General features: G+C 61.9%; 46 protein-coding genes and 1 tRNA gene (2 of these 47 cut by a window edge). 20 read left to right on the forward strand and 27 right to left on the reverse strand.

The features are described from left to right. From N008_RS03890 to asnB, 9 genes are all read right to left on the reverse strand, one after another. Window positions 1-302: the 5' end (the start) of a glycosyltransferase gene (locus tag N008_RS03890; protein WP_071884480.1), read on the reverse strand. The gene continues 670 nt to the left of window position 1, outside the view; the window shows 302 of its 972 coding nt (coding positions 1-302); its start codon is at window positions 300-302; its stop codon lies off the left edge, out of view. Window positions 303-718: 416 nt separating this feature from the next. Then, window positions 719-1,822 (reverse strand): DegT/DnrJ/EryC1/StrS family aminotransferase, encoded by a 1,104-nt coding sequence (locus N008_RS03895; protein WP_044013886.1) that lies wholly within the window; start codon window positions 1,820-1,822, stop codon window positions 719-721. Window positions 1,823-1,883: 61 nt separating this feature from the next. Next, window positions 1,884-3,866: a hypothetical protein gene (locus N008_RS03900; protein WP_156108998.1), complete on the reverse strand. Its 1,983-nt coding sequence runs from the start codon at window positions 3,864-3,866 to the stop codon at window positions 1,884-1,886. Window positions 3,867-3,874: 8 nt separating this feature from the next. Continuing rightward, window positions 3,875-4,837, reverse strand: coding sequence for a glycosyltransferase family 2 protein (locus N008_RS03905; RefSeq protein WP_044013890.1), 963 nt, complete (start codon window positions 4,835-4,837; stop codon window positions 3,875-3,877). A gap of 26 nt (window positions 4,838-4,863) precedes the next feature. Further along, entirely contained in the window at window positions 4,864-5,820 is a 957-nt protein-coding gene (locus N008_RS03910; RefSeq protein WP_044013892.1) for a hypothetical protein, read from the reverse strand. Window positions 5,821-5,884: 64 nt separating this feature from the next. After that, window positions 5,885-6,304 carry a sugar 3,4-ketoisomerase gene (locus N008_RS03915; protein ID WP_044013894.1) on the reverse strand — a complete coding sequence of 140 codons (420 nt, stop codon included), beginning with the start codon at window positions 6,302-6,304 and terminating at the stop codon, window positions 5,885-5,887. A gap of 207 nt (window positions 6,305-6,511) precedes the next feature. Beyond that, complete coding sequence (locus N008_RS03920; RefSeq protein WP_052381170.1) at window positions 6,512-7,498, reverse strand: UDP-glucuronic acid decarboxylase family protein; 987 nt, start codon at window positions 7,496-7,498, stop codon at window positions 6,512-6,514. A gap of 103 nt (window positions 7,499-7,601) precedes the next feature. Continuing rightward, window positions 7,602-8,945: a UDP-glucose dehydrogenase family protein gene (locus N008_RS03925; protein WP_044013898.1), complete on the reverse strand. Its 1,344-nt coding sequence runs from the start codon at window positions 8,943-8,945 to the stop codon at window positions 7,602-7,604. Window positions 8,946-8,999: 54 nt separating this feature from the next. Beyond that, window positions 9,000-10,910, reverse strand: coding sequence for an asparagine synthase (glutamine-hydrolyzing) (asnB, locus tag N008_RS03930; protein ID WP_044013901.1), 1,911 nt, complete (start codon window positions 10,908-10,910; stop codon window positions 9,000-9,002). A gap of 126 nt (window positions 10,911-11,036) precedes the next feature. On the opposite strand from asnB, the gene N008_RS21285 reads away from it, so the two are divergent. Continuing rightward, the gene (locus N008_RS21285; RefSeq protein WP_052381171.1) at window positions 11,037-11,522 is read left to right on the forward strand and encodes an acyl-CoA-binding protein; all 486 of its coding nucleotides are present in this window, start codon (window positions 11,037-11,039) and stop codon (window positions 11,520-11,522) included. Window positions 11,523-11,648: 126 nt separating this feature from the next. Next, on the forward strand, window positions 11,649-13,625 hold the full coding sequence (locus N008_RS22635; protein WP_081910598.1) for a peptidylprolyl isomerase: 1,977 nt from the start codon (window positions 11,649-11,651) through the stop codon (window positions 13,623-13,625). Between the two features lie 86 nt (window positions 13,626-13,711). Here N008_RS22635 and N008_RS03945 read toward each other — a convergent pair whose 3' ends face one another. Beyond that, a complete protein-coding gene (locus N008_RS03945) occupies window positions 13,712-14,050 on the reverse strand; it encodes a cupin domain-containing protein (RefSeq protein ID WP_044013903.1) in 339 nt (112 codons plus the stop codon). Between the two features lie 187 nt (window positions 14,051-14,237). Here N008_RS03945 and N008_RS03950 point away from each other — a divergent pair, with 187 nt between their 5' ends. After that, window positions 14,238-15,077 (forward strand): serine O-acetyltransferase, encoded by an 840-nt coding sequence (locus tag N008_RS03950; RefSeq protein ID WP_044013905.1) that lies wholly within the window; start codon window positions 14,238-14,240, stop codon window positions 15,075-15,077. A 103-nt stretch (window positions 15,078-15,180) separates the two neighbouring features. Beyond that, a complete protein-coding gene (cysK, locus tag N008_RS03955; protein WP_044013908.1) occupies window positions 15,181-16,101 on the forward strand; it encodes a cysteine synthase A in 921 nt (306 codons plus the stop codon). 133 nt (window positions 16,102-16,234) lie between these two features. On the opposite strand, the gene N008_RS03960 is transcribed toward cysK, so the two are convergent. From N008_RS03960 to N008_RS03975, 4 genes are all read right to left on the reverse strand, one after another. After that, window positions 16,235-16,308, reverse strand: a tRNA-Ala gene (locus N008_RS03960). 156 nt (window positions 16,309-16,464) lie between these two features. Beyond that, window positions 16,465-20,016: a TonB-dependent receptor gene (locus N008_RS03965; protein ID WP_044013909.1), complete on the reverse strand. Its 3,552-nt coding sequence runs from the start codon at window positions 20,014-20,016 to the stop codon at window positions 16,465-16,467. A gap of 222 nt (window positions 20,017-20,238) precedes the next feature. After that, on the reverse strand, window positions 20,239-23,427 hold the full coding sequence (locus tag N008_RS03970; protein WP_044013911.1) for a carboxypeptidase regulatory-like domain-containing protein: 3,189 nt from the start codon (window positions 23,425-23,427) through the stop codon (window positions 20,239-20,241). 146 nt (window positions 23,428-23,573) lie between these two features. Next, a complete protein-coding gene (locus tag N008_RS03975) occupies window positions 23,574-24,182 on the reverse strand; it encodes a C40 family peptidase (protein ID WP_052381172.1) in 609 nt (202 codons plus the stop codon). A 105-nt stretch (window positions 24,183-24,287) separates the two neighbouring features. Between N008_RS03975 and N008_RS03980 the strand changes: the two genes are divergently transcribed. Beyond that, window positions 24,288-25,709 carry an FAD-binding oxidoreductase gene (locus tag N008_RS03980; RefSeq protein WP_044013913.1) on the forward strand — a complete coding sequence of 474 codons (1,422 nt, stop codon included), beginning with the start codon at window positions 24,288-24,290 and terminating at the stop codon, window positions 25,707-25,709. A 197-nt stretch (window positions 25,710-25,906) separates the two neighbouring features. On the opposite strand, the gene N008_RS03985 is transcribed toward N008_RS03980, so the two are convergent. The 3 genes from N008_RS03985 to N008_RS03995 all read right to left on the reverse strand — a co-directional run bounded on the left by N008_RS03985 (window position 25,907) and on the right by N008_RS03995 (window position 29,463). Next, window positions 25,907-26,959, reverse strand: a complete 1,053-nt coding sequence (locus tag N008_RS03985; RefSeq protein ID WP_044013915.1) for a glycosyltransferase family protein — start codon at window positions 26,957-26,959, stop codon at window positions 25,907-25,909. 367 nt (window positions 26,960-27,326) lie between these two features. Next, on the reverse strand, window positions 27,327-28,892 hold the full coding sequence (locus N008_RS03990) for a T9SS type A sorting domain-containing protein (protein WP_052381173.1): 1,566 nt from the start codon (window positions 28,890-28,892) through the stop codon (window positions 27,327-27,329). Between the two features lie 46 nt (window positions 28,893-28,938). Continuing rightward, window positions 28,939-29,463 carry a redoxin domain-containing protein gene (locus N008_RS03995; protein WP_197062945.1) on the reverse strand — a complete coding sequence of 175 codons (525 nt, stop codon included), beginning with the start codon at window positions 29,461-29,463 and terminating at the stop codon, window positions 28,939-28,941. 242 nt (window positions 29,464-29,705) lie between these two features. Here N008_RS03995 and N008_RS04000 point away from each other — a divergent pair, with 242 nt between their 5' ends. Next, window positions 29,706-30,623: a hypothetical protein gene (locus N008_RS04000; RefSeq protein ID WP_044013919.1), complete on the forward strand. Its 918-nt coding sequence runs from the start codon at window positions 29,706-29,708 to the stop codon at window positions 30,621-30,623. Between the two features lie 207 nt (window positions 30,624-30,830). On the opposite strand, the gene N008_RS04005 is transcribed toward N008_RS04000, so the two are convergent. After that, window positions 30,831-31,592 (reverse strand): TerC family protein, encoded by a 762-nt coding sequence (locus N008_RS04005; protein ID WP_044013921.1) that lies wholly within the window; start codon window positions 31,590-31,592, stop codon window positions 30,831-30,833. A gap of 217 nt (window positions 31,593-31,809) precedes the next feature. Between N008_RS04005 and N008_RS04010 the strand changes: the two genes are divergently transcribed. The 5 genes from N008_RS04010 (at window position 31,810) to N008_RS04030 (ending at window position 37,895) form a co-directional block, all read left to right on the forward strand. Further along, window positions 31,810-33,360, forward strand: a complete 1,551-nt coding sequence (locus N008_RS04010; protein WP_044013923.1) for an FAD binding domain-containing protein — start codon at window positions 31,810-31,812, stop codon at window positions 33,358-33,360. A gap of 174 nt (window positions 33,361-33,534) precedes the next feature. Beyond that, entirely contained in the window at window positions 33,535-33,987 is a 453-nt protein-coding gene (locus N008_RS04015) for a DUF433 domain-containing protein (protein WP_071884481.1), read from the forward strand. A gap of 4 nt (window positions 33,988-33,991) precedes the next feature. Next, a complete protein-coding gene (locus N008_RS04020; RefSeq protein WP_044013926.1) occupies window positions 33,992-36,298 on the forward strand; it encodes a xanthine dehydrogenase molybdopterin binding subunit in 2,307 nt (768 codons plus the stop codon). Next, window positions 36,259-36,741, forward strand: coding sequence for a hypothetical protein (locus N008_RS04025; protein ID WP_044013927.1), 483 nt, complete (start codon window positions 36,259-36,261; stop codon window positions 36,739-36,741). The genes N008_RS04020 and N008_RS04025 overlap by 40 nt, the downstream gene beginning before the upstream one ends. A 161-nt stretch (window positions 36,742-36,902) precedes the next feature. Then, window positions 36,903-37,895, forward strand: a complete 993-nt coding sequence (locus tag N008_RS04030) for an XdhC family protein (RefSeq protein ID WP_052381174.1) — start codon at window positions 36,903-36,905, stop codon at window positions 37,893-37,895. Between the two features lie 157 nt (window positions 37,896-38,052). On the opposite strand, the gene N008_RS04035 is transcribed toward N008_RS04030, so the two are convergent. The 9 genes from N008_RS04035 to N008_RS04070 all read right to left on the reverse strand — a co-directional run bounded on the left by N008_RS04035 (window position 38,053) and on the right by N008_RS04070 (window position 44,499). Next, window positions 38,053-38,652 carry a DUF4136 domain-containing protein gene (locus N008_RS04035; protein ID WP_197062946.1) on the reverse strand — a complete coding sequence of 200 codons (600 nt, stop codon included), beginning with the start codon at window positions 38,650-38,652 and terminating at the stop codon, window positions 38,053-38,055. A gap of 104 nt (window positions 38,653-38,756) precedes the next feature. Beyond that, window positions 38,757-39,350: a hypothetical protein gene (locus N008_RS04040; RefSeq protein WP_156109000.1), complete on the reverse strand. Its 594-nt coding sequence runs from the start codon at window positions 39,348-39,350 to the stop codon at window positions 38,757-38,759. A 10-nt stretch (window positions 39,351-39,360) separates the two neighbouring features. Continuing rightward, entirely contained in the window at window positions 39,361-39,930 is a 570-nt protein-coding gene (locus tag N008_RS22965) for a hypothetical protein (protein WP_156109001.1), read from the reverse strand. A gap of 128 nt (window positions 39,931-40,058) precedes the next feature. Then, on the reverse strand, window positions 40,059-40,511 hold the full coding sequence (locus tag N008_RS04045; RefSeq protein WP_044013933.1) for a GNAT family N-acetyltransferase: 453 nt from the start codon (window positions 40,509-40,511) through the stop codon (window positions 40,059-40,061). 42 nt (window positions 40,512-40,553) lie between these two features. After that, the gene (locus tag N008_RS04050) at window positions 40,554-40,817 is read right to left on the reverse strand and encodes a hypothetical protein (protein ID WP_044013935.1); all 264 of its coding nucleotides are present in this window, start codon (window positions 40,815-40,817) and stop codon (window positions 40,554-40,556) included. 105 nt (window positions 40,818-40,922) lie between these two features. Beyond that, window positions 40,923-41,183, reverse strand: coding sequence for a hypothetical protein (locus tag N008_RS04055; RefSeq protein ID WP_044013937.1), 261 nt, complete (start codon window positions 41,181-41,183; stop codon window positions 40,923-40,925). A 206-nt stretch (window positions 41,184-41,389) separates the two neighbouring features. Continuing rightward, the gene (locus N008_RS04060) at window positions 41,390-41,926 is read right to left on the reverse strand and encodes a hypothetical protein (protein WP_044013939.1); all 537 of its coding nucleotides are present in this window, start codon (window positions 41,924-41,926) and stop codon (window positions 41,390-41,392) included. A gap of 165 nt (window positions 41,927-42,091) precedes the next feature. Continuing rightward, window positions 42,092-42,538, reverse strand: coding sequence for a hypothetical protein (locus N008_RS04065; protein WP_156109002.1), 447 nt, complete (start codon window positions 42,536-42,538; stop codon window positions 42,092-42,094). Between the two features lie 77 nt (window positions 42,539-42,615). Then, window positions 42,616-44,499 (reverse strand): ABC transporter ATP-binding protein, encoded by a 1,884-nt coding sequence (locus tag N008_RS04070; protein WP_044018292.1) that lies wholly within the window; start codon window positions 44,497-44,499, stop codon window positions 42,616-42,618. A 128-nt stretch (window positions 44,500-44,627) separates the two neighbouring features. Between N008_RS04070 and N008_RS04075 the strand changes: the two genes are divergently transcribed. From N008_RS04075 to N008_RS04110, 9 genes are all read left to right on the forward strand, one after another. Next, window positions 44,628-45,791: an FG-GAP-like repeat-containing protein gene (locus N008_RS04075; protein ID WP_081910601.1), complete on the forward strand. Its 1,164-nt coding sequence runs from the start codon at window positions 44,628-44,630 to the stop codon at window positions 45,789-45,791. Then, window positions 45,673-46,686 carry an FG-GAP-like repeat-containing protein gene (locus tag N008_RS22255; protein ID WP_071884482.1) on the forward strand — a complete coding sequence of 338 codons (1,014 nt, stop codon included), beginning with the start codon at window positions 45,673-45,675 and terminating at the stop codon, window positions 46,684-46,686. The genes N008_RS04075 and N008_RS22255 overlap by 119 nt, the downstream gene beginning before the upstream one ends. Before the next feature lie 9 nt (window positions 46,687-46,695). After that, window positions 46,696-47,766 carry an FG-GAP-like repeat-containing protein gene (locus tag N008_RS04080; RefSeq protein WP_044013945.1) on the forward strand — a complete coding sequence of 357 codons (1,071 nt, stop codon included), beginning with the start codon at window positions 46,696-46,698 and terminating at the stop codon, window positions 47,764-47,766. 109 nt (window positions 47,767-47,875) lie between these two features. Further along, window positions 47,876-49,453, forward strand: a complete 1,578-nt coding sequence (locus tag N008_RS21290; protein ID WP_052381175.1) for a hypothetical protein — start codon at window positions 47,876-47,878, stop codon at window positions 49,451-49,453. A gap of 66 nt (window positions 49,454-49,519) precedes the next feature. Continuing rightward, entirely contained in the window at window positions 49,520-50,710 is a 1,191-nt protein-coding gene (locus N008_RS04090) for an MFS transporter (RefSeq protein WP_044013946.1), read from the forward strand. Window positions 50,711-50,920: 210 nt separating this feature from the next. Continuing rightward, the gene (locus tag N008_RS04095; RefSeq protein WP_044013948.1) at window positions 50,921-52,945 is read left to right on the forward strand and encodes a DUF3857 domain-containing protein; all 2,025 of its coding nucleotides are present in this window, start codon (window positions 50,921-50,923) and stop codon (window positions 52,943-52,945) included. A 45-nt stretch (window positions 52,946-52,990) separates the two neighbouring features. Beyond that, entirely contained in the window at window positions 52,991-55,015 is a 2,025-nt protein-coding gene (locus N008_RS04100; RefSeq protein ID WP_081910602.1) for a DUF3857 domain-containing protein, read from the forward strand. A gap of 186 nt (window positions 55,016-55,201) precedes the next feature. After that, complete coding sequence (locus N008_RS04105; RefSeq protein WP_081910603.1) at window positions 55,202-57,262, forward strand: DUF3857 and transglutaminase domain-containing protein; 2,061 nt, start codon at window positions 55,202-55,204, stop codon at window positions 57,260-57,262. A 5-nt stretch (window positions 57,263-57,267) separates the two neighbouring features. Then, window positions 57,268-57,671, forward strand: the beginning of a protein-coding gene (locus N008_RS04110; RefSeq protein WP_081910604.1) for a DUF3857 domain-containing protein. It continues 1,552 nt past the right edge of the window; only the first 404 of its 1,956 coding nucleotides appear in the window; it begins with the start codon at window positions 57,268-57,270; its stop codon lies off the right edge, out of view.

The raw sequence follows: 57,671 nt of genomic DNA on the forward strand, positions 1-57,671 counted from the left end.
ATGTCATCTGAACCAATAAGAGTGCAGTATTTGCCCTTCGATTCCCTTACGAAGGTGTTGCAGACGTGGCAAAGTCCCTTGTTAACTGGTAGAGCAATTAAGCGGGCATTAAGAGCAGAGTTCTCTGCCAACCATCCTTCTATCACGGCGATGGAAGCATCATGAGAGGCATCGTCTACAATTATTATCTCCAAATTGGAGTAATGTAGTCCTCTAATACTATTTAGCGTTTCTCGAATATAAGCCGCGTTGTTAAAGGAGGCAACACCAACACTTACAAGTGGCTCTATCTGCTGTTTCATAATGTCCGGTGTACTTTCATGCTTAATTTCACCCCATCTTTAGTTGGATGGCTTTTTCTACCTGAACAATCTTTTTCGCATAAAATTATTAATCGACTATTATACTATTACTGCAAACAGACTAAAGCGGTGTAAGCACACCACATAATAAAGCAACTGTTCCCACACCTGTGAGCTTACAAAAATACCGTGCAATTTTGTTTGTTGTAGACACTAGTGATGTCTCCGCTATTTTTTTGTTTATATATCAGGAAGACAAAACCTTAAAGTCCGAGCCCCAACAACCCCGCATTAAAATCAATTTTAATGTAAAATCAGCGCGAAAGATCAAACTATCGAAAATCAAAAAAAAGACAATGAAAGTTGGCATACTTTAATTAAGTACACCAACTTTCATTGTCTTAAGAATGACTATGCTAAGAAAAAAAAGACCGTACTGCCACTGCTACCTTTTCTACCTGCGCTTCGCTCATACCAGGCCACATAGGCAAGCTTAGGGCCGTATCAGCAATTTCTTCGGCAATGGGGAAGGTCCCGGCGGGTATGTTCAGGTGGGCGTAGGCTTGCTGAAGGTGCGGGGGTACAGGGTAGTGAATAAGCGTGCCTACACCAGCCTCCGTAAGATGTTGCTGTAGGGCAGCGCGGCGTGCGGTACGTACTACGTAGAGGTGGTACACATGCGTAGAACCAGTGGCAACAATGGGCAAAACCAAATCTGCGATACCTCCTAGCTGACTGTCGTACCAAGCAGCAATCTGTTGGCGCTGTGAGGTCCAGTCTTGCAGGTGTTGAAGCTTCACGCGTAGCACAGCCGCTTGCAACTCATCAAGGCGGGAGTTCTGACCAATTACTTCGTTGTAGTATTTCTGCTGGGAGCCATAATTACGTAGGGTGCGGATTTTAGCGTCCAGCGTGGCGTCGTTGGTGGTTACGGCCCCGGCGTCGCCGAGAGCTCCCAGGTTTTTGCCGGGGTAAAAGCTCGTGCCATTGGCGTTGCCGAAGGTGCCGGTGAGGCCACCTTCCCAAGCCGCACCCTGGGCCTGAGCGTTATCCTCTACTACCCATAAACCGTGCTTTTTGGCCACTGCCATTATCGGTCCCATTTCACAGGCCTGCCCGTAGAGATGCACCGGCATAATACCCTTAGTGCGGGGCGTGATGGCCGCCTCTAGCTTAGCAGGGTCCAGGTTATAGGTATGTGAGTCGGGCTCTACGGGTACGGGCACGCCACCTACGTAGGACACGGCCAGCCAGGTGGCGATATAGGTGTTGCTGGGCACAATAACTTCGTCGCCGGGCTGCACGTCCAGGGCCAGTAGAGCCAGGTGCAGGGCATCGAGACCATTGGCCACGCCTATTGTGTGGGCCACGTGATTGAAGGTGTTGTATTCAGCCTCAAAGGCTTTCACCTGCTCACCCAGCACGTACCACTGCTTATCGTACACATTGGCAATAGCAGCCAGTACTTCTTCCCGGATGGGGTCGTGCTGCGGGGAGAAAGAGAGAAAGGGAACGGACATAAAACAAAAAGCGAATGAGAGTAGCCGAAGTGCAAAGATACGACTTGACAGCCGGGAATACCTACTGAACCTGGAGCGGAGCAGTAGGTTTCAGAGGATGTAGCACGTAAAGCACTTCTCCGGAACGAGCATCCCGGTACTGTCGGCGCACAAGCGGACGTAGCGTAGCGGGCAGTCGGGCCCGACGCGAAGCGCAGATAAACTGCAGGCCCGCACGGTGCACCAGTGCCAGCGCGGCACTATCGGCTGACAAGGGCTGCCCGGTCATCTGGCGCAGCTTCGCCAGCCGAAACAACGTTGACCGTCCTTTAATAAGCGCGGCCTGCGCGGAATCACGCGCGTAGCGCGGGTCGGTATTCAGGCTGTCCGGCACCAGTGAGGAAAGGGAAACCAGCGTGTAGTCGTTTTTGAAATTCGATACATAAGTCCCGGCCGTATAGGAATCGGACGAGGTCATGTAGGCATTTTGGTAATCTTCGTCGCCCAACAAGTATCCCCCACGAGCAGGCAAGGACCGCAACACTGGTCCCACCTCCGCTAAGAAGGTGGCTGAAAAACGCGTATTAGTTGGGCCATCCGTTACAGCGTTTATCAGCGCCCCACTCAGTAGGCCCAACACGGCTACCGCCAATCTGCTTACAGAGGCTTCACGCAGCGTATAGCTCAGTGCGGCAGCCAGTACCGCGCTACTCACGGGCACCATTATGTTAGAGAAAAATTGCACCCCATCAAGGAAGTGATGGCCTAAGGTCCGCATGAGTACCGCGCCGAGCAGCGTACTTACAGACCAAGCCAGCAGTGGCCAGTTGGGGCAGATGGCTGAACGGAATTTGGCCGGGCCTTGCCACCAGAGCAGCCCTACCAACAGTGCGTAGCCCAGGTAATAGATACCATAGTTAAGCACGGAACCGATGGCAATATTGAGCAGGGTTTTCAATTCTTTGCTTGCAGGCAGCACAGCAGCTAAAGCGGACGTGTGTCCTGCACTGGCAAACTGGTAGGCTGCGGGCTGCAGGGCGTAAAACAGGCCAACATATAGGCTAACGGCGGCCAGTGGCCCAAGCAATGCCAGCGCCCGCGACCAGGGCAGCCGCCGGCTCAGGCCTAGATAGAACGCCAGGCCCACTTGGCCTGCCGCCGCCGCCGGAGCCGTGGCCACGGTCAGGAGTGGTAGCAAAGCCAGCGCCGCAGCCACACCCATCCACCGCTGCCGGAGTAGCAGCAATACGGCTAGTAGCACCGACAAGTACACGGGAGCTAGCTTCGGGTGCAGCGTCAGATGCATGTGTGACAGCAGAGACCCATTCGCCACGAATAAAAACTGCGTGAGGAAGGGCCACACCGTACCTGTTATAGTGAGGCTGAGTAACCCCAGCAGCGCTGCCAGCCCGGGCCGTAAACCATAATGGGCATAAATAGCAGCAAACCCAACCCCAACCGTGGTGATGAGGATGGTAGCCATACTTACGAAGAATACCCATACGGAAGGCAGCCCAGTAGCCCATACGAGTAAGGCATTGAGCCAGACTTCGAGGTAGTGGTAGGGCTGCTCTGTCTGAAACTGTGGAAAAACCACTTCCAGGGAATTGGTTTCCAGCCCGGCGTGGTTGAGCATTAGCGTCAGGCGGCTGTAATATACCTCGTCCTGAAAGGGCGTTTGCAGATACGCCGCGCCCGGCTCATATACCAGCCCATATTGCCCAACAAATACTGCCAGTGCCAGTAAAGAAGTGAGCCACAGGGCCGGGCCCAAAGGCATATGAGTGGCCAGCGGAATAACGCCCTGTGCCGGACGGCGAGCGGACCACATGACACCAGCCAGCAGCACCGGCGCGGGTAGCAGCACGCTTACGCCACCAGTCCGTAGTAGTGCATAGGCCGCCGTGATGGTTATGATACCCGTCAGCAAGCGCACATACACGGCAAAGAATGGTTCCTCGGTCTGCCAATCAGCCACCCGCAACAGGGCCGCTCCCAGACCATAGCAAACCAATAGGCCGCCTAGCGCCAGCGCCAGCAGCTCTGTAAAGTAAGGTAGCATCAACTAGTTACCTATTCAGTTATCGTCTCCGCATTTGAGGGAGCCAGTTCGTTCACCTTCTTCACCACGTACATTGGCCGTTGCCGCGCCGCGTCGAGTCCTCGCCAAACGTACTCGCCAATAACACCCAGTGCAATCATCTGAAAGGCTGCCACAAAGAGCACCACTACCATCAGTGCTGTCCAGCCCTCGGGCTCGCCGCTCCCCCGAATCTTAAGCCCTATGATATACAGGCCGTATAGCAATGCCACCAGTCCCAGCCCCAACCCCAGCACCGAAATGGCCCGGATAGGGAAGTAGGAAAACGAAAGAAGCGAATCGATGAGTAGCTTGACTTTCTTCTGCAAGGTCCAGCGCGACTTACCGATTTCGCGCTTGCGCCGTACGTATGGAATATTTACGTAGTCATATCCCAGCCAGATCATCAGGTAAAACAGGTTGCTGTTGCGCTCCTGCATCCGTACGACGTCATCACACACCTGTCGGTCGAAAAACACGAAGTCAAATCCTCCATCCGGAATATTCTTCAGCGCGAGATGTTTCATCAGCCAGTGAAAGCCTTTGGCAAAAACCTGGCTAAGCCCTGTTTCCTCCCGGTCCTGGCGGTTACCGATTACGAGTTTGAAGCCCTTCAGCCAATAATCGTACATCTGCACCATCAGTTCAGGGGGGTCCTGCATATCGGCCGTAATAATGGCCATGCAGTCGCCGGTAGCCTGCTCCATACCCGCTACAATGGCGTTGTACGAACCCACATTAGCCACTAGCTCTACCACCCGGATACGATCTGGGTATTGTGCCTGCATGCGACGCAGAGCCGCCACCGTACCGTCTCCGGAGCCATCGTCTACGAATACATATTCAAAATCCAACCCTGCTGGAAAGTTGGTTTCATTAGCAATGAGCCCTGGGACTGTTACAGGAATGTTTTCCTCATTGAAATAGCAAGGAACGATTATGGAGAGCTTTGGCATTCAACTAAAAAAAAGTGCAATCAAACTTACTTGCTGCAAGCTAGGACATGACTTGTGCCACCCAACCGAAAGCCCAGCTTCTCACAAGTGCGAAACACGGCTCCATTGGTTGCCTGAGTGGTCATTAACACCTGGGGCAGACTCAGAGCGCTGGCCCGCCGCACCGTTTCAGCTACCAGCTTCAGGTGCCAGCCCCGGTTGGCTGGCCCTACGGCTGTGAGCAGCACCCGCGATGAGCCACTGCCTGGTACACCGGCCTCCGCCGCTGCATCACCAATTGCTAAAAACGAATCGACTGGTAAACCAGGCTCGTTGGGTACCAGCACGGCGTCGGCATAACTACCCTCGGTGGCAGCTTCGGCATAGCGGGCCAGCAGGGCATCGGCCCGGACCTGGCCAAACCATGGGTCAGCATGAAACCGGTCATATTGGTTGCGGGCCGTGGCAGCAATGCGGCCGATATGAACTGCTTCTTCGGGCCGAGCCAGGCGTACGGACGCGGGCGCAGGCAAAGTTGCCTCGGCTACAGGGCAATAAAAGTTAAGCCGGGTCTCGATAAGTTGCCAGCCACCGGCAGTTAAAGCCTGCAACAGCTCAATATCCTCGGCCGGCACCACGCTGAAAGCATAGTAGGAACCACGAGCGGCCAGCGTAGCCCGCAACTCCGTAGCTGCGGCCATCAGCCTAGCAGGCGAGGCATTGGCCCCAAACAGCCCCGTAAACAGCCGATAGGTTGGCGTACCGAAGAATTCTGTATCCCAGGGCAGATATTGCAACAACCATTGACTGCTGCCATCGGCTGCCGTCATAACCTCCTCTCCTTTTCCAGTGCCGAAGCGGGCCGCCACGCCGGTACCGTAGCGCTCCTGCTGAGATTCCGCGGGCAGATGCCGCAGAAAATGGGTAGGCGAATGCCGCAACAGCATCGCAGCCCGCGCCGTCACTAAGGCTGGATCAGTCCCCCCTGATGATTGGTCAGTCATCCGCGAACTGCCTCCCTGCAATAGCCATTATTCATTGCCAATTAAAAAATTTGCCCCTTTTAGCTCAGCTCAAAGCGCCCCAGGTACGCTTAAATTCCTCGTAGCTACGGATGTAATCTGATTCCTGATACGGCGCTGAAGCAAATACCAGTTGCACGGCCGAATGCGAATACTGCATAGTGTGCCAGGCCTGGGGCGGAACGTAAAGGCCTACATTCGGGTCTTCGAGCCGAAAAAGTCCGATGGTACCATCCGCCAGCTCAGTTGTGACGGTAATCCGGCCGGACACAGCGACCAGCACCTGCTCAGTCTTATGATGGGCATGGCGGCCGCGCACGATGCTTTCGGGGGTATAATACGTCCAGAAGGTGCGCTGCACTTCAAAAGGGAGTTGCTTGAGCTGCTCAGTCACGGAAATGTAGCCGATTTCAGGCGCTCCAAGCTTAGGGAACTCAATCAGGTGCGGATTAGGAAACTCAGACATAATTTGCTGCGAACATGTATCTCCTGAACCTGCTTTCAACTTCGCCCGTGCCATATATCATTGCCATCTTAACAGGCTGCAAGACGTAGTTTCGGCAGATGAACTCAAAAGCAAGAATACTACAGTGGTCCACCCATAAATCAGTGTCAGATCGTTGTATGTGACCAGAACTACGGTGTAGGGCGTCCATTATTTTGTTTCCGCTCGCTAGAACGAGCGGGGCGTGTTGTCAACAGCACCAGCGGTTACCTCGCTGATGTGGTCTTTGAAATATTCCAGCGTGCGGCGTAGGCCTTCCGCACGGTCGACTTTGGGCTCCCAGCCCAGAATCTCGCGGGCCTTGCTGATGTCTGGCTTACGCTTCATCGGGTCGTTCTGGGGCAGCTCCTGATAGGTGGGCTTGAACTCCACGTTCATGAGCTTGGCAATTTCTTCGCCGAACTCCTTGATGGTGATTTCGTCGGGGTTGCCGATATTCACGGGAAGCGCGTAGTCGCTCAGCAGCAAGCGGTAGATGCCGTCCACTAGGTCATCCACGTAGCAGAACGAGCGGGTCTGCGAACCGTCGCCGAACACAGTCAGGTTCTCGCCGCGCAGGGCCTGGCTCAGGAAGGCTGGCAACACGCGGCCGTCGTTGAGGCGCATGCGCGGGCCATATGTGTTGAAGATACGGACAATGCGCGTCTCTAAGCCGTGGTGATTGTGGTAGGCCATGGTAATGGCCTCCTGGAAACGCTTGGCCTCGTCGTAGCAGCCGCGGGGGCCAACGGGGTTTACGTTACCGAAGTACTCCTCTACCTGCGGGTGCACTTCCGGGTCGCCATACACTTCCGACGTGCTGGCAATCAGCATCCGGGCGCCTTTCACGCGGGCCAGGCCCAGCAGGTTGTGCGTACCCAGGGAACCCACCTTCAGGGTCTGGATCGGAATTTTCAGATAGTCAATCGGCGAGGCCGGCGAAGCAAAGTGCAGGATATAGTCCAGCTTGCCGGGCACGAATACGAACTTCGATACATCGGCATGATGGAATTCGAAGTCCTCGCGGCCGAACAGGTGCTCGATGTTTTGCAGGTCGCCGGTGATGAGGTTATCCATGGCAATAACATGGTAACCCTCCGCCAGAAAACGCTCGCACAGATGAGAGCCCAGGAAGCCGGCCCCGCCGGTAATGAGTACGCGTTTTTTATCAGACATGCTGGTAGTTGTTTGTTGTTTGTTGTCAGTTGCTAGACTTCTAGAAGCACCATTCGTTGCCAGTTGTCTGATTAGCTAACAACTGACAACGAATATCTGACAACTAAGACGCTACTGGCTCGTGATGAGCCGTACGAATACCGATGCAGTGATAGGCAAAGCCTGCCTCCTGCATCTCCTTGGGATCGTAGATATTGCGGCCATCGAAGATAACCTTCTGCTTGAGCAGCTTACCTACTACCTCGAAGCTGGGCGAGCGGAACTCCGGCCACTCAGTCACCACCAACAGAGCGTCAGCATCCACCAACGCTTCAAACTGATCCTTGGCGTAGGTAATGGTGTCGCCGAGCGTATGCTTGGCTTCGGGCATGGCTACCGGATCGTAGGCCGATACGGTGCAGCCTTCAGCCAGCAGCTTCTCGATAATCACCAGCGACGGTGCTTCGCGCATATCGTCAGTCTTGGGCTTGAACGACAAGCCCCAGATACCGAGTTTCTTGCCTTTCAGGTCGCCGCCGAAGTGCTTTTTCACTTTGTCGAACAGCACTTCCTTCTGGGCGTCGTTCACGCTTTCTACTGCCTGCAGCACCTGCATCTGGTAGCCATTTTCCTGAGCCGTTTTGATTAGCGCCTTCACGTCTTTGGGGAAGCACGAGCCGCCGTAGCCGATGCCGGGATAGATGAACTTCGTGCCAATGCGGGCATCAGAGCCGATACCCTTACGCACCATGTTCACATCGGCGCCCATGATTTCGCACAGGTTGGCAATGTCGTTCATGAACGAAATCTTGGTGGCCAGCATGGAGTTGGCTGCGTATTTCGTCATCTCCGCCGACGGAATGTCCATGAAAATAATGGGGTGGCCGTTGAGCAGGAACGGTTTGTACAGCTTGCTCATAACCTCTTCAGCCCGCTCCGACGATACGCCCACCACAATGCGGTCAGGCTTCAAGAAGTCATCGATGGCGGCACCTTCTTTGAGGAATTCCGGATTGGAGGCAACATCGAAGTCGATGGATACACCACGCTTGGCCAGCGCCTGCTCCAACTCGGTGCGCACCTTGGCGGCCGTCCCGACCGGCACCGTGCTCTTGGTGACGATAACGCCGTAGTCGGTCATGTGCTCGCCAATGCCGCGCGCAACGGCCAGCACGTATTTCAAGTCGGCCGAGCCGTCTTCGCCGGGAGGCGTACCTACGGCAATGAATGCTACATCAGCACCCTTGATGCCTTCGGCCAGGCTGGTGGTGAACTGCAGGCGGCCGGCGGCCACATTGCGGCTCACCATTTCTTCCAGGCCGGGTTCATAGATGGGTAGAATACCCTTCTTCAGGTTGTCGATCTTCTTCTGGTCAATATCAATGCAGGTTACTTCGATGCCGACTTCGGCGAAGCAAGTGCCAGTAACCAGACCGACGTATCCGGTGCCTACTACAGCTATTTTCATGGAATCTGGAAAGAGCAGAAAATTCTTGTTGAATAACGATTTTGGCAGCTTGTGCTACTGGGCCATCATGTAGCGCTTGTACCAGTGCTGGAACACGATGAGGGCCCAGATACGGGCGTGCACGTCGCCGGGGCTGCGGGAGAACAGCTGGGTTTTGAGGGCGCGGATGGCGTCCACATCGAACACACCTTGGGCTTCGATGAAGGCATCTGACAGCAGGTCGTCCTCGATGAGGGGGCGTAGCTCGCCGCGGAACCACTTTAGCAGCGGCACCTCGAAGCCGTGCTTGGGACGCTTATAGAGCTCCTCGGGCAGCAGCGGCCGGAAGGCGTCCTGCACGATGCGCTTCTTCATCTTCGCGTCGATTTTGCTTTCGACGGGCAGCGAGAAGGCGAAGCGCACCACGTTGGGGTCGAGGAAGGGCGGGCGCACCTCCAGGGAGTTGGCCATGCTCATCATGTCCACCTTGGCCAGCATGTCGTAGGGCAATACCAGCGTGGTGTCGGTCAGCAACACCTCGTTCAGGTCGCCGTCGGCGTGGATGTTCTCCAGGATGTCCTTGCGGCGCTTCTCGGCCAGCTTCTTGCCGACTTTGCGGCGGGAAGCAGCACTGAGTAGATTGCGCGATTCCTTCTCGGACGTGAATGAGGCCCAATCGTAATACCGGTCCTTGGGGCCGCTGAGCATGCCGCGCGAGAAGCGCTGAAACTGCCGCACGCGGTTGCCAAAGAAGCTGTTGCGCGACTTGGGCAGAATATCCCAGAGCAGGTTGAGGCCGGTTACGGCTTCGGCCTTGAAGCCGCCCTGCCGCACCTGAAACTCACCCATGTGCTTGTTATAGCCGGCAAACAGCTCGTCGGCACCGTCACCGCTGAGGGCCACGGTGGCCTTTTCGCGGGTGCGCTTGCTGAGGATGTACACGGCCAGGGCCGAGGAGTCGGCAAAGGGCTCGTCGATGTAGTCGAGCACATCGAAGATGTGGTCGTAGAGGTCCTGGTTGGTGAGCGAGAAGACCGTGTGGTTGGTCTTGTACTTCTCGGCTACCAGCTTGGCATACTTGGTTTCGTCGAAGAAGGGCTCATCGGCGAAGCCGATGCTGAACGTGTTCAGGTGGTCGGTGTGGCGTGTGGCTAGGGCCACCACGACGCTCGAATCGATACCGCCGCTCAGGAAAGCCCCAATCGGCACGTCGGCCACGAGGCGGCGCGCGGTGGCGTCGTCCAGCAGCTCCACCAGCTTGGTTTTCTGCTGCTCGTAGGTGGTCTTGTTTTTCTCGACGCGCTTGGCGTCGTACGGAATCTTGTACCAGCGCTTGCGCACCACTTTCTTGCCCTTGATGAACAGGTAGTGGCCGGGCAACAGCTTCTTGACGCCCTTGAAGATGGTGGCGGGTCCGGGAATGTAGTTGAGCTGCAGATACTGGCTCAGCGCCACGTAGTCCATTTTGCGCGGAATGCCCAGCGCCAGCAGCGACTTCATTTCCGAGGCAAAGAACAGCTTGTCCTCGTCGCGGTAGATCAGCACGGGCTTCTCCCCCATCCGGTCGCGGGCAATGAACAGCGAGTCCTCTTCCTTATCGTAGATGGCCAGGCCGAAAAAGCCGTTCAGCTTCTTCAGAAAGCCACGGCCTTCGGTGATGTAAAGGCGGAGAATGACTTCCGTATCGGTCTGCGAATGGAAGTGGTAGCCCTTCTTAATCAGGCGCTGGCGCAGCTCCCGGAAGTTGAATATCTCCCCGTTGAAGACGATGGTGTAGCGCCCCGACTCATCGGTCATGGGCTGATTGCCATCGGCCGAAAGGTCGAGGATGGCCAGGCGCCGGAAGCCGAGGCCACAACGGTCGTACACGAAGTGTCCCTGCGAGTCGGGGCCGCGGCTGACAATGGCGTCGGTAGAGGCCGGCAGGGCGGCCAGCGCGCTGCGGCCCGTGTCGGTGAAGGCAAATAGTCCGGTAATTCCACACATAGAGCGGACAAAAGTACGAAGGTTCGGCAGACTTGTTGACGGAAAAGACGAACTGGTGCGCCTTGCAACCAAACCTAGTCCAGCTTAGTACACCTCCTAGTTTTCACCCTCAGCCTTCTGTCTGTTATGAACCTGCAAGAAAATATGAACCTCCAGAAAGACTTCGAAGCCGCCGTAGCGCGCGTAGACTCGTTGCCAGCCGACAAAGCGGCCGCACACATGACGGACCTTTATGGTCTCTACAAGCAAGCTACCGAAGGCGACCACGACACGGAAAAAGATGTGGTTGGCGACGATACGCCATCAAACCCCAGCGGCCAGGAAGGCATGTCGCAGGCTCAGTGGGACTCGTGGAGCAAATTTAAAGGGGTGAGCGAAGAAGATGCCCGTCGCCAATACATTCAGAAAGTGGCAGAAATCGCCGGGCCTGTAGGTGAGAAAGCCAATGTTATTGTGGGCAGCGGCCAGCCGGCCACCGGCTCGCAAGTGAATAACATCAGCCCAGCTGCCGAAGCGCAGCAACAGGCTGGCGTATCGCAAGGAGGCCTGCGCGGCGACCTGTCGGGCGGCGCTCCGTACGGTGGCGAAGACCAACTCAAAGAGCAGCAATAGTCTCTCGAACTTGTGCCTGACAGCGCCCGTTCTGCCATCTGCAGAGCGGGCGCTGCCTTTTATACATGCTGTATACATGCTGTACTTACGCGTGCAGGCCAGGATTTTGGCTATTTTCGGCCATCTATGACTTACCCATTCCTTCCGCCCGCCGGCCTGCGCCTGTTTGGTGCCGCTTGTCTGCTACTCAGTGCGTGTGCGCCGACTGCACCGCGCCAGACGGCTACCACTACCCTGCCGCCTAATCAGTTTGCCGACGCCACGCTCCGCCTGATCGGCACGGCCCAGGATGAGCGCAACACGACGGCGCTCCTGCCCTATCTCGCTAACCCGGAAGCTCGCTACCGCGAGGCAGCAGCCTTAGCGCTGGCGTCGGTGCAGGATAAGCAGGCTACCAACGCCCTGCTCCCTCTGCTGCAGGATCCGGACGCCGCTACCCGGCGTGCTTCGGCCTACGCCCTGGGCCAGACTGGCGACAGCACGGCCGCTGAACCACTGGCGATACAGATTCCGAAGGCGGGCAGCGCGGTGCAGCGCCGATATTTATATGAGGCGCTGGGGCGCTGTGCCACGCGTAGCTCGCTGCGGCTGCTGTGGCGCAACGCGGCCCCGGCGGATACCAGCTTTTCTACCGGGCTGGCCTGGGGGCTGATGCGGGCAGGCCTGCGTGGGCTGACGTCGGAGGCGGCGGTGGCGCGAGCCGTGGCGCTGCTGCAGCCGCGGCAGCCGCTGGCGGCGCGGCAGGGTGCGGCTTTTGCGTTAGCCCGCACGCCCCGCCTCGACCTGACGCCCTACCAGGTGGCCCTCACAGCGGCCGTGGCTGACCCAGACCCGGTGGTACGGGCGGCCGCCACCAGCGCGTTGGGCAAGGTGAAGAGCCCAACCATTGCCCCCACGCTCATTGGGCTCGTACGGCAGAATATCGACTACCGGGTGCGGGTGAGTGCGCTGCGGGCCATGAACGCCACCATGTACGCGCCGGTGAAGGAAACCGCCTGGGATGCCCTGACACAGCCTAACAGCCAAGTGGCCGTTACGGCCGCCGAGTTTTTTCTGGCCCACGCCAGCGGCGAGCCGGGCCGGCAGTTTCTGGAAAAGGCCGCCCGCCTCACCGACTGGCGCGTGCGGGCCACCCTGCTGGCGGTGGCCCTGAAACTGGGCGGGCCCGAGCAGGGTGCCATCCGCACGGCCATTCAGGAGCGGTACGCGGCAGCCACCGACCCGTATGAGAAAGGCTACCTGCTGAAAGCGCTGGCCGAAGACCCAGCCGCCTACGCTTTTGTGGAGCAGGCCACCTTTGCCGCCGGCCAGCCGCTGGTGGTGGGCTCCTACGGTATGGAAGCCCTGGTGGCCATGCGCCGCCTGCCGGCCTTCCCAGAAACACAGCACGGCGCATTTGCCCTCACGCTGCGCCGGGCCCTGCGCGGCGGCGACGTAACCATCATGGGAACGGCTGCTGAGGCCCTGCGCGACCCGCAACTGAACCTGCGCCGCTTGCTGCCCGATGCCGGCTTCGTGGTGGAAGCCCGCGACAAGCTGGTGCTGCCCCGCGACCTGGAAGCCTGGCAGTCGTTGCAGCAAACCATCGACTACCTGCAAAACCGGCCCGCCACGCCCGTGCCAGTGGCTAAAGCAGCTGCGCATCCCATCGACTGGGCCGTGGTGCAGCGGATTCCGGCGCGGCAGCGCGTACTGGTACGCACCAGCCAGGGCGACATTACCATGCAGTTGCACGTGGAAGATGCGCCGGGCTCGGTGGCCAGCTTCGTGCAGCTGATAGAGCAGGGCTTCTACGATGGCAAGACGTTTCACCGGGTGGTGCCTAACTTCGTGGCGCAGGGCGGCTGCCCCCGCGGCGACGGCTCCGGCAGCACCGACTACAACCTGCGCTCCGAGTTCGGCGACCTGCGCTACGGCGAAGGCGCCGTAGGCCTGGCCTCGGCCGGCAAAGACACCGAAAGCTGTCAGTGGTTTATCACCCACGGCCCCACTCCGCACCTGGATGGCCGCTACACCATCTTCGCGCAGGTAGTACAGGGCCTAGACGTGGTTCCAAAACTGGCCATTGGCGATAAAATCCTGAAAGTGGAGCTCATCCGCTGATCCGACGACACCTTCAGCAAAAAGCCCCCGCAACACCTGCAGTATCTGGCAGGCATTGCGGGGGCTTTTTGCTATGAGAGTGGCGGCTATTTGTCGCGGCCGTGCACCTGGGCGGGCGGCGCGGTGGCTTCCACGGCCGAGAAGGTTTCCAGGATCTTGTAAGTGTGCGACGCGCCTTTGGCTACCACCCAGGAGTTGCCGGGCTCCAGCACGACCACCTGACCTTCGAGGTGCAGTTCGGCGCGGCCTTTCAGCACGTAGCCCACCGTTTCGTAAGGACGGGAGGTGGGTTCCTTGGCGTCGCCGGGCTCTTCGTTTTCCCAGAGGCGCATCGAAACCTGCGCGCCGGAAGCCAGGTACTTTTCACCCTCGGGGCCTTTGGGCGAGTGAGCGGAATCTACTTTGGTGATGGAGGTATCAGCCATAATTACAGGAGCAAAAAGAGGAGTAACAAAGTAAGTTCAGCCGGTCGGCCAACCCGTTTCGCAAACGCAGGCGCCGGCCTGCTGGTTGTCGGACGGGGCCAACTATAGCCAAAACCTTCCGGACCACACCCGGTTACCCTACCTTGCGGCCGCGGCACCTCGGGCGTCGCGGCTTACTCGTTTTTCTATGTCGTTTTCTTCTGACTCTCCTTTTGTCCGGACGCTGGCCCGGGCGCACCAGCAGGTGGCGGCGGCACTGCCGGGCGCGGCCTTCTGCCAGCTTACCGAGCAGCTGCTGCAGGTGCTGTTCCCGGAACGCGCCCCGCAGCCCCTGCGCCACCCCGATGCCGTAGCCGCCACGCTCACGCAGCTGCAGCACGATCTGGCGGCCCTGCTGTCCCACGTCACTCTGCCCGACCCGCCCGCTGCCGTGGCGGCGGCCTGCATGGCCCGCCTGCCCGCCCTGCGCGACCTGCTGCTGCGCGACGCGGCCGCCATTCTGGCCGCCGACCCCGCCGCCCAGGGTCTCGACGAGGTCATTACCACCTATCCGGGCTTCTACGCCATTGCCCTGCACCGCATGGCCCACGCGCTGTACCAGCTGCAGGTGCCCCGGGTGCCGCGCCTCATCAGCGAGTACGCCCACCAGCGCACCGGCATCGACATTCACCCGGGCGCCCGCATCGGCTCCTCGTTCTGCATCGACCACGGCACGGGCATCGTTATCGGCGAAACGGCCGTTATCGGGGCGCACGTCAAGATATTTCAGGGCGTTACGCTGGGGGCGCTGAGTGTCACGAAGGCGCTGCAGGGCATCAAGCGCCACCCCACCATCGAAGACCACTCGGTTATTTATGCCGGCGCCACTATTCTGGGCGGCAGCACCGTCATTGGTAGCCACAGCATCATCGGGGGCAATGTGTGGCTTACGGAGAGCGTACCGTCGCATTCGCGCGTATACCACCGGGCCCAACTGCACGTCACGCGCACCGAAGACCCCACCGCCGACCTCATGTTTTCTATTTAAAAGGCTGCTTGGTTGAATTGTTACATTGTTGGTCGTTCCGACGGCCTCCAATCTGACCCTAGATTCAGCCAGTAAGCCATTACACAATTCAACCTTTCAACTCATGAAATTCAACTCCATTCTGGATACCATTGGGCGCACGCCGCTGCTGCGCCTCAACAAGCTGTTTGCCCACCGCCCCGACGTGGAAGTGTGGGTGAAGCTGGAGCGCGCCAATCCCGGTGGCAGCATCAAAGACCGGATTGCCTTGAGCATGATCGAGCAGGCTGAGCGCGACGGCATCCTCACGCCCGACTCGCTGATTGTGGAGCCTACGTCCGGCAACACCGGCGTGGGCCTGGCCATGGTAGCCGCCGTGAAGGGCTACAAGATTACGCTGGTGATGCCCGAGTCGATGTCGATTGAGCGCCGCCGCCTGATGGCCGCCTACGGCGCCAACCTGGAGCTGACGCCGCGCGAGAAGGGCATGAAGGGCGCCATCGAGAAGGCCCACGAGCTGGTGCGCGACACGCCCGGCGCCTGGATGCCCATGCAGTTCGATAACCCGGCCAACATCCGTGTGCATGTGGAAACCACGGCCCAGGAAATTCTGGAAGATGCCCCAGAGGGCTTCGACTACTACATCACCGGCGTGGGCACCGGCGGCCACCTCACCGGCGTGGCCGAAGTGCTGAAGCCAAAATTTGCCAACCTGAAAGTGTTTGCCGTAGAGCCCGAAGCCTCGCCCGTTATCAGCGGTGGCGCGCCGGGCCCCCACCCCATCCAGGGCATCGGCGCGGGCTTCATTCCCGAAAACCTGCACACCGACGTACTCGACGGCACCATCCAGATTTCGCAGCAGGAGGCCTTCGATATGGCCCGCCGCGCCGCCCGCGAGGAAGGCATCCTAGTCGGCGTATCGTCGGGAGCTTCCCTGGCTGCCGTGGCTAAGAAGCTCGATGAAGTTCCGCAGGGTGGCCGCATCCTCACCTTCTGCTACGATACCGGCGAGCGGTATCTGTCGGTGGAAGGCCTGTTCGTGTAGTCGGGCGTACTTCAACAAAAAAGCCGCTTCCTTTCGGGAGCGGCTTTTTTTATTGGGTAGCAGGTACACCGTCTGGAGCTGGCCGTAAAAACAAAAAGCCTGACCTTGCGGTCAGGCTTTTTTGAAACGTGAGTGGAGAATATCGGAGTCGAACCGATGACCTCTTGCATGCCATGCAAGCGCTCTAGCCAGCTGAGCTAATCCCCCGTTTGGTGTGTGCCATCCGCCGGTTGCGTTTGGTTTGACAAAAGTACGGCGCGAATCGGAATGTGCAAGAGGTAGGCTGAAAAAAAACGCTGTTTTTTGAAAATAAAAATGGGCTGGCGCTAGCGCCAGCCCATTTTTTCAACTTAAACCGTTGGCTTAGTTGAAGATATAGCGCACACCCACCTGGGCCTGCCAGCGCGAACCCAGACCACCGGTTTCGTTGCGGAAAGTCTTGGTGAGCGGCACGCCCGGCGACACCACGGCTGGCGTAGTGCCCGAGGCCGGCGTAACGATGCTCGGGTTGGTCAGGTACGGATACGTGAAGTTGGGGCGCCCCTGCTGGTCGTAGCCAGCGAAGGACAGCGGGTTCGACACGTTGGCCGTCTGGAAGGTGCCCCAGTTGCGGTTGAGCAGGTTGCCGAAGTTGAACACGTCCACGCTCAGCTGCAGGGTGTTCTTGTTTTCGCCGAGGTTGGTGAAGATGTCCTGCAGCAACCGCACGTCGAGGCGGTTCTGCCAGGGGCGCACGGCGCCGTTGCGCTCGGCGTACTCACCACGGCGCTTGCTCAGGTACTTGTCCTGCTCGATGTAGGCGTTCAGGTCGGTCCACTGCTGGGCGGCCGTATACCGTGCGTACTCCACTGGCGGTGCTCCTACCGAGGGCGTGAAGGTGTACACAATGTCGCGCAGGTTAATCTCGCTCTGGTTGCGTGGAATGTACATCAGGTCGTTGCCAGCGCCGCCCGAGCCGTCGCCGTTCATATCGCCGGCGTAGGTGTAGGAGAAGCGGCCGGCCGGAGCGGCCTCAAAGAACATGGAGATGGTGGTGCCCAGGTGCTCCAGGTACTCGCGGCGGTACGACAGCGAGGCAATGACGCGGTGCTGCTGCAGGAAGTTGGAATAGCTCAGCACGTTGTCATTGGGGTCGCCGGATGCGGGCCGGTCGCGCCAGTTGGTCTGGGCGATGCTGCCGCCGTCGTTCACGGAGCGCGAATCAGTGTAGGTGTAGGCGGCGCTGGCGTAGAGGCCGTTGCTGAACGACTTCTGCAGCTGGCCGGTCACGGAGTACGAGTAGCCCTTGTTGGTGTTCTTCATCAGGATGGCGTCCGTGATGATGGGGTTAGCCGGCGACACGCCGCCCTGGCCGTTGTAGATGCGGTTGTTCTGGATCAGGCCGCTGCCGGTGTACAGGCCGCTGGCGTTGGGCGTACCGAACGTGTAGAAAATCGGCCTGTTGTCGGGGCCATTAGCGCGGCCCACGGGGTTGGGCAGGTTCACGTTTTCGAAGTACACGGCATTCAGGTCACGGGTGTAGAGGGCTTCCAGCGTACCGATGATGCCACCGGGCAGCTCCTGGTCGATGGCCAGGTTGGAGCGCCATACCTGCGGGAACTTGAAGTCGCGGGCGGTTACGGCCAGGTTGTACTGGGTGTTGGGCGCCGCGCCGTTGGGGCGGTAGGCATCCACGTTCGGGTCGAAGTAGTTGCCAAGCGGCCCGGTTGGGTTATTGGGATTCACGGCCGTAGCTACGGCGGTACCGCTGCGGGAAAACGAGCCAAACTGCACGCCGTTGTTGCCGGCCTGGTTGGACAGCCACACAAACGGAATGCGGCCGGTGAAAATGCCCGTACCACCGCGCACCTGCGTTTTCTGGTCGTTGTTCACGTCCCAGTTGAAGCCGATACGGGGCGAGAGCAGCACTTTGCGGTCGGGCAGCTTGTCGGTTTCCAGCTTCACGCCGTTGCGGAACGTCAGGTTGGCGGCGTTTTCGTTGCGGGCAATTTCCGAGTAAATAATCGGCAGGTCGCCGCGGATGCCGGCCGTCACCTTCAGGTTGTCGAGCGGGCTCCACTCATCCTGCACGTAGAGGCCCAGTTGGGCTGCTTTCGTTACGGCAAATGGGAACGAGCCATCGGGCAGGGCCGAGTACGAGAGGTTGTAGCGCTGCGGGAAAGCCAGGGTGCCGGTGGTGTTGGCTACGGGCACGCCGCTGGCGTTGCGGGTGTAGCCCAGCGGAGCAGCCGTGGTGCGGGCCGCCGCATAGAAGTCGTCGAGGCCGTTGAAGGTGTAAGCGCCGTAGTAGTTCGGCGAGAAACCGTTGGTGAACTTGTAGAACTCGTTGTAGGTACCCACGGTCACGTTGTGCTTGCCCAGGAAGGCCGTGAAGTTGTCGCCGATCTGGTACACGTCGGAGTTGAGCACGTTGTTGGCCGTGAAGGGTTCGTAGCCAAACGAGGTGTAGTTGTTGGCCGCCGTAACGCCGCCGCCAGCCGCCGTGCGGGTGGTAGCCGTGCCAATGTCAACCAGCGGGAAGCTGCCGCCGCCCAGGCTCTCGCGGAAGTCGCGGAAGGCCGAGTAGCCAGCCGTCAAGTTGTTGGCGAAGCGAGTGCTGAAGGTGCTGTTCAGCTCGGCAATCACCGAGTTCAGGTTGTTGTTGATAACGTAGTACGACGACGCGAACGGCAGGCCGAACTGCGACTGGGAGCGGCCAATGTTGGCGGGGCCGATAGCGCCCGAGCCGCTTGGCGGCACGTCGCGGTATGACTTCAGGTAGTTGTACTTCACGCTGAAGCGGTGCTGGTCGCTGATGTTCCAGTCGATTTTGGCCGTGGCCTTGCGGCTGAACGAGCGCAGGTCGTAGTTTTCGTAGGCGCCGGCGTCATAGCCGTAGTTGTCCCGGAGGAAGTTGCGCAGGATGTCCAGGTCGCGAACCGAAGCGGCCGACGTGGTGGAGTTGCTGCCGGGCGCAGGGGCCCCGTCGCGGTTGGCAATGAAGTTGCCGGTTGGCGGATCAATCCGGTCTTCCTGCTCGGCATTCACAAAGAAGAACAGCTTGTCCTTGATAATCGGGCCGCCGGCCCGGAAGCCGAAGTTCTTGAGGTTGAAGTTGGGGAAGTCGCGCTCGAAGTCGCCCACCTTGCTGCCCACGAAGTCCTGGTTGCGGTAGAAGCCGTAGAGCGAGCCGCTGAACTTGTTGGTGCCACTGCGCGTCACGGCGTTGATGCCGGCACCCGTGAACGAGCCCTGACGCACGTCGTAGGGCGCAATGCTCACCTGAATCTGGTCGATGGCGTCCAGCGAAATCGGCTGGGCGTTAGCTTGGCCCCCTACCGTAGGCGACAAGCCGAAGGAGTTGTTGAAGATGGCGCCGTCGATGGTGATGTTGTTGTAGCCGCCGTTGCGGCCGCCGAAGCTCTGGCCGTTAGCCTGGGGCGTGAGGCGGGTGAAATCGTCGAAGGAACGGCTGATGGTGGGCAGGCGCTCAATCTGCTCGCGCTGCACAGTGGTAGCAGCGCCCGTGCGGCCGGCATTGATTACCGGATTCTCGCGGCCGGTCACGGTTACGCCGGCCAACTCAGTGGTGGCTTCGCTCAGGTTGATGTCGAGACGCAGGTTCTGGCCCAGCGTCAGGAAGATGCCTTCCCGGTTGGCATCCTTGTAGCCTACAAACGTGATGCGAACCGAATATGGTCCACCTACGCGCATGTTCTGAATGTTGTAGCGGCCCTCGGAGTTGGTGGGGGCTACGTACTGCGTGTTGGTAGGCGTGTGCACGGCAATGACAGTGGCACCGGGTAGGCCCCCGCCCTCCTTGTCCGTAATCACGCCATTCATGGCCGACGAGGTGGTGCCCTGGCTCCAGGCTGCCGGTGCCGAAATCAGCAACAGTAGCAACAGCAGGAAACTGCAGTAAAAAGTGCGTTTCATAAAAAGCAGTTGGTGAAAAACTGTGCAAAAGTACCGTTGTACAGTCGACCTGCAGCATTATTAAAATGTTATTAAAATTAATATAGAGCAAAACGTACGTACCCTTAGTATCAACCACAAACCATCAGCTGACTATCTACTACTTAGCTAAGAAAACAGGACAAAAAAAGAGCGGCCGGAGAAAATCTCCGGCCGCTCTTTGCGGTATTCTATGCTAGACGCTTAGTTGAAGATGTAGCGTACGCCCAGCTGCCCCTGCCAACGCGAAGCGAAAGGAGCAAAGTCGTAGCCGCGGTTGCCGTTGGCGGCAAACGTAGCGGGGAACGAGAAGGAAGGACGCACGTTGTTAGCACCCGTCGTTTCCGGACGCAGCAGCTCGATGGCGTTGTTGTTCACGAAGTACTGACGGCCCCAGTCTTTGTTGAGCAGGTTGCCTACGTTCTGGATGTCGAAGCTCACCTGAATGGTGTTCTTCTTGTCGCCGGCGGTGAAGTTGAAATCCTGTGCGATGCGGATATCTACCTGATGCGTCCAGGGAGTGCGGGCGGCGAAGCGCTCGGCAATCTGACCACGGTTATTGCGCAGGTACGGGTCGTTCTGGATGAAGGCTTCCAGCTGCTCGCGGATCTGAGCTACCGTACGCGTGTCGGAAGCGCCGCTGGTCACGATGTTGATTTCGTTCGGATCGTTGGCGTTGCGTGGGATGTAGATCAGGTCGTTGCCAAAAGCACCGTCGTTGTTCAGGTCGCGGCCACCCTGGCCGTATACGTAAGCAATCGGGGCACCCGCCAAGCCTTCGTAGATGGCCGAGATGTTGGTAGCCAGTTTGTCGCCGGCGTAACGGAAGGTGTAGCCACCGGTCAGCAACACGCGGTGACGCTGGTCGTTGCGCGAGAAGCCCAGCTCCGGGTTGTTGGGGTCGTACTGCACCTGGTTGAACTGCCAGTTGGAGAGAGCCGTGCTGCTGGCACCGCTGTTCACCTCTTTCGACATGCCATAGGTGTAAGCCGCCGAGGTGTTCAGACCGTTCGTGAAGTTTTTCTGCAGCTGCACGGTACCGTTGTAGCGGTAGCCTTTATTGGTGTTGTCGAGCAGCAGAACGTTGGTGTAGTTGGTGTTGATCTGACGAGCCGCTGGGTATGTCGGACGCTGGTCTGGACCAATCAGGCGGCCGGTTGGCGCTACCAGGTTGATGTTGCGGTAGTAGATGTCGTTGAGGGTTTTCGAATAGATACCTTCCAAAGTAGCTACTACGTCGCCGGGCAGGCGGAAGTCAACGGCCAGGTTGGTACGCCATACCTGGGGCAGTTTGAAATCCTTCTCCAGTACGTTGATTTCCGAAGTGCGCACCGGCGAGTAAGGAGCCGTGGTGAAAACAGTCGGAATCTGCGTTGGATTGGTTACAACGGGCGGGTAGATGATGTTGGGAGCCGTGCCGATTGGGCGAGCATCCACCGCACCCTGGATCAGGCCGCTATTGGTGAAGCTGTTGGAAATCCACACGAACGGCACACGGCCGGTGAAGATACCCGTACCACCACGCACCTGAATCTGGGCGTCGTTGTTTACGTCCCAGTTGAAACCAGCACGGGGAGCGAACAGCAACTGGCCGTTCGGCACGTTGTCGGTGCGGATGTCCGGACCAAACTGGGTAGTTACGGGTGCGTTGAAGCCGGGCTTGTCGAAAAAGAACGGCACGTCCAGACGAGCACCCAGCGTCAGACGCAGGTTTTCGGCAGGTGAGTACTGATCTTGCAGATATACGCCAAACTGCATGGCGCTGAACTGCGCTTCGCCATTGTTGTTGGTGGCATAAGCAGCTTGCAGGCGGTTTACGCGAGGCGTAGCAGCCGTAAAGTCAGCCAGCGTGTTGAACTGGTAAAAGCCCACCCCGTTGTTGATAAACAGGTTGCGGAACTTGAAGAACTCGTTGTGCGTGCCCAGCGTGAAAGTGTGCTTGCCAACGGCGCGAGTTACGTTGTCGGTAACTTCGAGGATGTCCTGGTCGAGCTGATTGAAGCCCGAGCTGCGCTCCGTACCGAAGGTGTAGGAGTTACCAGCTTCCGTAATCTGAATGGTCGGGAACAGCGAACCAGGTACGTCGCGGGTGTCGCGGATACGGGAGTAGCTCAGCAGCAGCTTGTTGGAAGTAGCGCCGAAACGGCTGTTAAGTTCCGCTACCGTGCTGTTGGTTACGTTGTTGAACTTATAGGCATTGCTGCCGAAACGCAGCGCCGACGACGAGCGGGTAATGTTGTCATCGAAAGCGTCTACGAAGTTGTGACGCACCGTGAGTTGGTGGTTTTCAGAAAGGTTGAAGTCCAGACGACCAAAGATTTTGGTGCTTTCGGTGCGGCGCGTCAGGTTGCCGAAGTCGCCTACGTTGTAGCCGTAGCGCTCAGCAGCCGTGGCGGCAATCGTATTGATAACGTTCAGATCGAGGCGCGAATCGGAAGCACCGGGTACGAAGCCCAGGGGCTCATTGCGGCGGCTGATTTCGGCATTGGCAAAGAAGAACACTTTGTCGCGCACGATGGCACCGCCCACGCGGGCACCCGTCTGGTAGTTGTAGAAGTCGGCCGCTTTGGTGCGGGGCTCCGTAACGCTCTTGCCTACAATGCTCTGGTTACGACCGAAGCCATAGATCGAGGCCGAAATGTCGTTGGTACCGGAACGCGTTACGGCGTTTACGCCACCGCCGGTGAAGTTGCCCAGCGTTACGTCATAAGGCGCAACTACTACCTGGATTTCCTGCACAGCGTCCAGCGAGATGGGCTGCGTGCCCGACTGGCCACCGGGCGTACCCGAGCCGGCCAGACCGAATACGTCGTTGTTCACGGCGCCGTCGATGGTGATGTTGTTGTAGCGGTTGTTGGAGCCACCGATAGAGCTGCTACCGCCACCGTTCGACTGCGGCGACACGCGCACGAAGTCCTGCAGGCTGCGGTTCAGCGTGGGCAGACGCTGGATCTGCTCGCGCGAAATGGTGGTTTCAGCACCCGTCCGGCCTGCGCTGATTACGCGGTCCTGGGTGCCGGTCACCGTTACGCCGGCCAACTCAGTGGTGGCTTCGCTCAGGTTGATGTCGAGACGCAGGTTCTGGCCCAGCGTCAGGAAGATGCCTTCCCGGTTGGCATCCTTGTAGCCTACAAACGTGATGCGAACCGAATATGGTCCACCCACGCGCATGTTCTGGATGTTGTAGCGGCCCTCGGAGTTGGTGGGGGCTACGTACTGCGTGTTGGTAGGCGTGTGCACGGCAATCACCGTAGCGCCCGGCAAGCCCGAGCCTTCTTTGTCCGTGATAACCCCGTTCATGGCGGAGGTAGTGGCACCCTGGCTCCAACCAGTGCGTGCCGACAGCAGCGTCAGCAACAGCACCAGAAGATGGAGTAAACGTTGGTGTTTCATAAAAGGGGGTATTGGTGAGAAAAGAGGGGAGCTTCTTAAAATCGGCGCAAAAGTACGGTTCTAGCAGCCAAATTCCATTACCTAATCGTTATGATTAAGAACAGTGGAGCAGAACCGTATTTATGTACAAAGGTAGGAGGGAAATTCTACAATACCGGCCGTACGGCTTTGATGTAGCGACTTAAATAATAGTCGGTTTCCAGGCTGTTTTCCACTACTCCCGACGAACTGGAGGCGTGAATAAACTGCACCCCTTCCGGCGTAGCTTCCGTCACGAGGCCCACATGCGTGATGGTGGAGCTGCCCGGCGAGGCCCCGAAAAATACCAAATCCCCGGCCTTCAGATCTTGGGGCTTTACGGGCGTCCCCCACACGGCCTGCTCGTTGCTGGAGCGCGGAATGGCTACGTCGATGGCGGCAAAGGAATTGTAGAGCAACCCCGAGCAGTCCATGCCCAGGCGCGAAGTACCGCCGTACCTATAAGGAGTGCCCTGAAACGAGCGGGCTGTTTCGATAACCGTGACGATGGCGCGGCTGGCATTGGCCGGCGTGCTGCGGTGTTTGGTCACGATTTTGGCCTTGCCGGACGGCGTGGTAGTCTTGGCCTTGGACTTGGCAACCGGCCGGCTGCCGCGGCGGCGGCGCTCTTCGGCCTTAATGCGGGCCATGTCGCGCGCCGAGTGGTAGCGGCCGTTGCGGTAGTTTACTTTCTTGGGGGCGCTGCAGCCTGCCAGCCAGCCTACCAGCGCCAACATCAACAGTGGCCACCAGACGCGTCTGTGCGTCGTATACTGTACCTTCGTTCCAGGGTCCCGCATCGGGTCAAAGATAGGCAAAACAGCCATTTGGCGCTTCTATATATGGATTTCAACTCCCTCACTCCCGAACTGCTTGTCGCCTTCGAGGCCATCGTAGGCCCGCAGCACGTACTCACGGCCCAGCGCGCCGAAGCCGCCGCCACCGCCGACACCTACGCCGATTACGGCCGCGACCATACCGAGGACCTGCACTTTGCCCCCGACGTGGTGCTGCGCCCCGCTAACGCCGAAGAAATCAGTCAGATTGTGCGCCTCTGCCACCAACACCGGATTCCGGTGACGCCGCGCGGCGCCGGCACCGGCCTGAGCGGGGGCGCGCTGCCCATCCACCACGGGGTGGTGCTGAGCACCGAGCGCCTCAACCAGATCATCCAGATTGATGAGCGCAACCTGCAGGCCACCGTGGAGCCAGGCGTGGTGAATGAGGCGTTTCAGCAGGCCGTGCAAGCGGTGGGGCTGTTCTACCCGCCCGACCCGGCCAGCAAGGGCAGCTGCTTTCTGGGCGGCAACCTGGCCCACAGCAGCGGCGGCCCCAAAGCCGTGAAATACGGCACCACCCGCGACTACGTGCTGAACCTGCAGGTGGTGCTGCCCACCGGCGACATCATCTGGACGGCCGCCAACACCCTCAAAAACTCCACCGGCTACAACCTCACCCAGCTCATGGTGGGCTCGGAGGGCACGTTGGGCATCATCACGAAAGTGGTGTTCCGCCTCCTCCCCTACCCCAAGCACAACATCCTGATGCTGGTGCCTTTCCGGCAGGAAGCGCAGGCGGCCGAGGCCGTGTCGGCGGTGTTCCGGGCGGGCATCATCCCGTCGGGCATGGAATTTATGGAGCGCGAGGCCATTGCCTGGTCGTCGGAGTACCTGAAGATTCCGCTCACGCTGCCCGACGACATTGCGGCCCACCTGCTCATCGAGCTGGACGGCCAGGACCTGGACGAGCTCTACAAGGAGGCCGAGCAGGTGTATGGTGTGCTGGAAAACTACGACGTAGACGAAATTCTGTTGGCCGACAACGCCACCCAGAAAGACGAGCTCTGGCGCATCCGGCGCAACATCGGCAACTCGGTGCGCTACAACTCGGTGTATAAGGAGGAAGACACGGTGGTGCCCCGCGCCGAGCTGCCTACGCTGCTGAGTGGCGTCAAGGAAATCGGGGCGCGCTATGGCTTCAAGAGCGTCTGCTACGGCCACGCCGGCGACGGCAATCTGCACGTCAACATCATCCGCGGCGACCTAGACGACGAGATGTGGAACGTGGGGTTACGCCAACCCATCACCGAAATCTTCGAGCTGTGCGTGAAGCTGGGCGGCACTATCTCCGGCGAGCATGGCATCGGGCTGGTGCAGAAAGGCTACATCGGCATTGCCCTGCCCGACACCAACCTGGAGCTGATGCGCGGCATCAAGCGCGTATTCGACCCCCACGGCATCCTGAACCCAGGCAAGATCTTCTAATCACGGATTTTTCCGGATTGGACAGATTCATCGGATTTCGTGGACGATTACCCGTACCGCGAAGTTCCACTTCGCGAGACGCCGGGACCGTTTGGGGTATTGCTGACAGCGCGGGGGCTTCGCGAAACGCCGGGGCCGTTGGGGCTACTCTCAAACGATGCAGGCGCTTCGCGAAGTGGAACTTCGCGGTACTGCTCTTATAGCGCGTTCAGTGCTTCATCCAGCTGCCGGAACAGCTCCTGGTTGCCTTCCTGCTTGTAGACGCTTAGGGCTGTTTCGAAGCCGGACAGGTCGTAGAGGAACGCTTTCAGGTTGTCGGGAGTCAGGGTGTTGAAGTGGCGGCCGTAGCCCAGCTTCTGCACCTGGGCGGCGTTGAGGAACTGCTCGAACTGCGCAGGGATGGGCACGGCGCAAATGGGCTTGTGCAGGTACACCGCTTCGCTGATCAGCGAGAAGCCGCCGTTGGTGACAACGGCGCGGGCCGAGGCCAAATCGTCGATGAAGCCCTGCTCGCTGAAGGCCTTGAGCTGCACGTTGCCGTGGCTTTCCTCTTTGTTGAAGCCGTACACCCGAAACTCCTGCCCCGGCAGCGCCTGCAGCAACGGCACCACCCCCTGCTGCGTGGTGGCCGACTGGTACACCAGCACGTGCGAGCCGGCCGTGGGGCGCGCCGCCAGAATCTCGGGCCGGATGATGGGCGGCACCAGCGTGGTGGCGGGCCGCACCACCGGCAGCGGAAAGAACGTGCTGACAAAGTAGTGGTGGCTGCGCGGCAGCTTGGCCCGCACAATTCCGCGGGCAACCTCGAAGTTGCCCCTCTCTTCGGCCGGCACCGCCACATCCAGCCGCGCCCGGCTGATAATCTGCATGTTGTCGATGCTGATAACCGGCAGCTGCTTCCAGCGGGCAAACAGATAGCTAAACGACTCGAAGTCGGAAATCACGCAGTCGAACTGGTCGGCGCCGGGCAGGTTGCGGTAGCGGCGGAAGTTGGTGAGCAGGCTGTCGGGGGCGGTGCGCAGGGTGAGGGCAGCGGTGCGGGCCTTGCTCACTACTACGTCCTTATAGGCCAGATGAAAGCCCCGGATTTCGTGCACCCGCCCCGGAAACGTGCGCGCCAGCAGCTGGTATGCGCGGCTGCTGCTCACCACGCTCACCTCGTGTCCCTGCGCCAGCAGATGCGCAATTACCACCTTACTGCGCGTGGCGTGGCCCATTCCCTCGCCGGGCACTCCATATAGTATGTTCATCGGGTAGTCAATAAATGCGGGCTAAAAATGAGGAATTAACACCTGACCCCACGCCAAAGGCACGCCTTTGCCACAAAAATCGGCCCGGTAGCGGCGCCGCATCAGCCTACACGCAAAACGCCCTGCCAGTTGGCAGAGCGTTTTGTCTTTCAAACAGACTCTGTAGTAACGGTTTGCAAAACCAAGCTACTTACGTTGAGAACAGTAAATATTAAAGCTAGTTCCCCTCCTTGGAAAGGAGGGGCTAGGGGTGGTTGATGGCCGAAAGAACAGTTTTTAGAATTAGCTCTAGTACCGTTCAACGAATATCAACCACCCTAACCCCTCCTTTCCAAGGAGGGGAACTAGCTCGCTAGCCCCAGTTGAGCTACTTCAGCAGCACCAGCTTCTGCGTCTGGGTGAAATCGGGGGTTTGCAGCTTCACCAGATAGAGGCCGGCGGCCAGGCCGGTAGTAGGCAGTTCCAGCGTGTGGGTGCCGCCGGCGTAGCGCTGGCCTTGGGCCGGCTGACGAACTACGCGGCCCTGCGCATCGGTCAGCAGCACCGACACGGCGGCAGCATCAGGCAAACTGAAGCCGATGGTGACCACGCCGGCTGCGGCCGGATTGGGGTACACTGGATACAGCCGGGCCTCGGGCCGCCGCAGCAGCTCCTGCGCCGACTGGTTGCTGAGCACGATGTTCTCGTCGCCGGGGCGGTAGGGCACCACGTCGAGGTAGGCCAGCAACATTTCGGCTGTGGTCTGCTCGCCCCACTGCACGGTCTGGGGCGGCGAGAACGGGTTGCGGGGGTTGTTGGCGGTGTTGTCGTAGGTGGCATCGGCCATGAGGCGCGAGCCGGCCGGTATTTTCAGCAGCCGCGGGAAGCGGTAGGCGCCCTGCCAGTTGAAGTCCCAGTCGTTGATTTTGATGATGCGGATGGTGTCGCCGGAAGGCTTCACGGCCCAGATGCGCCACTTCTTGCCCAGCAGGTGCGCGTGGGGCAGCACGCTCACCAGGCTCACATCCACGGGCACCTGCAGCTCGGCGTGGAAGGTTTTCACCTGCCCGGCCGGGATGATAAACGGCCCGTTGGTGAGGTTGAGCGGCGACAACGGGAACGTCTGGACGTAGCGCTGCACCGGCTGGCGGCTGAAAAACACGTTCACCACCGACGAGTCGGTTTGGGTGAGGGCTGTGGGGCCGTAGTGCACCTGCACCAGAATGCTGGCGTTGCGGGGCAGCTTTTTGCCCAGCCCGTTGGGGAAATAGCGGGCCGTGGAGCCCGGCACCCAGCCGGCCCAGTTCTCCTCGGTAGCCGAAAATCCGAAGCCGCCGAAACGCGTGTAGCCGTAGCCGGGGTCCTGGGCATCCAGCGCCTGGGCCCGCTGCGTGGTGTCCATGCCGATGATGGCGTGGTGGGTGATGCGCTTGTTGCCGGCCCGGAACTCCACGGCCGCCACGTCGCGGCCAGCGGGCAGGCGGGTGGGCAGCACAAACACCCGGTACAGATCCTGCAGGTTGCCCTGGTGGATGAACTTCTGGGCCATCGGCACCACCAAGTCGGGCGTGCCCAGCTGCGAGCCGGCCGGGAACGTGGGCAGCGCCGGCTCCAGGGCCGGGTTGCCGCGGGCCATGCCGCCGTCCACCCACTCCCGGATTTTCTGGATTTCCGAGTCGGTGAGCGTGTTTTCGTCGAGGAAGTGCGAGTAGTTGGGGTCGGCCTTCCAGGGCGGCATGTACCGGATGCCCGTCACGAACTTGATGGTGGGCGCGTGGCTGACCACGTCCTGGTAGCTGGCCAGCGGAAACGGCGCCACTTCGCCGGTGCGGTGGCAGGACGTGCAGTGCTGGTAGATGATGGGCGCAATATGCTCGCTGAACGTGAGCTGGGGCTGCTGGGCCAGCGCCGGGCCGGCGAGCAGCAGCAGCGCAAGGCGTACAAAGTGTTTCATCGGAACGGGTAGGATTTTCAGATAGGCAGAAGTTTCAGGATAAGGTTCAGCGGCTGCCCAAGGCCGTGGCAACAAAGCAGCCCACGGCCTCAGTGCGCGGCACCGGCACCGGCTGGCGGGCTACAATGGCGGCCAGCGCATCGCGCAGCTCGTGGTGCTGCACTACGGTGCGGCGCTGGCCCAGGCGGGCGTAGGCGTCGTCGCTGCGGCCCTGGTAGAGCACGGTGGCGTCGTCGGGGGCCAGCACCACTACTTCGGGGGTGATGCGCGCGCCCAGGCGGCGCGTGAGCTGCTGGCCGGCATCGAGGCGCAGCGGAAACGGCAGCGGGTACTGCTTCTGAAATAGCACTACATCGGCCGGGCGCATCTGCGGGGCCGGAAACACGCCCACAAACCGCACCCCGCGCGGCGCATACGCCGTGTGCAAAGCCCGCAGTGTGGGCGTGGCGTTCTGGCTGATGGGGCAGGTGTCGGCCAGAAACACGTAGACTGTAGCCACCAGCGGCGGCGGGCTGCCGGCCCGCAGCACCGGTGGCAGCAACAGCAGCAGGATGAGTAGGAGTCGGGGCATAGGCGGCAGGCCGAAAGGCGGCATCAAATCAACTGAGGCTCAACCTGCCAATGGGTTTACCCGGCAGCGCTTTCGTTAGGGAAGATACCACGGGCTGCGCGTTTTCGTTCCGGCTGCGGGCGGGTGGCGCCCGGCTTATTTTGTCGGCGGGCAGTCGGAGCCCGCGCAGTATTCCTAATTTCGGCCCGGTTTTGGCCGCTGCGCCGCCGCTTCTCTCCTTCCCTGCCTTCTGCTGCCCGCGTATGAACCGCTCCGTCTTTTTCCGTCCTGCCCTGGCCCTGGCGGCCGCCACGTCGCTGCTGGCCGGCGCCTGCACCGCCCCGCGCAACATTGTCAGCACCGGCAAGGTGACGCCGCGCGGCGAGTTCCGGGGCGGCGGCAACGTGTCGTTCAACCTGGCCTCTGAAACCATCAGCCAGACCGGCGCCACGCTGAAATCGGCCGCCGAAGCCGTTGGCAGCAAAGACACCGTCGGCTACTCCGGTACCATCGACAACCTGCAGCTGGCCGCCCTGGCCTACACCCTCGACCCGCTGCGCGCCTCCCCCGACCTCTACCTGCGCTACGGCATCTACGACCGGTTCGACGTGGGCTACAAGTACGCCTTCGGCTCGCACGTCTTCGATGCCATGTTCCAGTTTATGGGCCCCACCGGCACGCCCGAGCGGCCCCAGGGCGCGGCCGGTGCCACCTACGGCAGCATCGGACTGCAGTTTGCCACCCAGCGCGCCAAGCTCCCGAGCATCCCGTACCTGAGCAATATCTCCGACGCGCTGGGCTTCAGCGCCTCGCGCAAAGACCTGATTGTGCCGCTGGTTATCAGCCATTCCTTCGGGCCGGAAGAGGAAATCGGGGCGTTTTCCTACGGCCTGGTGTACTCGCGCTCCTTCCTGCGCTACGGGTTTGAAAACCAGAAAGTATACACGCCCGGCGGCAAGGTGCCCAGCCTGCCCGAGCAGCGCGTGAGCTACAACTCGTTCGGGGCCTTTGCCAGCGCCAAAGTGGGCTACCGCTACGTGTACTTTCTACCGTCGGTGGGCGTGTACTACCAGAACTACGGCACCTACCGGCTGCTCAACAATGCCACCGGCAAGCTCAGCGGCTTTACGTTCGTGCCCAGCGTGGGCGTGCAGTTCCGCGTGCCCAACAGCCGCCGGTAGCGGCAACGTGGCTTAAGCAAACGGCCCGGTAGCTTCTCAGCTATCGGGCCGTTTGCATTGGCCGTAACTGGTGTAGAGACGCAATACTTTGCGTCTCGTCGTTGCTGATGTTGTTTGAACCACACAAACAAGACCGTTCAACGACGAGACGCAAAATATTGCGTCTCTACATCGTACTAACAACCTCGCAGAGCAAATCCAGAACGGCTACTGCGGCGCGCGGCGCTTGTTCTTCAGCCACGACGCCAGCAGCGGCACCCCAAAGATGGCCACCGTCAGCACGGTCAGGCCGGCGTCGGCGGCTTCGCTGCTCAGGAAGTGACTGAAGGCGGAATCGGGCTGAAAGTGCTCGACCAACGACAGCAGCAGCTTTAGGCCCAGCAGCCCGATAACCACGAAGGCGGCCGTTTCGAGGAACGGATATTTGGCCATCAGCAGCACAAACGCCTGCGCCACCAGCCGCATGGCCAGAATGCCGATGAACACGCCGGTACAAATCAGAATCAGATTGTCGGTGAAGGCCACCACGGCAAACACGTTGTCGATGGAAAAGGCCAGGTCCATCAGCTCAATTAGGGCCACCGTGGCCCAGAACGGCCCTAGCAGCCCCAGCGTGTAGCGGTACACCAGGCTCTTGCGCTTGTCGGGGCCATCGTCATCATCAGATGCCGCGTGACCCCGGAAATGGTCGTAGGCCAGGTAGAGCAGGTAGAGGCCGCCGAGGGGCTTGAGGTACCAGAACTCAATCAGGAACGAGGCAAACAGGATGCATACGCCCCGGAACACGTAGGCCCCGATGATGCCGTAGCGCAGGGCCTTCTGGCGCTGCTCCTTGGGCAGGTCGCCGACCATGGTGGCCAGCACGGCCGCGTTGTCAACGGAAAGCAGGCTTTCGATGATGACCAGATTGCCCACGATGGCCAGCGCGGCCAGGGGATTGTCGAGGATTTGCTGCAGGTGTACGTTCATGCCGATTGGGCAAGATAACGACTCCGGCCAAAGCCGGGTTTCGGCCGCGCCATCCGTCAGCCCGGCCGCGGCCCAACTCCCGACGGATATGGGCCCTGGCGAGCCGGCAGGGCAGATAATCCGGCAGACGCTATAGCGCAGTCACTTAGCGCTCAGGGCCGGAGAAACCACTAAACCTGTGTATCTTGTCCGCCCTGCTCCAGAAAATTCCCCGATTATGCTTGAATTTATCCTCAACGACCAGCCCATCCGCACCCATGAGGCCCCGGCCAGCGCCCTGCTCGACTTCGTGCGCTACCACGAGCAGCTGAAAGGCACCAAAATCGGCTGCCGCGAGGGCGACTGCGGCGCCTGCACCGTGCTGGTGGGCGAGCTGAGCGCCGACGGCCAGACGGTGAACTACCAGAGCATGACCAGCTGCCTCACGCCGCTAGGCAACGCCGCCGGCAAGCACATCGTCACGGTGGAAGGCATCAACGCAGCCGGCAGCCAGCTCACGCCCGTGCAGCAGGCCATTGTGGACGAAGGCGGCTCGCAGTGCGGCTTCTGCACGGTGGGCTTCGTGATGTCGCTCACCGGCCACAGCCTGGGCAGCCAGCCCGCCACCGAAAAAAGCACCATCGCGGCCATCGACGGCAACATCTGCCGCTGCACCGGCTACAAGAGCCTGGAGCGCGCCGCCGCCAAACTCACCGCCGAGCTGGAACAGCGCCCCGCGGAAAACGCCCTGACCTGGCTGAGCGAGAAGCAGTTTGTGCCCGCTTACTTCGCCAACATCCCGGCCCAGCTGGCCGCCCTACGCCCTGCCGCCACCCAAGCCGCTGAAGCTTCTGCCGCCGCATCAGTTGCCGCCGCCGCCACGCCCCACGCCAACGGCGGCAGTGCCGTTTCAGCTTCGCCCAACGGCCACACCCAGAGCCAGAACGACCACGGCCACGATTCACCCATTCGCCCATTCACTCATTCACTCATTGGAGGAGGCACCGACCTTTTGGTGCAGCGCCTCGAAGAGCTGCGCGAGCAGCCGGGCGTGCGGCTGCTATTCGACCAGCCCGGCCGGCGCGGCATCCGCCGCGAAACCACCGGCCGCGTAGTGCTGGGCGCCGCCACCACCGCCAGCCACCTGCTCAACTCGGAGCTGCTGCGCGGGCTGCTGCCCAAGCTGCCGCAGTACCTGAAGCTGGTGAGCAGCACGCCCATCCGCAACATGGGCACGGTGGCCGGCAACTTCATCAACGGCTCGCCCATCGGCGACCTCACCATCCTATTCCTGGCCCTGGGCGCGTCCGTCACGCTGCTCGACGCAGCCGGCCACACCCGCGAGCTGGCCCTGCCCGACCTCTACCTGGACTACAAAAAGCTGGCGAAAGCCCCCGATGAGCAGGTCATCGACATCAGCTTCCCCGCCCCGCTGGCCGGCGACTTCTTCCACTTCGAGAAAGTATCCAAGCGCACCCACCTCGACATTGCCAGCGTGAATTCCGCCGCCTGGCTGCGGGTCGACAACGGCATCATCCAGGCCGCCCGCATCTCGGCAGGCGGCGTGGGGCCGGTGCCGCTGCTGCTGGCCCGTACCAGCGAGTTTCTGCAGGGCCGCGAGCTGTCGGCCGAAACCCTAACCGCCGCCAATGCCGTGATGCAGGAAGAAATTAGCCCGATTTCCGACGTGCGCGGCACCGCCGACTACAAGCGCCTGCTGCTGCGCCAGCTGCTGTGGGCGCATTTTTTGGAGTTTGCGCCGGAATTGGCGGTGGATGAACTGATTTAAATTTAAGCGTCTCCTGACGTCAACCTCACCCCCTGACCCCCTCTCCAAAAAAGAGGGGTCACCGGACTTGCTCCTGGCGAATTCCGTCTGAAGTCGTCTTCATGAACCGGTGCCCCCTCTTTTTTGGAGAGGGGGTCAGGGGGTGAGGTTGACGCGTATGACGACACCTAAACAATGACTTCCCCTTTCCCCGAAATAGTTTGCACAGAAGACACGCTTTGGGGTTCGCCCCGAGTCGATGGCCGACGGTTGGCGGTGGGCGATGTGGTGAGCTTCGTCGAGAATTACGGGACGGTAGAGGAAGTAAGCAGCGACTATGCACTAACCCGCTCGCAAATCAGCCAGGCATTGCAGTACTGTTCAACGCTGCAATGTCAGATTGACAAGCCGAAGGTGTTTTGCCATAATTGCTCGTTGAGAAGGCAACAGAAAGGCCCGCTTGAAACCTCAGGTTTGGAGGAAATAAGGCACGGTGACTTTGTGTATGTAAAAGGCAAAGACTTCCTCTCGTTCGGCCCAATGGAAGAGTTGCTGAGTGACTGGAATGGCCAGGATTGGTGGAAAATCGCCGCTGAGCGGTTGATTGACATGAGAATAGAATTGTTTGGTACGCAAGACCAGAATTGAGCATATGAACCACCTCGACCCCAACCGCCACGTGCGCGGCGAATCGCAGTACCTCGACGACGTGCCCGTGCAGCAGGGCACCCTGTACGCGGCCGTGTTTGAAAGCCCGCTGGCCCACGGCGTGCTCCGCCGCCTCGATTTCAGCGCCGCGCTGACGGCACCCGGCGTGGCCCGCGTACTCACGGCCCAGGACATTCCCGGCATCAACCAGATTGGCGGCATTGTGGCCGATGAGCCGCTGCTGGCCGAGGGGCACGTGCATTTCCGGGGGCAGCCGGTGGCGCTGGTGCTGGCCCGCACCGAGGTGCAGGCCCACGCCGCCCTCAAGCTCATTAAGGTTGAAATCGACCCACTGCCCGTCATCACCGACCCGCGGGTGGCGGCCGCGCAGGGCGAGCTGATTGTGCCGCCGCGCACCTTCAAAATCGGCGATTCGGCGGCGGCCTGGGCTTCGTGCGCGCACGTGTTTGAGGGCGTGGCCGAGAGCGGCGGGCAGGAGCATCTGTACATCGAAACGCAGGGCGCCTACGCCTTCCCTACCGAGATGGGCGGGGTGCGGATGATTTCCTCGACGCAGGGGCCGACGGCCGTGCAGCGCCACACGGCCCACGTGCTGGGCCTGGGTATGCACCAGGTGGAAGTGGACGTGACGCGCCTCGGCGGCGGGTTCGGCGGCAAGGAAGACCAGGCCACGCCCTGGGGCGCGCTGGCCGCGCTGGGCGCCTTCGTCACCAAGAAGCCGGTGAAGCTGGTGCTCGACCGCATGGCCGACATGCGCATGACCGGCAAGCGCCACCCCTACTCGTCCGATTTCAAAATCGGCTTCGATGCCAACCTGAAAATTGTGGCCTACGAAGTCACCTTCTACCAGAACGCGGGCGCGGCGGCCGACCTCTCGCCGGCCGTGATGGAGCGCACGCTCTTCCACGCCACCAACGCCTATTTCGTGCCCAATGTGACGGCCACGGCCTTTTCGTGCCGCACCAACCTGCCGCCCAACACGGCCTTCCGGGGCTTCGGCGGGCCGCAGGGTATGTTCGTGATGGAGTCGGCGCTGGCCAAGGCGGCCGAGGAGCTGGGCGTGCCCACCCACGAGTTGCAGCGCCGCAACCTGCTGCGCGAAGGCGACCTGTTCTCGTACCGACAGGCGGCCGAAATGTGCCACGCCGAGCAGGCCTGGGACACGGCCGCCCGCGAGTTCGACCTGGCCGGCATGCGGGCCGAAGTCGAGCAGTTCAACCAAACCAATAAGCTGAAGAAGAAGGGCTTCGCGGTGATGCCCATCTGCTTCGGTATCTCGTTCACCAAAACGCCCATGAACCAGACGCGGGCGCTGGTGCACATCTACTCCGACGGCTCGGTGGGCATCAGCACGGGCGCGGTGGAGATGGGCCAGGGCGTGAACACGAAAATCGCGCAGGTGGCGGCCCGCACGCTGGGCATCTCGATTTCGCGCATCAAAATCGAAACCACCAACACCACCCGCGTGGCCAACACCTCGCCCAGCGCCGCCAGCGCCACCGCCGACCTCAACGGCAAGGCCACCGAAATGGCCTGCGCCGCTCTGCGCAAGCGGCTGCTGGAGCACGCCAGCACCGAGTACACGCTCAACTACGAGGGCCTCGAAATCCACGACGAGCAGGTGTTGGCCGCCGGCGTGCCCGCCGATACCAACTGGGAGAAGCTGGTGTCGTCGGCGTTCTGGAAGCGCGTGGCCCTCACCGAAAACGCCCACTACGCCACCCCCGACCTGCATTTCGACGCCACCGTGAACCAGGGCCACCCCTTCGCCTACCACGTGTACGGCACGGCCCTCACCAGCGTGACGGTGGACTGCCTGCGCGGCACCTACACCGTGGATGCCCTGCGCATTGCCCACGATTTCGGCCAGAGCTTCAACGAAGTCATCGACCGGGGCCAGATTGAGGGCGGCGCGGTGCAGGGCATCGGCTGGATGACCATGGAAGAAGTGGCCTACAACGCCGAGGGCCGCCTGCTCAGCAACTCGCTCAACAGCTACAAAATCCCCGACATCTACGCCGCCCCCCGGGTGCTCGACGTGCATTTCCTCGACACGCCGGGCCACCCCAAGGCCATCCTGCGCTCCAAGGCCGTGGGCGAGCCGCCGCTCATGTACGGCATCGGCACCTACTTCGCCCTGCGCGACGCGGTGCGGGCCTTCCAGGGCCACACGGCGCTGCCGTTTTCCGCGCCGCTCACGCCGGAAAAGGTGCTGCTTTCTCTTTATCCTGACTCCGAATCTGTTCCGGCTTGGAAATCCAGCTCCGCAACCACCTCCGTGGCCTCGTAATCTACGCGGCCGGCGACACGGCCGCGGCGCTGCTGCTGCACCAGTTTTCCTGGAGCCGGCTGGCCGGGATGGCGCTGGTGGGCGGCACGCTCTACTCGCTGGAAGTGCCGGCCTACTTCCGCTGGATTGACCGGCAGGTGCCGCCCGCGCCCGGTCTGCGGCGGCGGCTGACGCGGGCGGCGCTGTCGTTGCTCTACTTCAATCCGCTCTGGATTGCGCGGCACCTGCTGTTCATCAAGCTATTCTCGGGGCTGTGGCAGGAGGTGTCGTGGGGGCTACTGGCGGTGGCGGGCCGGTCGTTTCTGCTCAATATTCCGGTTTCGTTTACGGCCAACTACCTCATCCAGAACCATGTTTCGGTCCGCTGGCGCTTTGTGGCCAGCGCCTTGTTTTCGGGGCTGATGGCCGTGTACTACGCCCTGAGCGCCGTGTGGCTGACTTAGCGGTTGTTACCTTCCGGTCCGACGGCGGCAGCCGTCCGACCGGTTGCCGGGCGCGCCCCCGTACGACGCCACGACAACGTCAGCACGTGGCAACCGGTCGGACGGCTGCCGCCGTCGGACCGGAGCCATGGCAGCACTACCTTTCTAGCATTCTTCTTTCAGTGGCTTACCCCGATTATCCGTCGCCCATTTCCCACCCCAGCGCGCCGCGCGACCTGCCTGTGTGGGAGCACGCGGCGGCCAGTTTGCGGGCGGGGGTGCCTGTGGCGCTGCTGTGCGTGGTGCGCAGTGAGGGCTCCAGCCCCGGCCGGCAGGGCTTCAAGCTGAGCGTGACGGCCGCCGAAACTGTAGGCTCCATTGGCGGCGGCATCATGGAGCACAAGCTGGTGGAGCTGATGCGGGCCCGTCTGCAGCGCGGCCCCCACGCCCCCGAAATCCGGCGGCAGGTGCACCGAGCCCACTCCCCCACCGACCGCTCGGGCATGATCTGCTCGGGTGAGCAGGAGATTCTGCTGCTGCCGCTGCTGCCGCCGGATTTGGCCGCCGTGGAGGCCTGCGGGCAGTGCCTGCGCCACACCGGCAGCGCCGCCTGGGAAGCCTCGGCCAGCACCGGCCTGCGCCTGCTGCCAGCCCCCACCGACACGCACTACCACCCCGGCCCCGACTGGCACTACGTGGAGCGCCTCGGCTTCCGCGACCAGCTCACCATTGTAGGAGGCGGCCACGTGGCGCTGGCCCTTTCGCGGGTGATGAGCACCCTAGATTTCGGCCTGACGGTGCTCGACGACCGGCCCGAGCTGCCCACCCAGCTCCGCAACCACTACGCCCACCACCGCCGCACGGTGCCCTACGAGCAGCTGGTCCGCGAAGTGCCGACCGGCCCGCACCAGTACGTCGTGATTATGACCGTGGGCTACCGCACCGATGCCGTGGCCGTGCGCCAGCTTCTGCACCACCCGGTGCGCTACCTCGGCCTGATGGGCAGCACCGCCAAAATAGCGCACCTGCTCCAGGAGCTGCGCGCCGCCGGCCTCGACGAAACAGCGCTCAGCCGCCTCCACGCCCCCATCGGCCTGCCCATCCACAGCCGCACCCCCGAAGAAATAGCCATCAGCGTAGCCGCCGAGCTGATTCGGGTGCGAAATGGGGGTTGAGGTGACAGGTGACAGGTGACAAAATAAGAACGTCATTCCGAGCGGAGCGAGGAATCTCGCTAGTGTAGTAACTGATTCTACCACACTAGCGAGATTCCTCGCTCCGCTCGGAATGACGTTTTACTGGGAATGACGTTCTTATCTGTCGTTTTCGACCTCAATTCTCTGACATCTGGCTGCCTTCGAGGTAGCCTTCGGTGAAGACGCGGTACTGGTCGAAGATGGAGCGCACGGAGCGGCGCAGCACTAGCTCGCCCTGCGGGCCGTTGGGCACCGTGACGCCCGAGGCGTAGCCGTTCCAGACGGCGCGGTTGGTACGGTTGTCGATGAGGGTGATGAGCAGTGTGCCTTCGGCCAGCAGGATACGCTGGGGTTGGTAGCCCTGGCGGTTGTCGGCGGGCGTTTCCTCGTCTTCCACCTTCTCCTCCTTCACCCAGCGACTGATATCTTCTTGTAGGTAGCCCCGGAATTTCATGTCCCCTTCAAACACCCGGAAGTTCACCAGCAGGTCGGGGCGGCGCTTGTTGGATTTGTAGCCCTGCACCTTCAGGCGCGTCCGGATGGCGTCGCGGACGGCTTCGCCCAGCTTGCTGGAATCAGCGGCCAGCCCGTCGCCGGTGACGAACTCGTAGGTGCGGTAGCGGCGGAAGTTGCCGGTGTAGCTGTAGTCGGAATCGATGCGGGCCTGGCGGGCGGCAAAGCAGCCGGAAAGTGCCATGGCCAGGCCCATTCCCAGTAGCGTAAGAGTTGGTTTCATGCGTAGCGTTGAAATGGGTGACACCATTTTCAAGTTACGAAACTCCGGGCGGGTTAGCGCCTGATAGTCAGCGGGAAGCAGCCGTACAAAATTTTGGCATAGCCTCAGCGGCTCAGCTGCAGCACCGGCGTCTGGGCCGAGTACATTGTGCCATCGGCCAGCCGGTAGCGCACCACAAACTGCTGGGGGCCGGCCGCGGCGGGCGGCACCCGCAGCTGCAGTTGCGGCTCGGCACTGCGGCTGGCGCGGGCCGGTAGCGGCTGGCCGGTGTCGGCTTCCAGCAGCAGGTCGTTGAGGGAGGCCCCGGCCGGATGCTGCGCGTCATAGGGGTAGCGGCTGCGCAATACCACCGAATCGAGCACCTGCGGCGTGCCCAGGTAGCCGGGCGCGGGTGCGGGCGGGCAGGCGTAGGCGGCAGGCAGCAGCTGCCAGCGCCGAGCGGGCTGGTGGCCATAGTAGGTTTTCTGGAGCTGCACGGCCAGCCGCAGATCAGCAGCGGCCACCGGCTCGTTGTCGGCCAGAAGTTGGCCGGTGCGCTGACTACTGGCCACCAGCGCCACGGCCTGGGTGCGGTAGAAGCGCGGCACCGCGTCGTAGCGGCAGGCATCGTCTTCGTCGGCACAGGCGGGCAGCAATGCGGCTCCGGCCAGCGCTGCTGGCACCGCGGCCGCGGCCATCAAACATTTCTTAAGGCGCATGGTGGCCGGCTCAGGGCTGGATGGTGACAGGTACCGTTTCGGCGGTGTACACTTCGCCGTTGGTTTGGTGGTAGCGCACCCGGAACTGCTGCATAGCCGAACTAATAGGGGCTTGCGTGAACTGTAGATTAAGATCCTGTAGGTCTGTTATATGCTGTGGATCCTTCATCAAATCTGACAGCCGTTGGCTGCTCGCGTATCTGCCATCAAGCCGCAGAAGGCTATTGAGCGAAGTACCGGCCGGATGCTGTGCATCGAAGTCGTAACGGCTCGTAATTGTGATGGAATCAACCTGAGCCTCATAAGATGGCGAAGGGTAATCACACGCCATTGCTGAAAAGCCTCCAGTAGGAACCGGAACGACACTATACAGCCGTACGTTAAGGCGCATCAATAGCTTGAATTCTGCTACAGAAGCACTTTGGCCGGCCGTCAGCACCTGAACACTTGTGCCCGCACTATGCTGTAATGCCACAATTGTCAGCCCCGTGACGTCACCGAACTGCTCGTCAAAAGGGCCACATGTATCACAGGCCGGCAGGCCGATTATCGCCAGAGCACACAACAGCAGCTTTTTCATAGCAGATAGGTTGAAGTAGACAGTCATATGTCTTGTACCAGGTCAAGGTCTGCTCAACGTCAGGGTCCCTGGTAGCACGTATGGATGAGAGCTATTTGCTGGCAAAGGTTGCAAGGCTGCACTCCGCATCACGCCTTCAGCTCCTTTTCCAGCACAATCGTCAGCCCACGCGGGCCCTGCACCGTGCCGATGATGTCGAAGCCGTGGCGCAGGTTCAGGAGCAGCATAGCGCGCCAGCGGTTGTAGGTATGGGTGCGCACGGCACGGTAGCCCTGCACCCGGCACCAGGCGTGCTGGCGGTGCAGCAGCTCGGCGGCAATGCCCTGGCCCCGGAAATCGGGGCGGACGCCGCCCAGCCAGCTGTAGTAGTGGCCCGGCTGGCGTTCGTAGCCCAGCTTGCAGCCTACCAGCTGGTCGCCGGCGTAGGCCAGCCACGCCTGCACTGGCTGGCGCTGCTGCTGGTAGCGCAGGTCGGCGAGTAGCTCGGCCTCGGCGGCTTGTAAGGCAGTAGCCAGCAGCGCGGCAATAGTGGCCTGGGCTTCAGTGGAAATATCCGGGTGGAATAGATAAGTGGTTGTCATACCCGGAGGTTAGTTTGGTGCCGGTCGAGGCGGCGCTGGTAGCTACTGGATAGGCGGGCGGGCGGCTATTTCCTTGTTAATCTTGCTTAGCACGATGACGCTGGGCATCAGCGTGAGAAACATAGCCGGCAGCGTAGCCAGCAAGGCGTACTTCTTGCTGTTTATCGCCGCGTAGAGCACCATCACCAGGGCCACTACCATCACAATTCCGAGGCCGATAATGGCGCCCTTAAGCTTGTTTTTGCGGGAGTGCAGCTCGGCCAGGGTAAGCTGCGCGAGGTCTCCGCTGAGGCTGTTGTTTGCCATTTGATTTTCAGTGAAAGTTCAGACCGCCAGGAAACCCCGCACGCCCTTCGGGCCGGCCGCCGGTCGGGGCCCTGGCTACGGCGCAATATACAGCCGGCCCTATTCCTAGCGGCGGCGGCCGATTTCTGCCCGGATCTGCTGCAGTACCTGTTTCTGGGTCTGCGAATGCCGGTAAATCCCTACAATCAGGAGCAAGGGAATTGCGGTATACAGAAGCCCAAACCCGTTCCGCACCAGCCCATACCCCATAACTCCCAACAGAAATCCTATGGCGGCGGCAGCGAGGATTTCACTGCGCTTGAGCTTTTTTTCTTCACTCAGCATCTCTTCAAGGGTGAGTTTCGAGTAATCCTGCTGGGTCGGCATATGTGTTTGACACTTGATGGTAAACTGTGCGGTCAGTTAGTGCAGCTAAACCCGCACACCCGCAGCGCATGCCGACCTAAGTTGGGGCCGGCAATTCACTGTCGGGGCTTGCCGCAACATAACTCCGTTTTCTGAATACTCCGTCGGTATTGATAGACGCGCGGTAGCTGAATCATTATCTGCCACATGCCCTGCAGCGATTGTAGTCAGCGTAGTAGGTTCATTACTACTGTTTCGGCGGTATACACCTCGCCATTTGTCTGGCGATAATATACCCTAAATTGTTGCGGGCCAGAAGTGGCTGGGCGTTGCAAGAACCGGAAAGTATTCTGGTCTAAATCGACTGGATGGAACTGCTGTACATTCGTCAGACGTGCTTCTAAGTCCAGCAGGTCATTGAGGGAGGCACCGGCTGGGTGTTGCAGATCATAATCAAAGCGGCTGGTAACAACCACCGAATCGCCCCACTCGGTATAGTCAGGTGGTTTGCAATCAGCGAAGGTCCTGAATCCGCCTTGGGGCAGCTGAACGCCATAACCTCTGGTTTGCAAGGTACATTTCAGCTGTAGTGCAAGGGAATACACTGTCGCATTGGTTACTACCGGCTGCGTGCTACTGGTGTTTGCGACCAAAGATATTCCTTCCACATCCAGAAAGCGGCTGGTGCAGTAGGGCTCGTCGCAGCCGGGCATTATCCCGCTCACCATAAGTAGGAGCCCCAACGATACGGTCTTTATCTGCATAGCATCTAGCTTTAACTACTTGGATAGCAGCCTAAGTTGCCGAAACACACCCACATTCCCGGACTTAGCCAATCCCCCTACTGATACCCGGCGGCCTGTAGCCGGAACAGCTCGGCGTTGGACCGAAGCATATACGGTTCGCCAAACTGCAGTGAGCATGCATTTCTACTTGCTCAAAAAATCAAGCTCCTTCGCGTTAACCATCTTTTGGTACTGCTTAGGATTACCTTCTGCGTCAGTAAAACCAATAGTCACTCCATTGCTGCCTGTTGTGTACAACATCCGAAAATCCTTCTGTACAACGGATATTTCTTTAACGTAAGAAGCGGGCGTGTATTCCCAACCGCTAATGTTGTTATTCCCCCACTCAATTAGTCTTTTGAATTTATCTGAAGAAGCAGCAATTTCTACACTATCCGAGGAAGTGAAACCAGTTTTCTTATTCCTCTTATGAACAGTCAATTTTAACGGAGCATTTTTGTCTATATGATCATTTATATTCATATCGACCTCACAACCCATCACGACGAGTAGCAGAGGTAGCAGCAAAATATTTGTTATTGTTTTCATTGCTTGCTGGCCATATAGGATATAGCGTTTCTTTTTTTGCAAACTGTGCACTCCGGCGTAGGGCCGCAACCGTTGCCGCTTGCTTACCGAAAGTAGCCAACCAAATCGAAAGCATTACTCTATTGATACCCGGCAGCCTGCAGCCGGAACAGCTCGGCGTAGCGGCCGCCGCGGGCCAGCAGCTCCTCGTGGCTCCCGATTTCCTGGCACTGCCCGTTCTCGATGACCAGAATCCGGTCGGCCATGCGCACGGTGCTGAAGCGGTGGCTGATGAGCACGGCGGTTTTGCCCTGGGTCAGCTCCTTGAAGCGCTGGAACACCTCGTACTCGGCGCGAGCGTCGAGGGCGGCGGTGGGCTCGTCGAGGATGAGCAGCTGGGCGTCGCGCATATAGGCGCGGCCGAGGGCAATCTTCTGCCACTCGCCGCCGCTCAAATCCACGCCGCCGTTGAAGCGGCGGCCAATCATTTGCTCGTAGCCGCCGGGCAGCTTGGTAATAACGGAGTCGGCGAGGCTTTGGCGGGCGGCCTGCTCGATGCGAGGCTGGTTGCCTTGCTCTTCGATGCGGCCCACGGCCAGGTTCTGGCCGGCCGGCAACTGGAAGCGCACGAAGTCCTGGAAAATCACCCCGATTTCCTGGCGCAGCTCGGCCGGGTCGTAGTCGCGCAGGTCGTGGCCGTCGAGCAGGATACGGCCCTCGGTGGGGTCGTAGAGGCGGGAGAGCAGCTTGACGAGGGTGGTTTTGCCGGCCCCGTTTTCGCCTACCAGCGCCAGCTTTTCGCCGGCCTGCAGCTGAAAGCTGAGGTTGCGCAGCGCCCATTTATCGGTGTTGCGGTACTTGAAGCCCACATTTTCAAACGTAAACCCTTGCCGGATGGGCCGCGGAAACGGCAGCGGCTGCTCGCCGCCCGGCTCCTGCCGCACGATGCGCGGCCGCAGCGCGAAGAAGTCGAAAAAATCCTGCAGGTACAGCGCCCCTTCGGCCACGGCGCTAAAGCGGCTCAGAATGCCTTCGAGCAGGCCCCGCATGCGGGCAAACGAGCCCGCCAGAAACGTGAGCTGCCCGATGCTGACGCGCCCGCGCACCGTCTCGCTGATGATGTAGACGTAGGCCGCGTAGTAGCCGGCCGCGCCCACGGCCGCGAAGAACGCGCCCCAGCCGGCCCGCCGGATCACGAGGTCCTTGTTCTTCTGGTAGAAGTCGTCGGACAGGGTCCGGAACCGATCCACCAGAAAGCCCGACAGGCCGAAAATCTTCACTTCCTTGGCCGTTTCGTCGGAGGCGCCGGTCTGGCGCAGGTAGTCCAACTCGCGCCGCTCGGGCGTCCAGCCGTGCACCAGCGAGTAGCTGCGCTCGTTGAAGTGGCTTTCGCCCAGAAACGCCGGCACCACCGCCACCAACAGTAGCAGCAGCAGCCAGGGGTTGAAGGCGGTGAGGCCCACGGCCAGAAAGCCCATCGTAATGACGTCCTGGGCCTGGCTCAGCACCTGCGACATGAGCACGGTGCGTGAGAGAGTCTGGCGGCGGGCCCGCTCCAGCTTGTCGTAGAAAGCGCTGTCCTCGAACTGGTCGAGGTCCAGCCGGGCGGCGTGCTCCATCAGCCGGATGGAGCTTTGGTTAGCGAACAGGTCGCCGAGCAACGAGTCGAGCAGGGCCACGCCGCGGCCCAGGGCGTCGGAGAAGATGGCGAGGCCAAACTCCAGCGCCACCAGCGTAAGCACCGGTGTGAGCTGCCGCGCCTCCACGGGCTGGCCACTGAGCTGCACCACGCTGTCGAGAATCAGCTGGCCCACGTAGAGCATGGCCACCGGCAGGGCCGCCCGCAGCAAACGCAGCGCCATGTTGCCGAGGGCCAGCGCCGGGCTGGTCTGCCAGATCAGGCGCAGAAACGCGGGCAGGTTTTTGAGGGCCGAAAACCGCTCCCGCACCGTGAGGGCGGGCTTGCCGTCGGGGCGGGGCTTTTTGGCGGAAATCGTGGAAAAGAAAGAGTCGGAACGAGCCATAGGCCCCGTGTACGGCACACTTCGGGCCGGAGTGCGGCGGCGGCCGTTTTGGCAGTGGCGGGCGGGGCGCGGGCGGTAGTGTGCCAGGCACTCCCCTATATTTGATTTTCTGACTTCATCTATCCTCTATGCTTACACGCTTACCCCGCCTTATCCGCTTGCAGTCACTTCAAACCGGGCTTACGGCGGCCGGCCTGCTGCTGGCCGGCCACGCGCTGGCCCAGCCCACTATCCAGAGTCTGGCGCCGGCCCGCAATGCCCCGGCGGCCCGCGCCACAAGTGTGATCGTGCAGTTTTCGGAGACGCTACGGACCGGCTCGCAGCAGGCGTTGCGTGTGTACAGCGCGCAGGCCGGCGGCCGGCTGGCCGGCGTGGCCACTCTCAGCGGCAACCAGCTCAGTTTCACGCCCGGCACCCGGTTCAGAGCCGGCGAAAAGCTGTGGGCTACCGTGGATACGCTGGTGCGCAGCACCGCCGGCCGGGCTCTGGCCCGGCCGGCGGTGTGGCAGTTTTCAGCCGGTGGCGGCGGTACCGGTGCGTTTGGCGGCGGCAGCAGCAGCAGCATCAACACCAGTGGCCGCCTGCTGCTTAGCGGCGACGTGGACGGCAACGGCCACCTGGACGTCCTGACGCTCAACGACGCTCAGTCGGACCGGGATGGGCAGTTGGCGTTGCGTCTGAACAGCGGGCGGGGCGTGCTGGTGGCCGTGCCCGACCAGCCGCTGACCCGCCGGGCAATGGCCGCCACGCTGGCCGACGTGGATGAAGACCACGACCTGGATTTGGTGACGCTGGAACAGCCCACCGACGGCAGCAGCGGCTTCTACAACGTGTACGCCAACGACGGGCAGGGCCGCTTCGGGGGCGCGGGCAGCAGCAGCGGCGCGCTGGGCGGCCTCGCGGGCCGGGGTTTGGGGCTGGCCGACCTCAATGGCGACGGCCACCTGGATATGTTTTTCAGCTGCAACATGAGCGGCAGCGTGGGCGGCGGGGCCGTAGGAGTGCGCCTCAACAATGGCCGCGGCGCTTTTCCGGTGCAGTGGACCTACGCGCGCACTGGCCTGAGCACGGAGGCCACCGTGGCCGCCGCCGATATTGACAACGACGGCGACCTGGATGTGGTGGCCAGCCACAACGCTGCACAGAGCGTGATACCCGTTTTTCAACGGGGGCGTGGCCGGGCTGCTGCCAGCGCCGGCCGTGGCCGTGGGCGGCCAGCCGCAGGCCCTCGACCTGGCCGACCTCGACCTCGACGGCGACCTGGACCTGCTGTGCACCAACTTCAGCTATGACGGTGCCACGGTGGGCGTGCGCTTCAACAACGGCCAGGGCAGCTTCGGGAGCGGCTTCAACTACCCCATCGGCTCCATCAACAGCACGATGCCCTGCGTGGCCGCCAACGACCTCGACGGCGACGGCGACCTGGATTTGCTGCTGGGCAACAACCAGGACCGGCGGGTGCTGATTCGCCTGAATAATGGCCGCGGCGAGTTCCGCGACGGCACCCCGCTCACGCTAACCCAGCCGCCCCACGCCCTCGTTCTGGCCGACCTCGACGACGACGACGATGTGGATCTGCTGGGCCTGGGCCACTCCCAGGTGCAGTGGCAGCTCAACAATGGCACCGCGTTGCCGACCATCAGCCTGACGGCCTTCTCGCCGGCCCCCAACCGGCCGGCCGCCCGCACCACAACGGTAGGCGCCACGCTTTCGGGGCCGGTGGGCAGCGCGCCCGCCAACCAATTGCACGTGTATGGCCGCTACTCGGGGCGGCAGCTGGGCACCACCACGGCCAGCGGCAGCACGCTCACCTTCTCTGCGGCCCGTCCCTTCCAGGCCGGCGAGCCGCTGACGGCCATCATCCCGACGGGCGTGCGGGGCAGTGCCGGCCTGCCGCTGGCCCGCCCGGCGGTTTGGCAGTTCACGGCCGCCGCGGGCGGCTCCGGCGCCTTCACGCCGGGCTTCAGCCAGACGTACGGCTACGCCCACCCCATGCGCCTGCGCCTGGCCGACATCGACGGCGACACCGATCTGGACCTCGTTACGGAATTTTACGTGGGCACCGCTACCCTTTCGTCGCCGCTGCTGGTGTGCCTGAACAATGGCGCGGGGCAGTTTGGCAGCCCGGTGCCGCTGCTGCCGGGCAGCGTGCAGGTGTGGGGCTTCGAGCTGGCCGACCTCGACTAGGATGGCGACGTGGATTTTGTGGGCCAGACCATTACCGACATGTCCTCGGGCTTTCCCCGCAACGAAACCACCGTCTGGCTCAACGATGGCCGCGGCACCTTCAGCCGCCAGGAACGCCTGCGCAACTCGTTCGGGACCAGTTTCGCCGTGGGCGACGTGGACGGCGACGGCGACCTGGATGTGGTGGACGGCAGCGTGCACTTCAACGACGGCCGCGGCAGCTTCAGCAGCTCCGGCAACCTGGCCGGCTCCAGCTCCGCTTTCACCGTGCGCGGCTGCGCCCTGGCCGACCTCGACAACGACGCCGACCTGGATGTGCTGGTGTCGGAGGATACGTTCGGGGTAAGCTGGTTTCGCAACGATGGCACGGGCAGCTTTTCAACCAAGCTCTTCCTGGGCAGCAGCAGCGCCGTGGAGTTTCCGCTGCAGGACCTCGACGGCGACGGCGACCTGGATATGCTGTGGGGCTCCTCGGTAATGGCCAACGACGGCCAGGGCAACTTCACCAAGGGGCCAGGCTTTGCGTTCAACAGCCCGTTTGAAGCCAACTCCGAGCCGATTGGGGATATCGACGGCGACGGCGACATTGATGCGCTGACGGCGTCTGGCAGGATGGAGCTGCGCCTGTACACCAACAACGGCCGCGGCATGTTCAGCGAAGCCGCCCCGCTGTTTTCCACCATCCTGGGCCTGTCCGCCAACCTGACAGCCAGCGGCGACCTGGACAACGACGGCGACCTGGACCTGGTGGTGCTGTATCGGGAATCTCAGGGTGTGAGCGGCTGGCGCGTGTTTCTCAACCGCAACGCCCTGCCGGTGGCCAGCGCAACAACTGCTCAGCAACTGAGCGTGTGGCCGGTGCCTGCTGCTGCCGGGGCTGTGCTGCAGGTTCGGGTGCCGGGCCATACCGGCGCGGCCGTGGCTACGCTGCACACGCTCACCGGGCAGGTGGTGCGGTCGGTGCCGTTCAGTGGCGCAGCCCTGGCCCTGCCCACGGCGGGCCTGCCCGCGGGCTCGTATCTGCTCAGCCTGGAAGGCGCCGCGCCGGGCCGGCTGGTGCGGCGCGTGGTGCTGGAGTAGGACGCGCAGACGGCAAAGACCAATCCTGACGAAGTACGGCGGGCGGCAACGGGGTTCTGTTGCCGCCCGCCGTACTTTTACGCTGTTTTCCGTCGTTTCTTCTGCCGCCATGCTGCACTGCCTTCTGTTTGAACCTTACGCCAGCGCGGCCGCCGAAACCCGCGCCGAGGCCCTGCAGGAAAGCCTCACGGGGCTCGGGGAAGGCGTGCTGCTGCTGAACCTGGCCCTCGACGACGAGCTGCTGGATGCCGTGCTGCTGCTGCCGCGAGGCGTGGCCGTGCTGCAGCTGCTACCCGGCGGCCGCCACCTCAGTGCCGACCACCTCACGCACGGCCCCTGGCTGCTCGACGGCCAGCCGATACCCGGCTTTTCCGGTTCCGACAACCCATATCAGCAACTGCAGCGGCAGCGGCCGGCGCTGGCCGCCTGGCTGGCCGGGCAGCCGCTGCTGCCGACTATTGCGCCCGACTCCATCGGGGCTATGGCGGTTTTCCAAGAGTTGCTGCACATCGAAAGCGGGCTGGCAGAACAACTGCACAAGTTGCCCGTCGAAGACCGGTTTCAGCTGGTGCACCAGCCGCAGTCAGTGCTGCGGGACTTTCAGCAGCTGCCAGCGGATAAGCCGCAGCCGCTGCCGGCCGACACGCTCGATGCCTGGGCCACGGCGCTGCTGCAGCCGGATGAAGATGACACGTCGGCGTCCGGCACTGACTTGCCTGCCGACGACACTGACGACCTGCTGACCCGCAAAGCGCGGCAGTTGTGGCGCTGGCTGGGAGCTGAAGACGTGCCCGCCGACCCGCCCTACGGGGCCACCGCGCCGCCCGTCGCCCCCGATGCCCTGGCCGACAGCCAGCAGGAAAAAGCCCGGCTGGAGCAGATCCGGCAGCAGATTCGGGCCGAAGTGAGCGAGCAGACCCAGGCCCTGCAAACCCGCGAAGCCGCCCGCGACCAGACCATTGCCCAGCTCCGGCAGCAGCTGGCCGAAGCCTCTGCCGCCGCCCCCGAAACCGCCCGCCTGCAAGCCCAGCTCGCCGCCGAAGCCCACGAAAAAGCGGCGCTGGAAGCTGCCATCCAGGCGGCCCGCGCCGAGTCGGACGCCCGCAACCGCGACCTGGACGCCCGGATTCAGCAGCTCAGTCAGCAACTGCAGCAGCTGCAAGCCCGGCCCGTGGCGGCTCCGGCTCCGGCTCCGCTGCCCGCCGCACCGGCTCCGGCGCGACCAGTGCCGCCCGCCGCAGCCAGCACCTCGGCACTCACCAGCGCTCCGGCCCGGGCGGCAGCGCCGGCGGCACGCCCCGCCACCCGGCGGCCGGCACCAGCACCGGCGCCGGCTACCTGGCGGCTGCAGTGGCCGCGCGTGGCGCTGGCCGGGGCCGTGGCCCTGCTGGCGGGAGCTGGCATCTGGGGCGCGGCGCAACTGCCCGGCCTGCTGCGCAAACCCGCCGCAGCCCCGGCAGCCGCGCGCCCAGCTTCCCGCCCGGAGCCCGACGACAACACCGAGGCCGCCGCCCCCACCCTGTTCGATATCCAACCCGACACCATCCGGCTAACGGCCGCCGAGGACGCCGCCGTCGACTCCCTGGCAGCTGCGGAGGAACTGGAGCAACTCGCCGCCGATCCGTCGGGGCCAGCGTCGGCAGCCGAGGTGATGGACACGCTGGCCGCGCCCCCCGACGACCTGTAGGGCCCGACGGCCAAATACCGGTTGGCAGCATGGCGCACCCGCGCCGGGGCCGTACCTTTGCCGGCCATGCCCGCTACCACCCCTCGTACTTACAGTGCCGGCTTCTGGCTGATGTGCCTGTCGTCGTTCTTCTTTTTCATGAGCTTCAACATGCTGCTGCCCGAGCTGCCCGCGTACCTCACGCGGCTGGGCGGCGGCGAGTATAAGGGCTTCATCATTGCGCTGTTTACGCTCACGGCCGGCCTCTCGCGCCCGTTCAGCGGCAAGCTAGCCGACACCGTGGGCCGCATTCCGGTGATGGTATTCGGCTCGCTGGTGTGCTTTATCTGCGGCTTCTTTTACCCCTGGACCACCACCGTGGCGGGGTTTCTGGGGCTGCGGCTGCTGCATGGCTTCAGCACCGGCTTCAAGCCCACCGGCACCGCCGCTTTCATCGCCGACATCATTCCGCTGGAACGCCGCGGCGAGGCCATGGGCCTGCTGGGCGTGGCCGGCTCGCTGGGCATGGCCGCCGGCCCTGCCCTAGGCCCGCTCATCACGGCGGCTACCTCGCTCAATACGCTGTTCTACTGCTCGTCGGGGCTGGCGCTGCTGAGCTTGGCGGTGCAGGGCACCATGACCGAAACCCTGCCTCAGGCCCAGCGCCAGAAGTTCAGCTGGAGTCTGCTGCGCCTGAACTGGAGCGAAGTGCTGGAGCCGCAGGTGCTGGCCCCGGCCCTCGTGACGCTGCTGTGTTTGTTCCCGTTCGGGGCCATCCTGACGGTGGTGCCCGACCAGAGCGAGGCGCTGGGACTGGCCGACCACAGCAAGGGCCTGTTTTATACCTGCTACACGCTGGCCTCGCTGGTGGTGCGCCTGCTGGCCGGCCGCGCCTCCGACAAATACGGCCGGGTACCGGTGCTACGCTGGTCTACGGCGCTGCTGGCCGTGTCGCTGGGCATGATGACGCTGGTGGAGCACTCGGTGCCGCTGTTTCTGGGCTCGGCGGTGCTGTTTGGGTTTGCTACGGGCCTCAACTCGCCCACGCTCTACGCCTGGACCATCGACCTGAGCCACCCCGAGCGGCGCGGGCGGGCCGTGGCCACCATGTACATTGCCCTGGAAGCCGGCATCGGGCTGGGCGCGCTGCTGGGCGGCTGGCTGTTCAGCAACCAGATTTCGCGCCTGCCCTACGTGCATGCCATGAGCCTGGCACTGGTACTGGGGGCGCTGCTGTATCTGCTGGTGGGCGTGCGCAAGCAACAGCCGGTGGCGTAGGGAGTACCAGGTATTGAGTACCGAGTATTTAGTATTGAACATTCATTATCTCAATAACCAATTACTCTACAGATACTTATACAAAATGATAATACTTGCTACTCAATACCTGCTACTCAATTCCTACCGACTGGCTGCTATATTTGGAGAGTGCAAAATAGTGCCGACAGTGTTCTGGCTGGCTCATATCCTTTACCTATCTCTTATCCCATGTTGCTTCGCGTAGTGCGCCGTTTGGCGCTGCCAGGCCTGGCCCTGCTGCTGGCGGGCCCAATCAGTGCCCAGAAACTACTGCCCCCACCCATCAAGTTCGGCAGCGTTACCAAGGACGACTTCACCCCGACGGCCGCGGCCGATTCGGCGGCGGCAGAGGTTATGTGCGATTTTGGGCAGTCGCGGATTGTAGGCGCGCAGGATGGCTTCGAGCTGTTGTTTGAGCGGACTTCCCGCCTGCGCATCCACCGCAAGGCCGGCTACTCCTACGCCACGGTGCAGGTGCCGCTCTATCACCGCGACGGTACCCAGGAAAAGCTGATGCAGCTCAAAGGCTTCACCTACAACCTGGAGCCGGGCACCGGCAAGCTGCTCAAAACGCCTATGCGCACCGAAGCAGTGTTCAGCCGCAAAAGATCGGAGTACGTCGACGAATACGCCTTCACGCTGCCCGACGTGCGCGAAGGCTCCATTCTGGAGTTTACCTACACGGTGCGCTCCGGTTTCCTGAATAACCTGCAGGACTGGCAGTTTCAGCAGTCGATTCCGGTGCGCTGGAGCGAGTATCGGGCGGTGCTGCCCTCTTTTTTTCGCTACAAGGAAGTCAGCCACACCTACTGGCCGTTTGCGTTCGATGAAAGCACTGTGCAGCCCTACACCACGGCCTACAGCCAAAGCCCCCCTGATAGCCACGGCAAGTCCGTTAATCAGGAGCGCAGCGTCAGCATCAGCACGCAGGCAGTACACCGCCGCTGGGTGCTGAAGGACGCCCCCGCTTTCCGCCAGGAACCCTTCCTGACCACGCCCGAAGACTATCTGAGCCGGGTGGACTTTGAGCTGGAGCGGATTCAGTTCCAGCCCAACACACCGCCCAGGTACCTGGCGGGCACCTGGCCTGAGATAGAGCAGGAACTGCTGAAGAACAAGAATTTTGGCGGCTACCTGGATCAGTCTACGCCCCTGACCAGCGCCGCCACCGCCCTGCGCACCACCCACCCCGACCCCGCCGCCCGTGCCGCCGCCGCCCGGGCTTTGGTGCAGCAAGTCGTAGGCTACACCGGCGAAAACCGGCTCTATGCCTTTGAAACCCCAAAAAAGGTCTGTGAGCGGCGCCACGGCAGCGCCGCCGAAGTGAACCTGCTGCTGATCCGCACCCTGCGCGACGCCGGCCTGGAGGCCCAGCCGCTGCTGCTTAGCACCCGCGACAATGGCCGGGTGCAAACCGAGCTGCCGGTGCTCACCCAGCTCAACTACCCAATAGCCTACGTGCCCGGCCTGCCCGCGGGCCAGCAGCTGCTCGATGCCACCGACCCGACTTTGCCGGTGGACATGCTGCCCGAGCATTGCCTGAATGAGCAGGGCCGCCTGCTGGGCCCGACGGGCCGCTGGGTGCCGCTGGTAGCCACGCAGCCCCATCTGCAGTTCACGCGCGCCACCCTCCAGCTGGATGACGCCGGCGCGCTGGCCGGCACCATCCGGCAGGAATACGCCGGCTATGCTGCCTCGCCGGCTCGCCGGGCGGGGCCAGACCTGCTGGTAAAGTGGCAAAAAGACCATCCCGACTGGACGGTGAAGCGCCGGGAGGAAACGGCCACCGCCCCAGGCACCCCGCTGGTGCTGGCCCTCGATGCGCACCTGCCGGCCCCGGAAGCCGCGGGCCGTACCCTGTATGTGCGGCCGCTGCAGACGCTGGCCCCCACCGCTTCGCCGTTCCAGACCGAAGACCGGCGCTACCCGGTAGACCTGCCGGCCCCGCGCCGCGCCGAGTATCAGGTGACGCTAACCTTGCCACAAGGCTACACGGCCACCACGCTGCCGACTGATGCCAACCTGAGTCTGCCCGGCAACGGCGGCCGCTTTATCTATAGCATCAGCCAGCCAACCCCGCAAACCCTGGCCATTTCCAGCCGCCTGCTGCTCACCAAAACGCACTATCAACCCGAGGAATACGCCGCGTTGCGCGCCCTCTACGCCCAGGCCCTGGCCAAAATGGCCGAGCCGATTGTGGTGCAGAAGCCCTAAGCCCCCATACGCGCCGCTTTCCGGCTTCCCGCTGCATTTTCTGCTATGACAATATTTTTACGGCTACTGCTTGTGCTGCTGGGGGTCTTGGTGGTTGCCCCGGTCTTTGCCCAGCAGGCACCTGCCCCGCCCATCAGGTTTGGCAGCGTCCGGTCCACTGATTTCGTGCCGGCTCCGGCGGCTTCTGATACTGCCGCGGCCGTAGCCGAATACCTCTGCGACTACGGCACTTCCCGCCTGGTGGGCGGCCACGACAAGTTTCAGGTGCTATTCGAGCGTACCACCCGCCTGCAGATCCACCGCAAGGCCGGCTACGGCTACGCCACCGTGCGCGTGCCCCTCTACACCCGCGACGGCCAGTACGAGCGCCTCACCAACCTCAAGGGCAGCACCTACAACCTGCAGGACGGCCGGGTGATGCAAACCAAGCTGGCCGCCGACCCCGCTTTCCGCGAGCAGCTCGACAAAAACCACGTGCTGATGTCGTTTACCATGCCGGCGGTGCGGGAAGGCTCGATTGTGGAGTTCAGCTACACCATCACCTCCGACTTCATTTTCAACCTGCAGGACTGGCAGTTCGAGCACAGCATTCCGGTACGCTGGAGCGAGTACCGGGCCACGCTGCCGCAGTTTTACCAGTACAAAACCATCACGCGGGGCTACCTGCCGTTTGCCGTGAAGGAAGAAACGGTAGTGCCCTACACCACCACCTATTCCTCGCGCCCGCAGGGGCTGGCTCCCGGCCAGGATAGTCACTTGTCGGCCTACGCGCTGCAGCTGCGTTGGGTGATGAAGGACGTGCCGGCCTTCCGGACCGAGCCCTTCCTGACCACGCCCCACGACTACATGCGTAGCGTGCATTTCGAGCTGGCCGGCACCAACTTCACCGGCCACGACTACCAGGACGTTACGGGCAAATGGCCGGCCCTCTGGAAGGTTCTTGAGAAGGAAGATCATTTCGGCCTGCTGCTCAGTGGCCGCTCGCCGCTGGCCGCTGCCGCCGAAACCCTGCGCCAGCAGCACGATGACCCCAAAGACCGGGCGGCAGCCGTGCTGGCCCTGGTGCAGCGCACCGTGAAGCACAACGGCAAAATTGACCTGTTTGGCTCGCAGCCCGTGCGCCGCACGCTGGAGCTGCGCCTCGGCAACACCGCCGACGTAAACCTACTGCTGGTGAGCACCCTGCGCGCGGCCGGCCTGCCCGCCACGCCCCTGCTGCTGAGCACCCGCGGCCACGGCCAGATGCAGCAGCTGGTGCCGGCCCTCTCGCAGTTCAACTACGTAGCGGCCCACGTGCAGCTGCCCGACAGCTCCGACCTGCTGCTGGATGCCACCGAGCCCCAGCTGCCGGCGGGTTTGCTGCCCGAGCGCTGCCTCAACGGGCAAGGCTGCCTGGCCGACGCCTCCGGCCGCTGGCTCACGATCAGGCCGGCGGCGCGCCACCTGGAGTTCCGGACGGCCAAGCTGCATCTCACGGAGCAAGGCGCCCTCGATGGCAGCCTAAAGCTGGAGTACCAGGGCTATGCCGGCCTGGAAGCCCGGCGGAGTATCCGGCAGACCTCCGTGGCCGACTACCTGGCCAGCCTGCGGCAGCAGTGGACCGAATGGCAGCCCACGCCGCCCAAACTCCTCCTGTCCGACTCCGCCCAGGCAGCCGTGGCCGTAGAAATGGCTCTGCACCTGCCCGCCCCCAACAACCCACAGGCTACGCTGCTTTACCTGCCCGTTATGCGGCTGCTGGGCGCCGTTCCGTACCAGTTTCGTGCGCCCACCCGCCACTATCCGGTGGACTTTGCCATGCCCCACGAGTACACCTCCCTCGTGACGCTCACGCTGCCACCCGGCACCACGGTACAGGAGCTACCGGCCAGCGTGGTGCTGGCGCTGCCCAACGCCGGGGGCCGGTTTCAGTACCAGGTCACGCAGCTCAACCCGGAAACCGTACAGTTTATGGCCCGCCTGCAGCTCAGCCGCGCCGAGTACAGCCCAGCCGAATACGCCGCCCTGCGCGAGCTACACCAGCAGGCGGCTGCCAAGTGCGGAGAAATGCTGGTACTGAGCCGGAAATAGCCGTGCTTCATTATTTCTTCATCTGAATATTGGCAGATATTCTAAAAATGCGGAGCTTTAGAATTCCGTTATTCTGCCCCGCTACTTCCTGCCACCTGTTGCTATCCTTTTATCTTCTTTTTCCTGCTCCTGGTGGGAAGAAGCTGTGTGCCTGTTGAGCTTACTTTTTTCCTTTTATAGTTTACGATGCCAACACCTTTACTGCGCCGGCTTGTGCTGCTGGCAGTGCTGGGCAGCGCCGCCACGGTGCCCGCCCTGGGCCAGAACGAGCCCATTAAATTCGGCAAGCCCGACCTCAAAGATTTCGACCCAAAAAATTTCGTGGCCGACAGCGCCGCCGAAGCGGTGGTACTCTGCGACTTTGGCCGCTCCCGCTTCGAGGTAGGGCCTGCCGGTGAGGGGTTCCAGACCGTGTTTGAGCGGGTGACGCGCATCAAGATTCTACAGAAAGCCGGCTACGACTGGGCCACTGTGGAAGTGCCGCTCTACCACAAAAACAACAGCGAGGAAAAGCTTACCAACCTCAAGGGCTTCACCTACAACCTCGTAAACGGGGAAATTGTGAAGGAAAAGCTGGAAAGCTCCTCCGCTTTCCGCGAGGAGTCGGGGCCCAACACCACCACGCGTAAGTTCACGCTGCCCAACGTGCGCGAAGGCGCCGTGATTGAGTACAGCTACACTGTCGTGTCGGATTTCCTGTTCAACTTCCAAGACTGGCAGTTTCAGCAGTCGATTCCGGTGCGCTGGAGCGAGTACCGGGCCCAGATTCCGGAGTACTTCGACTACAAGACCATGATGCAGGGCTACCTGCCGCTGGCCGTGAGCGAGCATCCGCAGGGCGCCGGCCAGTACACGGTGCGCTGGAGCTCGTCCATTGAGCCCGGTATGAACGGCGGCCGCACGTCGGGCGGCTCTGAAACCGTAACGGCTCAGGTAACCAACCACCGCTGGGCGGTGCAGAACGCGCCGGCCTTCCGCGAAGAGCCGTTCATGACCTCCTCCCGCGACCATGTGGCGCGCATCGACTTCGAGCTGGCCGGCCTGCAGTGGCCCGGCCAGGGCTACCGCCCCATGACCAGCACCTGGCAGAGCATCAACGATGAGCTGCTCACGGCCGAAGGCTTCGGGGCGCAGCTGCGGCGGGCCGGCTTTCTGAGAGACAAGCTCACGCCGCTGCTGGCCCAGGAGAAAGACCCGGCGGCCCGCGTGGCTGCCGTGCACGCGCTGGTGCGCAGTGCCGTGAAATACGACGGCCACGACCAGCTCTACAGCTCCGGCTCGGTGCGCAAAGCCTACGACCAGCACCGCGGCAACGCCGCCGACGTAAACCTGCTGCTGATTGCGGCTCTGCGCGAGGCGGGCTTCCAGGCCAACCCCGTGCTGGTGAGCACCCGCGAGCATGGCGCCGTCAATGCCAACTACATGCCCATGCTTTCGCGCTTCAACTACGTGGTGGCACACGTGCCGCTGCCCGACGGCAAGGAAATGCTGGTGGACGCCACGGAGGAGCTGCTACCCTGCGGCATGCTGCCCACGCGCTGCCTCAACGGCCAGGGCCGCCTGATTATGCCCAACGCCGCGGAGTCGCGGTGGGTGAGCCTGCAGCCGACGCAGCGCCTGACCGAGTATCAGCAGATTCAGCTGGTGCTGGACGAGAAAGGCGGCTACACGGGCAAGGTGCACTCCGAGCACGGTGGCTACGCGGGCTCGGCCCAGCGCAGCCGGCTGCGCGAGAAAGGCGAAAAGAAGTTTGTGGAAGACCTGCTGACCGGCCGCGAGGGCTGGAACGTGAGCAAGTACCAGTTCGGCCAGCGCGAAGATCTGGCCAAGGCCCTGAGCTTCGACTACGAGCTGACGGCGGCCGGCGGCGACGCCCCGGCGGGCCTGCTGTACGTGCGGCCCCTGCAGCACTTCGGCAACAGCAAAAACCCGTTTGTGCACGAGTCGCGCCAATTTCCGGTGGACTTTGGCTGCCCCGTAGACGAAACCGTGGTGATGACCCTGACGCTGCCGGCCGGCTATGAAGTGGAAGAGCTGCCCAAGCCTACTTCCATCAGCCTGCCCGACAACGGCGGCCGCTTCCTGTTCCAGGCCCAGCCCGCCGCCGACGGCACCGTGCAGATGATGAGCCGTCTGAACCTGAGTCGCGCTGTGTACTCGGCCGAGGAGTACGCCAGCCTGCGCGAGTTCTACCGATTGGTAGTGGCCAAGCAGGCCGAGCAGATCGTTCTTAAAAAGAAGTCGTGAGCCGTATGCTATACTTTCCGCGCACTGCCGGCCGCCTGAGTTTGCTGTTGGCGGCCTGCCTGCCGGGCTCCGTGGTGCTGGCCGGCCCGCCCGCCAGCTACCCCGTAGCTGATATTGCGGCCTCGCTCCGCGAAAACGCCCACGCCGTGGTGCGCCGCTCCGACGAAACGCTGGTGGTGAAATCGGCGGGGCGCACCGTGGAAACCGTGCGCCGGGCCGTCACCATCTTCGACGAGGCCGGGGCCGACTACGCCCGCAAGCTGGTGTACTACGACCAGCTCAACACGGTCAGCTACCTGCGCGGCACGGCCTACGCCGCCGACGGCCGCGTGCTGCGCACGCTGAAAAGTTCGGAAATCAAGGACATTTCGCTGTCCGACGGCTTCAGCCTGGCCAACGACGGCCGGGG

Source organism: Hymenobacter sp. APR13 (assembly GCF_000737515.1).
Lineage (GTDB): Bacteria > Bacteroidota > Bacteroidia > Cytophagales > Hymenobacteraceae > Hymenobacter.

Excerpts from the sequence above, each read along its gene's own strand:
- N008_RS04105 (WP_081910603.1), top strand. The coding sequence starts at position 55,202 with ATGCCAACACCTTTACTGCGCCGGCTTGTGCTGCTGGCAGTGCTGGGC.
- N008_RS03945 (WP_044013903.1), bottom strand. The coding sequence starts at position 14,050 with ATGGCTGATACCTCCATCACCAAAGTAGATTCCGCTCACTCGCCCAAA.
- N008_RS03985 (WP_044013915.1), bottom strand. The coding sequence starts at position 26,959 with ATGAACATACTATATGGAGTGCCCGGCGAGGGAATGGGCCACGCCACG.
- N008_RS03950 (WP_044013905.1), top strand. The coding sequence starts at position 14,238 with ATGTCGTTTTCTTCTGACTCTCCTTTTGTCCGGACGCTGGCCCGGGCG.
- N008_RS04090 (WP_044013946.1), top strand. The coding sequence starts at position 49,520 with ATGCCCGCTACCACCCCTCGTACTTACAGTGCCGGCTTCTGGCTGATG.
- N008_RS04020 (WP_044013926.1), top strand. The coding sequence starts at position 33,992 with ATGAACCACCTCGACCCCAACCGCCACGTGCGCGGCGAATCGCAGTAC.
- N008_RS03970 (WP_044013911.1), bottom strand. The coding sequence starts at position 23,427 with ATGAAACACCAACGTTTACTCCATCTTCTGGTGCTGTTGCTGACGCTG.
- N008_RS03910 (WP_044013892.1), bottom strand. The coding sequence starts at position 5,820 with ATGACTGACCAATCATCAGGGGGGACTGATCCAGCCTTAGTGACGGCG.
- N008_RS22965 (WP_156109001.1), bottom strand. The coding sequence starts at position 39,930 with ATGAAAAAGCTGCTGTTGTGTGCTCTGGCGATAATCGGCCTGCCGGCC.
- N008_RS04040 (WP_156109000.1), bottom strand. The coding sequence starts at position 39,350 with ATGCGCCTTAAGAAATGTTTGATGGCCGCGGCCGCGGTGCCAGCAGCG.
- N008_RS03995 (WP_197062945.1), bottom strand. The coding sequence starts at position 29,463 with ATGCCCCGACTCCTACTCATCCTGCTGCTGTTGCTGCCACCGGTGCTG.
- N008_RS04050 (WP_044013935.1), bottom strand. The coding sequence starts at position 40,817 with ATGGCAAACAACAGCCTCAGCGGAGACCTCGCGCAGCTTACCCTGGCC.
- N008_RS04010 (WP_044013923.1), top strand. The coding sequence starts at position 31,810 with ATGCTTGAATTTATCCTCAACGACCAGCCCATCCGCACCCATGAGGCC.
- N008_RS04095 (WP_044013948.1), top strand. The coding sequence starts at position 50,921 with ATGTTGCTTCGCGTAGTGCGCCGTTTGGCGCTGCCAGGCCTGGCCCTG.
- N008_RS04000 (WP_044013919.1), top strand. The coding sequence starts at position 29,706 with ATGAACCGCTCCGTCTTTTTCCGTCCTGCCCTGGCCCTGGCGGCCGCC.
- N008_RS04070 (WP_044018292.1), bottom strand. The coding sequence starts at position 44,499 with ATGGCTCGTTCCGACTCTTTCTTTTCCACGATTTCCGCCAAAAAGCCC.
- N008_RS03915 (WP_044013894.1), bottom strand. The coding sequence starts at position 6,304 with ATGTCTGAGTTTCCTAATCCGCACCTGATTGAGTTCCCTAAGCTTGGA.
- N008_RS22635 (WP_081910598.1), top strand. The coding sequence starts at position 11,649 with ATGACTTACCCATTCCTTCCGCCCGCCGGCCTGCGCCTGTTTGGTGCC.
- N008_RS04015 (WP_071884481.1), top strand. The coding sequence starts at position 33,535 with ATGACTTCCCCTTTCCCCGAAATAGTTTGCACAGAAGACACGCTTTGG.
- N008_RS04005 (WP_044013921.1), bottom strand. The coding sequence starts at position 31,592 with ATGAACGTACACCTGCAGCAAATCCTCGACAATCCCCTGGCCGCGCTG.
- N008_RS03990 (WP_052381173.1), bottom strand. The coding sequence starts at position 28,892 with ATGAAACACTTTGTACGCCTTGCGCTGCTGCTGCTCGCCGGCCCGGCG.
- N008_RS03965 (WP_044013909.1), bottom strand. The coding sequence starts at position 20,016 with ATGAAACGCACTTTTTACTGCAGTTTCCTGCTGTTGCTACTGTTGCTG.
- N008_RS21290 (WP_052381175.1), top strand. The coding sequence starts at position 47,876 with ATGCTGCACTGCCTTCTGTTTGAACCTTACGCCAGCGCGGCCGCCGAA.
- N008_RS03975 (WP_052381172.1), bottom strand. The coding sequence starts at position 24,182 with ATGTTGGCGCTGGTAGGCTGGCTGGCAGGCTGCAGCGCCCCCAAGAAA.
- asnB (WP_044013901.1), bottom strand. The coding sequence starts at position 10,910 with ATGTGTGGAATTACCGGACTATTTGCCTTCACCGACACGGGCCGCAGC.
- N008_RS04075 (WP_081910601.1), top strand. The coding sequence starts at position 44,628 with ATGCTTACACGCTTACCCCGCCTTATCCGCTTGCAGTCACTTCAAACC.
- N008_RS21285 (WP_052381171.1), top strand. The coding sequence starts at position 11,037 with ATGAACCTGCAAGAAAATATGAACCTCCAGAAAGACTTCGAAGCCGCC.
- N008_RS04100 (WP_081910602.1), top strand. The coding sequence starts at position 52,991 with ATGACAATATTTTTACGGCTACTGCTTGTGCTGCTGGGGGTCTTGGTG.
- N008_RS03980 (WP_044013913.1), top strand. The coding sequence starts at position 24,288 with ATGGATTTCAACTCCCTCACTCCCGAACTGCTTGTCGCCTTCGAGGCC.
- N008_RS04045 (WP_044013933.1), bottom strand. The coding sequence starts at position 40,511 with ATGACAACCACTTATCTATTCCACCCGGATATTTCCACTGAAGCCCAG.
- N008_RS03905 (WP_044013890.1), bottom strand. The coding sequence starts at position 4,837 with ATGCCAAAGCTCTCCATAATCGTTCCTTGCTATTTCAATGAGGAAAAC.
- N008_RS04035 (WP_197062946.1), bottom strand. The coding sequence starts at position 38,652 with ATGAAACCAACTCTTACGCTACTGGGAATGGGCCTGGCCATGGCACTT.
- N008_RS03925 (WP_044013898.1), bottom strand. The coding sequence starts at position 8,945 with ATGAAAATAGCTGTAGTAGGCACCGGATACGTCGGTCTGGTTACTGGC.
- N008_RS04060 (WP_044013939.1), bottom strand. The coding sequence starts at position 41,926 with ATGCAGATAAAGACCGTATCGTTGGGGCTCCTACTTATGGTGAGCGGG.
- N008_RS04055 (WP_044013937.1), bottom strand. The coding sequence starts at position 41,183 with ATGCCGACCCAGCAGGATTACTCGAAACTCACCCTTGAAGAGATGCTG.
- N008_RS03920 (WP_052381170.1), bottom strand. The coding sequence starts at position 7,498 with ATGTCTGATAAAAAACGCGTACTCATTACCGGCGGGGCCGGCTTCCTG.
- N008_RS03895 (WP_044013886.1), bottom strand. The coding sequence starts at position 1,822 with ATGTCCGTTCCCTTTCTCTCTTTCTCCCCGCAGCACGACCCCATCCGG.
- cysK (WP_044013908.1), top strand. The coding sequence starts at position 15,181 with ATGAAATTCAACTCCATTCTGGATACCATTGGGCGCACGCCGCTGCTG.